Below are 57671 nucleotides of genomic sequence, written 5' to 3'. Positions count from 1 at the left end.
CATAATTTTCCGGAACGATGGTGATTCCCAAATTATTTTCCACTAAACTGCAACCCGTTTCAAATCGTTCAATCTCAAATTGAATATTCGGATTAATACCAGATTTCTTGAACGCATTCAAAATGTCTTTTCTTGTTTGGAAACCCTCCTTGCTGACGATAAAAACTTCTCCTTCCAAATCTTTTATTTGCAGATAATCCTTGTTTTCTAAGTAATGACCAAGAGGAAGAAGTGCAACTAAATTTTCCTTATAAATTGGTATTGTTTCGATATCCTCATTTTGAATATATTGGTTTGTAATGGCTAAGTGAATATTGAAATTATTCAATGCCTTTTCCACATCACTCAGACTTAATGTTTCAAGTAAACTAATACGAACATTTGAAAATTCTCGTTTAAAAACAGTTAAGATTTTTGGTACAAAAAACATGGAGGATTCAATAAGCCCGATTGACAGTTCCAGCGGGCCTTCTTCTCTTAAGCGAAGCATTTCATCGGATACAGTTTCATAATGTCTCAGTAGTTTCTTTGCTTCCTGATATAATATTTTTCCCTCTTTTGTAATTCCTATATTTCTGGAAGCCCTATCAAACAAAGGAAAGCCAGCTTCCATTTCCAGCTTTTTGATTGCAGCACTTAATGAGGGCTGTGAAATATGAAGTGTATTAGCAGCCTTCGTAAAGGTTGACTGATCCACGATAGCAACAAAATATTGCAATTGTTTTATATCCATACTTTTCCTCCTATAGTCAAAAACTATCGAAATATAATAAATATGTATTTGTATTTATAGTATAGACTAACTATAATTTTAAATAAAGAGAATAAATTCTGAATTTACGGTGGGCGAGGGTGATTAACTATTTATAGATTAGCAAACGGAGATCTTTGGAGTGGAAGAATTGATAGTGATAATGCGTCCGATTATCGTTTTCACCAAGTGATTAAACTCCAAAATATTGATAAGTTAAAACAAAGTGAATCCGCGTTCGGATTTATAGGTTTTGCAAGTGATGAAGGTGTAAGAAGAAATAAAGGAAGGGCTGGGGCAAGCTTAGCACCGGATGAGATAAGAAAACATCTGGCAAAGTTACCGTACAATCTCAACCGAAATATGGAAACAATTGATTATGGAAACGTTATTTGTGAAGACGACCAATTGGAAAAGGCTCAGGAGGAACTCGGTAAAAAGGTTTATAGTCTATTGCTCCATCATAAAACACCAATCATTCTAGGTGGAGGGCATGAAACATTTTACGGGCATTATTTGGGGGTGAGGGAATATTTTTCAGCTGATAAAACAATAGGTATTGTGAATATTGATGCACATTTCGATTTACGGAGTGATAAATTGCCCTCATCGGGAACAATGTTCAGACAAATATTAGAGCAAGATGTTAAGGCAGGGTATTTGTGCCTGGGTATTCAAGAATTTGGCAACACCAGATCACTGTTTCAAGCTGCGAAGGATTTTGGCTGTCAATACGTCCTTGAAGAAGATATCAATCTGAATAACATTCAAAATACGTACGAGAAAATCGATGAATTCATAAAAAAATATGATTCCATTATCATGACCTTATGTACTGATTCCATCATATCTTCAGCAGCACCAGGTGTAAGTGCTCCATCACCACTAGGATTAGACCCGAAGATTGTAAAGCGTTTATTAAAGTACATTGCAGCAAAAAAAAATACCATCAGTTTTGATATATCTGAGGTTAATCCGAATGTAGATGAGAATGATAAGACAGTACGTCTTGCTGCTTATTTGGTAGCGGAAACTATGAAAAGTTTTAGTCTTAAGGAAAAGCTGGCAATGATATAACGACTAAGAAAGGGAGATGTTTGGATGACTATAAAAGAAAAAAACAAGGTTAAACAATATCGCGGAACTGAGCTTCATACAAAAGGGTGGTTGCAGGAAGCAGCTTTACGTATGCTGAATAATAATCTTCATGCAGACGTTGCAGAAAATCCTGATGAATTAGTGGTGTATGGCGGAATTGGAAAAGCCGCCAGAAATTGGGGTTGTTACGATGCGATTGTTAGAGAGTTAAAAGTACTTGAAGATAATGAAACACTATTAGTTCAATCAGGAAAACCGGTTGCCGTCTTTCGTACTCATAAAGATGCGCCAAAGGTTTTGATTGCTAATTCCAACCTCGTACCTGCATGGGCAAATTGGGAACATTTTAATGAATTGGATAAGAAAGGTTTAATGATGTACGGACAGATGACGGCTGGGAGCTGGATTTACATTGGAAGTCAAGGGATATTGCAAGGAACATACGAAACATTTGCGGAATGTGCACGACAGCATTTTGACGGTAGTTTGCAAGGCACCATTACGGTAACTGCCGGACTTGGTGGTATGGGTGGAGCGCAGCCATTAGCAGTTACCTTGAATGAAGGCGTTTGTATTGCGATTGAAGCAGATCAGCATCGAATTAACCGCCGGCTGGAAACAAAATACCTGGATACGTATACTGACAACTTAGATGAAGCTATTAAACTGGCAGAAGAAGCACGTGAACGGGGTGAAGCACTTTCTATTGGATTATTAGGAAATGCTGCCGACTTACTTCCGAAAATGATTGATAAAGGATTTATTCCAGATGTATTAACCGATCAGACATCATCGCATGATCCGCTTAATGGTTATGTGCCAACAGGTATGACATTAGAAGAAGCGGAAGATTTGCGGAAAAACGATCCGGATAAATACCTAAAATTATCAAAGCAGAGTATAGCCCGCCATGTAAGAGCTATGCTTAAAATGCAACAGAAGAATGCGGTGACATTTGATTATGGCAACAACATACGTCAGGTTGCGAAAGATGAAGGTGTCGAAAATGCATTTGATTTCCCAGGCTTTGTACCTGCATATATCCGACCACAGTTTTGTGAAGGGAAAGGCCCATTTCGTTGGGTAGCACTATCGGGTGATCCGGAAGACATCTATAAAACGGATGAAGCGATATTAAGAGAATTTAGCTACAACGAGTCTCTTTGTAAATGGATCCGTATGGCACGTGAAAAAGTCAGTTTTCAAGGCTTACCATCCAGAATTTGCTGGCTTGGATATGGGGAGCGTGCCCGTTTCGGCAAAATTATTAACGATATGGTAGCGAGCGGAGAATTAAAAGCACCAATTGTAATTGGCCGGGACCATTTGGACTCTGGTTCTGTTGCATCCCCGAATCGGGAGACAGAAGCAATGAAGGACGGTAGTGATGCTGTTGCTGATTGGCCAATATTAAATGCTCTTATTAATAGTGTTGGCGGTGCCAGCTGGGTTAGTGTCCATCATGGCGGTGGTGTCGGAATGGGATATTCCCTTCATGCTGGGATGGTAATTGTTGCGGATGGAACAAAGGAAGCGGAGGAACGTTTGGAAAGAGTTCTCACAACGGATCCCGGAATGGGTGTAGCAAGGCACGTTGATGCAGGATACGAACTTGCGGAAAAAACAGCACGTGAAAAAGGGGTTCATATCCCAATGTTACGTAATAAAGGAGAGTAAGATGAAATGTCACAACTGGTATTTGTAAAAAATGCTGCACAATTAATTACGATGAAAGGCCATTCAGATAAACCGGCGAAAAAAGACGATATGAGTCAACTGAATGTCATTGAAAATGGAAGTCTGCTTGCAAAAGATGGGAAAATTTTAGCAGCAGCGAAACATGAGGCTATTGTGCAAGATTATCAAGAATTAATCGCAGAAGCTGAACATATTGATGCAACTAATAAAATTGTAACACCAGGTCTTATTGACCCACATACACACCTTGTTCATGCAGGAACCAGAGAAAGCGAATATGCCATGCGCCTTAAAGGCAAGTCGTACATGGAAATTATGAATGCCGGGGGCGGTATTCATGCGACAACAAAAGCAACAAAGCAAGCCAGCTTTGATCAGTTGTATGAAGAATCGAAGCAGCGTTTAGACACCTTTTTAGAATATGGTGTCACAACGGTAGAAGCAAAAAGCGGTTATGGCCTGTCATTGGAGCATGAGTTAAAACAGCTGGAGGTTGCAAAAAAGCTAAATGAAGATCATCCAGTTGATATCGTTTCTACTTTTATGGGTGCCCATGCAGTTCCAGTTGATGAGAGAGATACTCCGGATACTTTTGTTGACCGAGTTGTAAATGAAATGATTCCAGAAGTTGCGAGAAAAGGGCTTGCAACATTTAATGATGTGTTTTGTGAGCGTGGTGTGTTTACACCGGAACAATCACGCAGAATATTAAATGCCGGTAAGGCACACGGTCTGATACCTAAAATACATGCTGATGAAATTGAGCCTTATGGAGGTGCTGAATTAGCAACAGAAGTTGGGGCGATTTCAGCTGATCATTTGCTAAAGGCATCTGATGAAGGAATTAAACAGATGGCAGAACGTGGCGTGATAGGCGTCCTGCTACCAGGTACAGCATTTTTTCTAATGGCAGAGTTTGCGCAGGCAAGAAAAATGATAGATAACGGCGTCCCTGTTGCATTATCGACAGACGCAAACCCTGGTTCATCACCAACGTTATCGCTGCAATTTATTATGAATTTGGGCTGTTTGAAAATGGGCATGACACCTGAGGAAGTTCTTACAGCAACGACCATTAATGCCGCTCATGCAATTGGTTGTCCTGATAGTGTAGGAAGTCTGGAGGCAGGTAAAAAAGCAGATATCGCCATTTTTAACGTGCCAAACTATTTAATGCTGTCGTACAAATATGGAATGAACCACATTGATACTGTAGTTAAAGGAGGGAATCCAGTAGTTTTAGAAAAACAGCTGCAGTGAAAACCAAATTTGAATCGGGAGGTTTTACAATGGAAAATCCTCAACGTGTTGCGCTCAAAAATGAGAGTACGAACGGGAAAAATATCCTAAAATTTCTGATTTACAGTTCCATTGGTGCATTTACTTTTTTTATACCTATTACATTAAATGGGACTTCAACCATTCCATTAGATCACATGGTAACATTTGTTGAAGAAACTGTCCCTTCAATCATTCCATATTACATCTTGCTTGTAATCATTTTTGGTGCAATATATCCGTTCATTAATAAAACATGGAACAAAGACGCTGTAAACATAGGTTTATCCATTTTTAAGATTATTGGTATGGGTGTAGCATTTATGCTTGTATTCGATTTTGGACCGAGTTGGTTGTTCGATCCGGACATGGGTCCATTCCTATTTGACAGTCTGGTTACTTCCGTGGGGATATTAGTTCCGATTGGTGCAGTATTCCTTGCACTATTGGTAGGGTATGGATTTCTTGAATTTATCGGGGTACTGGTGCAGCCTATTATGCGCCCGGTCTGGAAAACACCTGGACGCTCCGCAATTGACGCTGTTGCATCATTCGTTGGCAGTTATTCGATTGGGTTACTAATTACGAACAAAGTATTTAAAGAAGGAAAATATACAATAAAAGAAGCAACCATAATTGCAACAGGATTTTCGACTGTTTCCGCAACATTTATGATTGTCGTTGCAAAAACGTTGGGGTTAATGGATATATGGAACACTTATTTTTGGGTAACATTAGTAGTAACTTTTCTTGTAACCGCTATCACCGTTCGGATTTGGCCGCTAAATAAAATGAGCGATGAATACTATGATGGTGAAGGATTACCAGAACAAAAGGTGAAAGGAAATCGCTTCAAGGAGGCCTGGAAGCAAGGGATGGAGGCTTCTGAAAGTGCTTTACCGCTTTTGAAAAATGTACTGCTGAATTTGAAGGACGGAATCATTATGACAGCAGCGATATTGCCGTCTATATTATCAGTTGGGTTACTTGGGCTGGTTTTAGCAACGTATACACCTGTATTTGATATACTTGGGTACATTTTCCTTCCGTTTACATGGCTGGTTCAATTGCCGGAGCCATTACTCGCTGCAAAAGCATCAGCAATTGAGATAGCTGAAATGTTTTTACCGGCATTGCTAGTAACGAACGCTGCTCTTGTCACTAAATTTGTGGTCGCTGTCTTATCCGTTTCAGCCATCATATTTTTTTCCGCGCTGGTTCCTTGTATTTTATCGACGGAAATACCAGTTAGTATTCCGAAATTACTCGTTATTTGGGTGGAACGAACGATCCTGACAATAGTGATCGTAACGCCCATTGCATTTTTACTATTGTGACAATGAGTCTACTACCTGAAACAAAAAGTATTCTTGGATATGCAGTCATACTTTTTCGACATGATTGTGATGAGTCAACTATTCACGATAAAATAACCGTTTTGTACTAAGAGGGTTCAGGCATTGAAAAGGAAGCCATTCTTTTGTCCTAAAACAGCGAATGGCTTCCTTTTTCACTCAAATCATTTCCTGTTTAATCCTGAACTTTCTTCAAAACCACAAGCTTATCCCCCACATCAAGCACAAATTTTTTCCTTAATGTAATAACCTGAATGGTTTTGTTTTCTTTTACAATCAATAATGGTGTGACATCCTCTGGAATCGTGTCCTTTACTATTTTATTTTTTTCCTGGATGTTTATCGATTGTATCGAATAGTTGGTATTTATTTTTCGATTTAATTCTGTAAAAATGGCATCCTCCGCAAATAACAGATGTGCTCGCAGTGAAATCGTTATACCGTCCGGATCGTCCTTGTTTATGTTACCGCTTGGAAGCGAAAAGGTATTATTGTAACCGAACTCCGGTGCATAGGATTGACTGACCAGTGCGTTATAAGCATTATCACCTGTCATGGAAAGAATCGTTTCATATGGTGTGAGGTCAACCTCAAACTCGGCATGTTCAGCGAGAATCTGTCCGTGATAGGTTGGAATATCTTTATCAGCCGCACCACGTAATCTTCCTTCAGACGTATCACTGATTAAAACAGGGATATCAAGTTTTCGCAAGTAATCGGCAAGTGCAATAGAAAAGCTGCTTGATCCGATAATCAGAATCCCTGGTGGCGCATTGTTGGCAAGTTCGAGTTTTTTAGCGATTGGGCTCAAGGTGAAACCATGGGCGCATACGGTTATAAATACGAGTGCAAATGTTAATGTTGTAAGCATTTCGGCACCTTCATGACCATCATCAAGAAGAATTGCTGCAAAGTATCCAGAAACGGTCAGGGCAACAACCCCTCTTGGCGCCACCCAACTGACAAGCGTTTTTTCCGCCTTCGTGAGCTCGGTACCAATCGTTGCGATCCAGATAGATAACGGTCGCACAATAAAAAGCATGACAAGCACGAATCCGATAATTGGCAATGTGAAAATTTCGGCAATCGTCTCCCTTGAGAGGGAAGCCGTAAGCAAGATAAAGATAGTTGATGTAAGCATTACCGATATATTTTCAACAAAATGACTGACATTACCGATTGATGTTACATAGCGTTTCGTTCGGGCGAGTGTCAATCCCATTACTGTGACAGCGAGCATGCCTGTTTCATGCATGACAACCTCTGCCATGGTAAAACAAAGCAGCACAAATGCGAGTATAATGGGAGATTTTAAATATTCCGGGAAGACTCCCTTGCTGACCATAATGCTGACAATCATGCCGATCACATAACCAAAAATGACGGCAATGAATGCGTTGAAAAAGAAATGCAGCATATAATCGAAATGCAGTGTATCGGTCGTCAGGACTTTAATGACTTCATAGGCAAATAGTGCGAGTAATGGACCAAAGGGATCGACAATAATACCTTCCCATTTAAGAACAGCTGCTATCCTTGGTTTTAATTTTGCATTCCGCAATAATGGAATAATGACAGTTGGCCCTGTTACGACAAATAAACCGCCGATAATAAAGGAAATTTCCAAACTTAAGCCGGCGATGAAATGGGCGGCAAGTGCACCAGCAATCCAGGCAATGAATGCTCCGCCTGTTACAATACGGAAGACCGATTTGGATATTCCTTTTATCTCACGGATATCAAGACTGGAGCTGCCTTCAAATAAAACGATGGCAACGGCTAATGAAATTAATGGGCTGTATAGATCGCCCAACGCTTCCTGTGGGTTGAACAAACCAAAAATAGGTCCCAGCAGTAGGCCGGCAATGGACATGATAACAATGGAAGGCCATTGTATCCGCCAAGCAAGCCATTGCGAAAATATACCTACTACAAAAATAACTGCGATACTTACTAAAACAATCTCTTCCATCGAATCACCTTTCCAGCCCTTCCTTCATAATAAGAAGTTTACCAATTTTTATCGCGTTTGTCCTGTATTTCATCACCTAAGAATCACAGGTGCCTAGTCATCCCCCGAACTTTATAAAAAAGATAGCTCCCCTAAGAAGTTTGCTTCAATAAGTGCTACTATTCGGTACAAATCGGTTGCACCATCAAAATTTTCTAGTTTACTATTGGTATAACATCATTAATGAAAAGGATGATAGATATGGCTAAACAGATTTTGGAAAATGATTGGGCTGACTTTTTAAGTGAGGAATTTAGCAAGCCTTATTATCTCAAGCTGCGGGAATTTTTGAAGGAGGAGTATGCTACCCGGACGGTATATCCAAATATGCATGATATTTTTAACGCACTTCACTCGACCTCTTTTGAGCATGTAAAGGTAGTAATACTGGGGCAGGATCCGTACCATGGTCCGAATCAAGCGCATGGCCTAAGTTTTTCCGTGAAACCTGGGGTGCCGCAGCCACCTTCATTAAAAAATATTTTCATTGAATTACAGAATGATATAGGCTGCTCCATACCGAACCACGGCTATTTACACAGTTGGACAAAACAAGGCGTGCTCCTTTTGAATACGGTTCTAACAGTTAGAGCTGGACAAGCACATTCACATAAAGGAATGGGTTGGGAAATCTTCACGAATCGTGTGATTGAGACGTTAAATCAAAAAGAAAATCCTGTTGTTTACATTCTGTGGGGTGCTGCTGCACAAAGAAAACAGGAGCTTATTGATACGTCAAAGCATTACATCATTAAATCGCCGCACCCTAGTCCATTATCTGCACATCGGGGTTTTTTTGGGAGCAAGCCTTTTTCGAAGACCAATGAATTACTTAAACAGGCCGGGCTTGAAGAAGTGGATTGGGGAATTGAATAGGGAACTTTTCAGTTGTGTAATCTTGCTCATCCTCTGCTTGACTTCACGACATTGATTACATACAATGAAATTAATTGAATACGAAAAAATTAGGTTGATTTTGTCGATGGGAATCGAGGAAATCATTAAAAGGGAAGTCCGGTGCAAGTCCGGCACGGTCCCGCCACTGTAAATGCTAGTTTTCTAATTATAAACCACTGTCATTCGATGGGAAGGTAATAGAAAATGATGATCATGAGTCAGGAGACCTGCCTACTTTTTACGCCATTCAACCTACGAGGATAGGGAGGTGAGCTCGGGCATGATGAAAATTCGTTTAGCTGAACATGGCGATACATAACAATTCTGTGCCAGATAACCACCATACACCACTTCGTAAAGGGGTGTATTTTTTATGGGGAATTTATTGAAAGCGGATTCATGGAGGGGGAAGGTTTAGTTGAAAAGGTTTCATAAACTAATAAATATCGGCTTAATTTTATTACTGGCGTTCTTTTTTACGTTCCCGCAATCAACGGCAGTGTGGGCTTCAGGAGATAGTTCAACATCTGCTACCGTAGATGTAAGAGTGGAATCTACTGACAAAACCATTTTGCCACCTACTGAAGTCACAGTTGAGAGTTTTGACCTGCAAAAATATGTTCATGGAAATACACCGATTGTGAAAGACACACCAAGGGCGATTCATGCCATTATTCGGGCGCTGGAAACTGCAGGAATTGATACGCAAGACTCGGATCAGTTTAATTTAGGGTATGGTGGAAATTATATTGCTGGAGTCAATGATTTATTTGAATTTGACCATGGCCCAAACAGTGGCTGGATGTATTATATTAATCATCAATATGTACCAGTTGGGGTATTGGACAGGGAAATTGTCGACGGAGAATCAATTGTCCTGTTTTATGTAGATAACTATATGGATAACACCTACTCATGGTTTGTTGATTCAGATATAACTGTTCATGCGGGAGAGGCTTTTACCGTTCAACAACAAGGACTAATTTATAATGTTTCGACAAATGGACAGTCAAAAGGGCCTGTGGATGGGGCTACTATTTTAGTTGATAATGAATCATATAGTAAAGATGGTAGTAAGGTACAAACGGATAAAGATGGAAAAGCAACGCTCACTTTGAATAAACCGGGAACCTATACATTATCTGCTGAACGGGAAAATGACCAAGGCGAGGCAAACATTACCCGCCCATATGCAGAGGTGACGGTTTTAGAGGCTCCACCAGCAGATACTGCGGAACCAAGCATACGTGTAAAAGGGTTAGATGATGGTGAAACGGTAACAAACCCGGAACTTTCATTTGAAGTGAATGTAACGGATGATGTCGACAGCGAAATAGTCCCATCTGTAAAGGTTAATCATAAGGAAATTAAACCGCAAAATGATAATACTTATTCCGTAACATTAAGCGAAGGCAAGAATCATATTGCTGTTTCAGCCACTGATCAAGCTGGAAATACAGCAGTAAAAGATTACAATATATTTTATCAGAAGAAGGAAAAAGTAACTCCTTCAATCACGGAATCAATTAATAAAGCAATAACCAATATGCTACAAGAAGGAATCAATAGTGAGTGGCAGGCTATCGGATTGGTGAAAGCAGGAAAAACGGTCCCGGACAGTTATGAAGCCTTATTTAAGGAAAATATCCAATCACAAATTGTTAATAAAATGGAAAGTAACCGTGTTAAAATCACCGATATTGAACGTTTGACAATGACTGCTGTTGCCTTGGGGAAAGATCCGCGGAATATCGAGGGACTTAATTTAATCGAATTAATTTACAATAGCCCTGAGCGACGTGGTGGTTATGACACAATGACGTTCCAGGGAAATAATGGGCCAATCTTTGCTCTGATAGCGCTTGATACGAAAAAATTTGATGTTCCGGAAGACGCTAAATGGACCCGGCAAAAATTAATTGATGAACTATTGCGTACGCAAAATGAAGATGGCAGCTGGAATTTAAATGAGAATTTTGATACACCGAGCATTGATATAACGGCGATGGCAATTACTGGTCTAAGTCCATACAAGGATCAGTCTGAAGTAAAAGAAGCATTGGATAAAGCGGTTGCTTATTTATCATCTGTTCAGACGGATGAAGGAGGATTTGATGGTGGTGATTTTGTCGGAGGTATTACCAGTGAAGCCACTTCGCAAGTAATTATTGGCCTGACAGCATATGGAATTGATCCGACAAGTGAGCAGTTTACAAAAAACGGAACCCATTTAATTGACCATCTTCTAAGCTTTCAAATGAAAGATGGCGGATTTCAGCATACATTGAATGATGGTATATCGAATTCTATGGCGACAGAGCAGGCACTTCAAGGGCTTGTAGCGTATGACATGTACGTGAAGAATCAAGGAAGCTTTTATGACTTTACGGAACGAAAAATCGAGCCTGACCCTGAGTCGCCAGCGAAAGAAGAGGATAATGTTATTCCCAAAAAAGAAAATGACCAGGTGAAATCACCTGAGAGCTCTAAAGACAACGATAAAAACAATGATGGAAATGAATCACCAAATAAAAACGTGTCGGATGAAAGCAAGGGGGATTCGGGTAAGAAATTGCCAAATACCGCAACCAATTTATATAACATTCTATTGATTGGTGTGTTCCTGCTTGTTATTGGAATTATTATATTCTATATCCGCAAAAGAAGATTAGCGGGAAAAGGTTAATCATGGCCTGATGGTTAGGAGGGGTATGAATGAGAGGCTATGCAAAGTATTTTGCGGCAATCTTCTTCTTATTATTTGCTGTTTTTACCTTGATTGGCTGTGAAGATTCGGTAAAAAAGCCTACTGGACTTGAAGATGATCCAGGTCAAGAGGTCAGCGACAGTGCAAGTGATGCTAAAGAGACAGATCAGAAGGAATTAAAAGATAAGGAAAAACCGAAAAAATCACCATCTGCAAAGGATGAAGAAAAACAAGAAACGAAACCATCTAATTCTGATGACAAGTCAAGTTCAGATGATTCTACATTATCGAATCAAAAGAATACTGGTGAAAAATCAAACCATGTGGTGAATAAGAATAGTAGCAGTAATACAGATGAAGAAGCCGATAAAAACAAAACAAAAACAAACAAAACTAATAAAAAACCGGATAAAGAAGAAACGAAGAAATCTGAATCCAGTAAGAATCGATCAAGTAAAACAAGTAAACCCAATGAAAATAAGGAGCCTGAAACAAATAAGGACACAATTGTTTATTCAATCGTTATATCCGGCAGCGAGGTTCCGTTACCACCAACCGAAATCGAAATAACCAATGAAGATACTGTACTAGAAGCGTTAATCCAAATTACCAAACAGAAAAAAATTCAGATGGATTATCGTGGTGGTCAAGGTGCAACCGCGTATGTCGAAGGAATAGACAATGTATATGAATTCGACCGCGGCCAGGGAAGCGGCTGGATGTACCGAATAAACGGTGTATTCCCTGATCGTGGTGCAGGTGTAGTACCTGTATGTGATGGAGATCGGGTTGAGTGGTTGTACACAACAAATCTTGGGAAAGATCTTGGCGCAGACTTAGCTCCTGTTCGGAGGGATGGGAAATGTCCGAAATAAGGGGGCAGAGGCTTGTCCACGTTCATGATTAGTGTTGTGGTCGGGACGGAATTGCTCCCGTCCTACAATTTTTTTAAAAGCAGGTGTGGAGTATGGAAAATGGTTTTCGCTCTTATCATCCTTTTGTTCAATTTTTCTATTACATATGTGTTGGAACGCTGGCTTTTTACTTTAAACATCCGTTATTTTTAGGTACGGCATGTTTATTGATGATTCTGGTCAACGTGTCACATGACCGGGGAAAAGCAGTTCGGCAATGGATTCCTGCGTTGTTGGTGATGAGTACGCTAATTATCGTGTTAAATCCTTTTTTGGTATCACGGGGGACAAACATTTTATTTTATTTCCGGGGGAAGCAAGTAACATTAGAAGCAACCATTTATGGCATTACAATGGCCTTGACAATCGTTATTATCCTGCTTCTGTTCATCTCCTTTAATCTTATTTTAAATGGAAACCGATTTCTGTATATTTTTGCAAGAATCCTGCCGCGAACGGCTTTTTTAACGATGCTTTCAATTCGATTTGTACCGTTATTAAAAAAAAGACTCCAGGAAATTAGTGCGGTGCAGCGAATCCGTGGATTAAGCATTACAGAAGGGTCGATCAGAAACAGGGCAAAAACGGGGCAGCTAAGAACACAAATTTTACTAACCTGGTCACTCGATGAATCTATGCAAACGGCTGACTCCATGAAGGCAAGAGGCTATGGAATTGGAAAGAAAAATCCCTATATTCCGTATCGGCTGAAGAAGCATGACTGGGGATGGATGATTGCGTTACTTGCACTTTTTAGTATTTGCATTGCTGGAGGCGCGTTGGGGTATGGGAAAATGATTATTTATCCAAAGCTTGGTACGCTTCATTTCTATCCACTTGATTGGGTGCTTTTCTACGCTATGTTATTGTTACATTCATTTCCATTAATCGTTGAAGGGAGAGAACAATTACGGTGGATATTTTCCAAATGAAAAACCTTTCTTTTCATTATCTAGAAGCGATGGAACCAGCTTTAAACAACATTTCCATTACAATAAAGGAAGGCGATTTCACTGTGATTTGCGGGCCAAGCGGCTGTGGGAAAACAACACTGCTAAGCCTGCTGAAAAAGGAGATAGCCCCTGCAGGAGAACTGGAGGGAACACTTACATATTTGGGAAAGGCTTTGAGTGAATGGGACGATCGAACGTTGATCGAAGAAATTGGCTTCGTTTTTCAAGATCCAGATAATCAAATTATTATGGATGATGTCATGCAGGAAATGGTTTTTGGTATGGAAAACTTAGGGTACTCCAACTTGGAAATGCGTAAGCGAGTTGCCGAATTGGTTCATTTTTTTGGTATGGAGGGATTGTTAAAGGCCAAACCATCAGAATTGTCGGGAGGGCAAAAGCAACTGCTGAACTTGTTGAGTGTTCTTCTGTTAAAGCCAAAAGTTCTTTTGCTTGATGAACCAACTTCCCAGCTTGATCCGGTTGCAGCAAAGAATCTTATCCTCATGCTGGAGCGGTTGAATAAGGAAATGGGCATGACCACTCTTTTAGTTGAACATCGACTTGAGGAATTGTTTGCTATTGCTGATCATGTGATAGTAATGGATAAGGGATTCGTGCGGTATGAAGGGGAGAGCAGAGACATAATTGAAGCGATTTTTCAAAACAACGATGAGCGTGCTATTCCCTATGTCCCCTCCATTTCACAGTTGTATATGAAAAAAGCGCAATACTTGGAGAAAACGAGTATTCCTCTGACTGTCAAAGAATGCAGGAGCTGGATAAGAACAGTGTCACCATTAATGTCTACTGAGCAAAAAGCGGCAAACGATAAAAATGAGTCTATTCTGTCTTTACAGGAGGTCTATTTTCAGTACACCAAAAAGACGCCATACATTTTGAAAAATTTAGCTTTAGAGGTGAAACAAGGGGAGTTTTATACAATTGTTGGTGGAAATGGATCAGGCAAAAGTACATTGCTGAAAGCTTGCATTGGCAACATCAAGCCGCAACGTGGACGGGTTCTTTTTCGAGAAAAGGAAACAAGCAAACTAAAAGGGAAAGCACTGTATAACAACTTTGCTTATCTACCACAAAACCCGAAAACCTATTTTATTCATGACACGATCGATAAGGAAATGCAGGAAGTAGTGGAACAGAAAAAGATAGATAATGGTGAGGAAAAAATCGTGGAAATGCTGTGTACATTTGAAATTGAGCATATCCGGCACCAGCACCCATATGATTGTTCTGGTGGTGAAATGCAAAAAGCAGCTCTGGCGTGCATGCTGCTGGGAAGTCCAACGATACTCTTCATTGATGAACCGACGAAAGGGCTTGATCCTTTATCCAAGCAACACTTTGCCAGATTATTGAAACAGTTGCATCAAAAGGGCTTGACGATCGTAATGGTTACACATGATATTGAATTTGCTGCCAAATATGCCGAACGATGTGCGATGATGTTTGATGGTGCAATCATGGCTGAGGGGACTCCAACTGAATTGTTTCAAGGCAATTATTTTTATACTACCTCTGTTAATCGTGCTACAAGCGGAAGTGGGCTAACAGGGACCTTGACACTGGAGGAGGCATTAGCATCATGGCCAAATCACGTACCTATTTGACCATTGTTTCCATCGCCATTTTGTTATTGCTGGTCGTATCTATTGTTTTTTTCCATTACCGTGCTTATTTACTGGTAAGTGTGATGATTATTGCCTGTATGATGATTCCGTTCTTTGCCCGATTTGAAATAAGAAGCATCACAGGCAGGGAAGTCGTCATTCTTGCCATCCTGGCTGCCATTGCTGCTGTCGGGCGTGTTCCTTTTGCTGGTTTGCCAAGCGTTCAGCCGACCTCCTTCGTTATTATCATTACCGGGCTCGCTTTTGGAGCCGAATCAGGATTCATCGTTGGGGCTGTGGCGGCCATCGTGTCCAATATTTTTCTTGGACAAGGCCCCTGGACACCATGGCAAATGTATGCTTGGGGCATGATGGGGATGACAGCTGGACTCTTTCGCAATAAAGGTTGGATGAAAAAGGGCTGGGGGCGCTCAGTTTTTGGCTTTACATGGGGCTATTTATTTGGCTGGTTTATGAATCTTTGGATCATCGTTAGTTATCTTGATAACATGACCTGGGAAATTTTTACGGCAACATATATAGCAAGCATTTACCATGACCTTGCTCACGCTTTATCAAATGTATTTTTTCTGGCGGTATTCAGTGCCTCGTGGATAAAAATTTTAGAGAGGACGAAGCGGAAGTATGGGTTGTTTGAGGAGGTAACAGGGAAGGTTAAGAAAGGTGCTTGAGTTGTTTTATTCGCTGTTATTTTATTATGGAGATTTTATCTCCTACCGAGTACCATTTGTATTTATCTAGATTACCGGTAACTAAATAGTAATAGAGACTTTTTTTTTACATCATGTATTGATTTCGTGGAAATTTTTAACTTGATAGTTAATTTGTGTTGAAGGGGTATTTCAATTTGAATTACCTCTTTTTGTGGATTGAAATTGAATATATCCTTTAGCTCGGAAATTTAGTAATTATTGGAGTCAGCCGAGAGAGATCTGTTACGACACCGCACTCAAATAGAAAATTATTTTCAAAATAAATTTATAAAGTAAAATAATTTTTAAAATTGCTTGAAACTATCAAACTACTATTGTATAGTATTTATTGAAAGCGCTTTTACTTAATCAAAGGGGGTATTGGAACTCATGAGCAGATTATTGGCAAAGCTTCTATTTAATTCGATTTTGCTATTGTCACTAATAAGTTTAGCAGCATGTGGGGAAAATTCCGATGAAACTAACACATCAGATTCTGGGGAAATATCGGGTAAGGTGACAATGTGGACCGCATCGCTTTCTGGGGAACCTTTTGATTCCTATTTCTCAGACATTGAAAAGGGTTTTGAAAAAAAGTATTCGGATGTAGACGTTATCATTGAAGATATTCCACAGGAACAAATGGAACAAAAAGTATTGACGTCACTAACGGGCAGTGAAGTACCAGATTTAGTTAATTTGAATCCACTTTATGTAGCCAATATAGCGGGACAAGGCGGTTTACTTGATTTAACTGATCTAATTGATGAAAAGACGAAAGATTCATTTGTTGAGGGTCCCTTTAAAGCAGGTATCAATGATGATAGTTTATACGCTCTGCCGTGGTATTTAACAACAACGGTCACATGGTATAATAATGAACATTTTGAGCAGGCCGGTATTGAAGAATTACCAACGACACTCGATGGGATATACGAAACAGCAAAAAAAATATCGGATAAAACAGGAAAGGCTTCTTATTATCCGGTTATAAATGATGGTAATGTGATTATGCAAAAAATGGTTTCACTAGCGAATGGAGATCCGATCGTTAAAGATGGAAAAGCAGTATTTGAAGATAATCAAGCGATATTGAAGTACTTTGAAACAATGCAGAAGATGTATGAAGAAGGTCTGATCCCTCAAGAAGCTGCAGAGGGTTCCATACAATCAGGTCAAGAATTATACATGGGTGGTAACATTTCCTTTTTAGAAGGTGGAGTGACGTTTCTTGGTCCGGTTGAATCTGGGGCACCGAATATTTATAAAACATCTAAGTCCGGCCCGCCACTTGTTTCAGAAGATGCACCAATTAATGTAGATGTAATGAACTTTGCTATACCTTCAAAAACTAAGAATCAAGAGGCGGCAGTAGAACTTCTTAAATATATTACAAATGCAGAGAATCAACTAGAATTTGCAAAGATTGCCGGTACAGTGCTGCCATCTACAAAAGATTCATTGGATGATTCCTATTTTAAAGAAGCTGGAGATTCTCCTAAAGCCCAAGGTATGATGCAAGCTTCGAAGGCTTTGGAGCGGGCCGAAGTTTTAATACCACCTACCGAAAACAGTGCTGATGTGCGTGAAGCAACCAAAAATATATTTGTACAAAATCTGCAAGGCGAATTAAGTTCAGAAGAGGCGCTTAGTCAATTAGCTGAAGAGTGGACCAAGTCATTTGAAGAGACAGGGGAAGATGTAACATTTTAAAGACAAAACTACTATAAGAGACTAGCTCTTTACAAAAAGCTAGTCTCTATTTTTCGAAGGGGAGATTAAAGTGGCTAAAAGGTTAATCTCTAATAGAACAAATAAAAAGATGTTTAAGATGACACCGTGGCTGTTTTTATTGCCGTCTATCCTGATTTTGGGAACCTTTCTTATATATCCGATTTTACAGGCCTTTCATTGGAGTGTTTTAGATTATAAATTGATCTCGGGAACGGGAGAATTTGTCGGTCTGGAAAATTTTAAAGAATTATTTACTGATAAAGCCTTTTGGAATGCATTGCTCAATACACTATTATTTCTATTGATTGTTCTTCCCTTAAATATTTTTTTGCCGATGGTTTTGGCTGTCCTGGTGAATCAGAAACTTCGTGGCGTTACCACGTTTCGGGTGTTATATTATTTGCCATTTGTTACCCCGATGGTAGTCGGGGCACTAATGTGGAAAATGCTGTATTCACAGAACGGAATGATATCTGATTTCCTGGTGAAGCTTGGAATCTTTGACTCACCTACGAATCTATTAGTACAACAGGGTACTGCACTCGTAGCTGTAGCAGTAATCACTGTCTGGAAAGGACTTGGCTATTATATGATTATCTATTTGGCAGGTCTGCAATCTTTGCCAAAAGGAGTTTATGAATCAGCTGAAATTGATGGCGCATCAACATTCCAGCAATTTCGGAAAATCACGGTACCAATGCTGGTACCCTCTATTACCCTTGTCTCTATATTAACAATAATAGCCGGGATGAAGGTGTTTGATGAAATTGCCATTGCTACAGGCGGTGGACCAGCAGGTGCTACGACTACATTAGTTATTTATATTTATAATAAATTTATGAGTCTCGATGTCAGTATTGCTTCGGCAGCTGGTTTGGTATTATTAATTTTAGCTATTATTGCTTCACTATTGCAAATGAAACTAACGAGTAAGCGGGAAGATGATTTAAGGGCATAATAAGAGAGGAGAGTACCGAATGCAGGTAAATCAACTCAGTAAAAGGATATGGATTTATGCTTTGATGTTGCTAGTTGCTGTAACTACGGTTGGGCCATTTTTACTGACGCTTTTTATTTCATTAAAGTCACCAGGTGAAGGAATTTATGATGGCTTTTTGCCTGCAAATCCTTCATTGATAAATTTTGTGGAAGCTTTCGAAAGAGCTAATTTCGGTTCATATTTTATTAACACAATTATTGTATCTGCAATTGCAATCCCGTTAAATTTGTTCTTTTGCAGTTTAGCCGCATATCCATTGGCAAGGATGGAGTTCAAAGGCAGAAGTTTCGCACTCGTTTTGATAATTTCAACGATGATGGTTCCTTTTCAATTATTTATGGCTCCATTATTTCAATTAGCCGGTGAATTAGGTTTGCATAATACACATGTTGGTTTAGTTATTATGCAAGTATCAACAGCATTTGGAATCTTTTTGATGCGGCAAGCATTTCTTCGCATACCGAAGGAGCTGGAGGAATCAGCATATTTAGACGGTGCGAACAAATTTCAGGTCTGGTATAAAGTAGCATTGCCATTAGTGAAACCAACCTTAATTACCCTTGCTATATTTACATTTATGGAAACCTGGGGAGATTACTTATGGCCACTGATTAACACAACGGACAGCAGCATGTATACGTTATCTATAGGGCTCGCACAGCTTTCCCAAAACTTTGATGGTGCAAATTTGAAATTAGTAAGTGCAGGATCCATTTTAACCGTAATCCCAACGCTTCTCATATTTATTTGGCTGCAGAAATACTTTATTTCCGGTGTTACAGAGGGTTCAGTTAAAGGTTAAACACAACAGAGGATAGTCTTAACAGAAATTGAAGGTGAAAACGATGAGGCAATTTTTGGCTTTTGATATAGGTGGGACATTGTTAAAGTATGGCATATTAAAAGAAGATGGATCAATTGTTGAAAAACGTGAATGCTCATCTGAGGCACATTTGGGTGGGCCATCCATGATAGAAAAAGTAAAAAAATTAGGTAGACCATTACTTGATCATTATAACATTGAGGGAATTTGCGTTAGCACAGCGGGTCAGGTTGACTCAGTAAAGGGAAATATTATATATGCCTCCCCGTTGATTCCCGAATATACTGGTTTCCCGCTAAAAAAGGAATTGGAAAGTTTTTTTAGCTTGCCAGTTGAAATAGAAAATGATGTAAACTGTGCCGGTTTGGCGGAATCCTGGATAGGAACAGGAAAATACGTGAAAAGTCTTTTTTGTCTAACAATCGGGACAGGTATTGGTGGAAGTTTTATTCTGGATAATAAATTGCATACAGGACACAATTTTAGCGCTGGTGAAATTGGTTATATCCCAATTGAAGGTGGTCAATTTGAAGACCTGGCGTCCACGAAAACACTAATTCAAAATGTTGCATACGAGAAAGAAATTTCTAAACATGATATAACCGGGAAGGAAATCTTTGAGCTGGCCAAAAAAGGTGACAGCATATGTATTCAGGAAATATCCAGGCAGGTTAGTTATTTATCGAAGGGCATTGCCACAATTGCTTATATGATGAACCCCGAAATGATTGTAATTGGAGGTGGAATCACAGCGCAAAAGGATTATTTATACCCCTTATTAATGAATCAATTAAAAAAGGATATTATTCCTGCTGTACTCGATAACACCAAGATTGAAATTGCCCAAAACCTGAACAATGCTGGGATGATAGGAGCATTAAGGCATTTTTTATTACAAGAATCTATTCAACCATTAAAGAGTATTACAGCAATCATTGAATCAAACAATCACAAACTGACAAAACGGGAGCAGCTGGTGGCTGACTATGTGATTCATAATTTGGCATCTGTTTCCAATACAACAATCTCCCAACTCGCAGAAAACATTAACGTTTCCGATGCAACAATTACAAGGTTCTGTAAGAAATTAGAATTTGGCTCCTATAATAAATTACGGTTGATGGCAAAGGAGGCTTTTGTTAGTACACGTTTATACGAACATATTGAAACATCGAGTATTACAAAGGTAAAACACAATTATAATAAGCTATTAAATAAGTTTGATGCGTTAATCCAAGTAAATGAAATTCAAAAATTTAAGGCCAAAGTAACAGGAGCAAAAAATGTTTATTTGTATGGCTCCAATAATTTGTCAACAGTGGTAGACTCTTTAAAGTATAAATTTCTAAATAAAGGAATAAGAGCGGATGCTTTCTCCAATCCATATCACATGAAGATGTCTGCAAATTTCATAAACGAAGATTCGTGTGTTATCGGGATTAGTTTATCTGGATATTCAAAGAAAGTTGTTAATATTTTGGAAAAGGCAAAAAACAATGGAGCAAAAACAATTGGAGTTACTAGTCAGCAGGATTCTCCGCTATCAGATATATCTGAATTGCTGTTTGTTGTTCCATCAAATGAAAATGAATATCCAGGGATAAACAATGTGAATGAAGTTTCTGTGTTATATTTATTTGATATTATTTTTGAAGAGTTAAAGAAGCAGGTAATGCATGTATAATGTTATTATATTTGGGATTCGAAAAGAGGTGTAATCGATGATAATTGCCTATCTGCCGATAGATGAACGTCCTTGTAATGTAGATGTAGTGAAACGGATTGCCGATTCGTCAAACGATATTTCCCTTGTTTTGCCTGATCCCATCTTGCTTGGGAATAAGAAGGTTCCAGGAAATACAGAAAGATTGTGGGAATGGTTAAACGAGATAGTTTATGATGTGGATGCAATTATATTAAGTATTGATATGCTGCTGTTTGGCGGATTGTTGCCGTCCCGCCTGCATTACATGTCATACAAACAAGGGGAACAATGGTTAGCAGGATTAAATAAATTCGGGGCCGCTCATCCAGAGACACCAATCTATGCTTCAAACATGATTATGCGTACACCTAAGTACAATTCCAGTGATGAAGAACCAGATTACTATGAAAAATGGGGGAGCGATTTATTCTCGCGATCATATTTATTGGATAAGCAAAAACGGAATACTCTATCAGAAACAGAACATGAGCAATTGCTTGAAATTGAATCCAGGTTACCAGTTAAATGGATAGAGGATTATGAGGCGCGGCGAAAATTTAATTTATATATCAATAAAGGAATTCTGCGGTTGGTTTCAGAAGGTGTAATAACATTTTTATCGATTCCTTTGGATGACAGCGCAGAATATGGGTATTCCGCAATAGATCAAGCCCAGATAGTGAATGAGCGGAATAAGATGGGCTTATATGAAAAAGTGCAAATTTATCCAGGGGCTGACGAAGCAGGAGCAACCCTTTTAACTCGTGTATACAACAAGTTCAAAGGAGTACACCCAACCATTTATCCGTTCTGGAGCAGCACATTAGGACCACAATTAATTCCAATGTATGAAGACCGTCCTTTTGCAGAAAGTTTAAAAGCTCATGTCCTTGCGTCAGGATGTCAATTAACCAGTTCGCTTGAAAAAGCAGACCTTGTACTTGCATATAATACCCCTGGTCGGGTAATGCAGGAGTCATGGGAGCAGGTATCTAAAGATATTACTTATTCCAGTTTTCGAAATATCCAGTTTTTTGTGGAACAGATACATTCCTGCGTATTAAATGGAAAAAATGTTATCATAGCGGATTCCGCTTTTGCTAATGGTGGAGATTATGAGCTGATTAAACTTTTAGATGAAAAGCATATTCTCGACCGGGTTATTTCTTATAAAGGGTGGAATACGAATTGCAATACACTTGGAAGCACCATTTGCCAAGGTGTAATTAGTTTAAACAGTAAAGTAAATAAAATTCAGGAAAATTTACTTTATCATTTAATTGATGACTATTTTTACCAGGCGGAAGTTAGGATGGAAATGACTTCTGACTTTCTGCCAAATTATAATTTAACATATTTTGATTTAAAAGAACTGGAGGAAATTGTTAATAAAGAACGCAACAATCGGTTACTGAATCGTTATCATGAAGTTATCAATAACTCTTTTAGAGATAAGAAACTTAAGCATATTCAAACATTTTCACCGTGGAATCGTATGTTTGAGTGTGGATTGAATCTTGAGTTTGAGGAGTGAGGTGCGAGGAAGCTGAAATAAATGAAGTCCGGATGATAGTTTCGTGTCGGGCATTGGAAGATGAGGCTGGGCCGGATGGTTCGATCGCTTTGTGGCAAGGGATGGAACATACAGAATGTTAAGCGAAAAAGCCATGCTGTAGATTACCATTTAGGTCAAATAAACTCTTACGGCAGTAAAAGTTTATTTGGCCTTTTTAACATTAGGAAATTGTATTTAAAATTGTTTTTGGCAATGCAATTCTTATAGTGATTTTTGGATTAACCAGCTGACTAATTTTGAGCTCACCAACAGCACTTACTAGACGGTAGGCATCGGGAAACTCGAGATTATGTTGCCGCTGTAATAAAGCGACTGCCTCCAGCATTCCTTTTCTAACCGCATCTTTAAATTCTTTTGCACTAGAAATGATCATGAAATGGTCAGCTGTTTCAACAATTGGCGTACGGAGTTTTGTATTTTGGTTCTTTCTTACCTTTAGTGTAACTTCTCCTCCGATTTCAACACCGGTTCCATCCAGTTCACCGTCACCCATTGCTGCGTGTAAATCTCCCAAGGCGAGCAATCCTCCATCATGAAAAATAGGTAGATGTAATTTATTTCCTTCTGTTATATCTTTCGTATCCATGTTTCCGCCGTGTTCCCCAGGTGTTGAACAGGGTACAGGGTTGTTTTCGGGTGCAACCCCTATCACACCAATCATTTTATTAATTGGAATTTTTATGCTGTTATTTAATATTGCTTTGTTTCCTTCTATCGGTAAGATGCGAGTCTGTGATTCGGAAATATAGTCCCCCAACATTCCGATATTTGGGCCAGTTACCATAACACCGTAAGAGTTCAGCTTTATATCAATTATTTCAATAGAAATAGTATCCCCTTTATTAATACCATTGATGTATATTGGGCCTGTTGCAGGGTTTATCTTGAGATTTGGAATATCAGATCTTAGCGTTTTTTCATTGCTAATCTCTCCGCTGTAACAATCCAGTGTCTCAACTATAAAACTTTCATTTAGGTTAACAGATCCAACAATATCATTTGATTTTGAAAAAGCATAAATGTAATTACCTTCAATCTTTTGCATAACCTTTCCCCCTACCATCCGCTTGGAAGTATTGAAAAAATTTCAAGGAACGTATATACTGCAGCACCAACAAAAAGAATCATAATTAAAGCCTGTATGACAGGGTGAGATATCCATCCACAGGTCCACTCCGGGTCTCGATCTCCGTATTTTCTGGCCCGATTTAACATCATAATTGGTAATACCCCCATTATAACTCCAGCAAAAGCACCAGCAAAGGATAGAACATCGACAAACCCAATTACATCTGTGTAAGCAATAATAAACGGTGGCAGTGCAACGATAGCAATGCTTATTAGTCGATATTTGATATCCCATTCAGATGGAAACCGTAATTTGTCCACAATATTTGTTAATAGGCTCTCCCCGATAGCCCAAAAAGAAGTTATAAAAGCGCATAGTGTAAAAATGTTAGCTATAAAAAAGGCCCATTGACCTAATGCTTGCGCCCACGAAATGGTTACGATTTCCGTAACATTATCTGGTCCAGATAACCCTAATGCTGACATAGGAACTAATATCAATAGGATACCAATGATAATCATACCGGTGATAATGGCCCGAGGTAAACGTTTTACATCTCCTTGTACGTAACCCCTTGCAAGTTCGGGAACCGTATACTGTGAAATAAAACAGAAAATAGTCAGACTAAAAATAGGGATTGCAAAGCCAATATTCATATAGGATAAATGGTCTGCTTTAACCCCAGGCCCAATTAATGTAGCTAGAATAAGAATAAGTACCATAATTGTCATAGCAGCAACAATTACTTTTTCCGTTACCCCCGTTACCTTTAACCCTAACCATACAACAAGTAAAGATGGTATAAAGAAAAGGAGACTTCCGACAATATTTGGAACATCGAGCATAGTTGCCAGTATATCCCCACTACCCGTTGTGTAAGCAATCAATGCACCTAATGAGTTTATAAAAACAGATGCAAACATTAACCATGACCCTATGTTACCGATGTATTTTTCAGCTAAGCCACTAAGCTGTAATGGTTTTTTGGTTCTTAGCGTCGTCTCTGCTAGATATAGCATGGATATGGTAGTAAAGATACCTGCAACAATTATCCAAAATACCAGAACAGGAAACCCGGCTTGCCTGGCCCCAAAGGCTAAACTTAAAATCCCGGCACCAATACTGGATCCTACAATAATGCTTACACCGTCCCAAAAGCTTATGTTTTCCACTTTTAATGAGGATTCTCCTATGCTATTTTCCTTTTCCGTTAATTGGCGATCTGCTTTAGCCATTCTAACACTCCTTGCGTTTTGAATTAACAGTATGTTTAGTATCCAGATCAACTATTCTTTTTTGGAGTACGCAATTCCTAATATCACTCCACATACAACTATGAAGCCAATAACTCCATAAAACCATATGGATAACATTGAATTAACCCACATAAAATTTTCTCCTCCAATCCAAATTAAAATATTTTACTAACATCCTGATCTTTTTCCATCACGGGCTTTTTTAATATAGTAGCTAATATCCACATGATTGCAATACCGACTAAGGTTGCCCAGGCTCCTGCCGCCATTAGACTCCGTTCAAATCCGCCAAAATATATGATTAGGTAGGAAAGTAACCCTAAAACCATTGAAATTTCCGCTGCCCGTGGTGATGCTTTTTTTCGCGTAAATACGGCGTACAGGAGCGGCCCCATTGTACCTGATGAAACACCAGCAATACCTATCCACATAAGATCGGCCATAAATTTTGGTGGATTCAGGACGATTAAATAAGCAATTAGTCCAACTACGATTACGCTCCAACGGCTGATTTTTAGTGCTACGCGGTTAGATTTTTCCTCATCTGCTTTAACGATTCCTCTTTTAACCAAAACCTTTCTGTAAATGTCATTGGAGAAAACAGTAGAGATAACGACAAATATTCCATCTGTTGTAGAGAGTGCTGCTGCTAATATAACAACTCCTACTACTGCTGCCAGAATTGCTGGCATCCCCCAGGTTACATATTCAAGCAGTGCAAGGTCAGCTAATTCAATTGATGGTAACGCTGCACGAGCATAAAAGCCACCAAATAGTACTACCAGGCATAATAATGCTGTTAACATATAGGTAGTAATCATTTTCCTTAAGTCGTTAGGATTCTTGAGAGATAAAACTTTATTAAATAATTGTGGCTGGGAAGAAAAAGCAAATTGAATAATAAATATTGCAATAATGACTGATACTGCATAGTAGTTTCCTGATTCAGTGTTAATTACCTTTACTAGGTTCAGATCCTGAGAGGCTAATTTCGCTGTAATATTAGTAAACGCCTTTGTGATACTTCCATCTCCAAATATCATAATTCCTGACACAAAAACAACGATGCCTGTAATGGCCATAATGATTGCCTGGACAGCGTCTGTATAAACATCAGCATATGAACCACCAACAAATACATAAGTCATTACAATTAAAGCTATAAATATTAACCCCGTATGATAACTGAGGTCAAGCATGGTTGAAAATATCTGAGCACCGGCCGTAAATTGAGCTGCAATGTAGAAAATATTGAAGAGCATAATAATGCCGGTTCCGATTCGGAGGAAATCACTATTATAATAATCCCCTAACCAATCAGGAAGCGATAATGATTTCTGTGACTTGTTTAATTCTCTAACGACCTTCCCTACAACTATAATCCCAAGTGCACCGCCGCCGAACTGACCTAAAAACATCCAAAGGTTACTATATCCCCAGGCATACGAATATCCGGGGTATCCCATAAAAGTTGCAGCACTAAAAAAAGTAGCTGCAAAGGATAGGCCAAGAACGTATGGACCTAAATTTGCACCGCTAATCGCAAAATCCTCAATTGTTTTAGTTTTCTTTGCAGAGATATAGCTTAGATAACCCATAGCTAATAGAAAGATGATTAACAGTACCCATAAATAGGTGGAAACCATAATTAATACACTCCAATCTTAACTAAAATAATGATATTTGTAATATTAATGCTTATATAATTCTGGTCTTCTATTCTCTACACTTGGTACTTTTTTTTGATACGTTTCCTTCTGTTAAGGTCAATTTCTGTGATTAGTAAACATTCTTCTTCAGCTGCGCTTGTCAAAATGGCACCCATTGGGTCTATTATCATACTGTGGCCGGTAAACCCATTATTTGTTTGATTTGAAGCACACACAAAAATAACGTTTTCAATGGCTCTTGCTCTTAAAAGTACTTCCCATTGGTCTTCCTTTAAAATACCTTGGTACCAGGCGGCAGGAACAAACAAAATATCAATATTTTGAGCGCCAATTGTCTACTTATTTCTGGAAATCTAAGTTCGTAACATATAATTAATCCAATCTTCCCAAATGGTGTTTTGACTACTTCAAAAGGCTTATTTCCTGGGACAAACGTATCCGATTCCTTAACATTCCACGCATCACATAAGTGTGTTTTTCGATAGGAACCTATTATTTCGCCTGTGTTTGAAATTATAACAACAGTATTGTAAGCGCGTTCAAATTCGTTTGTAAAAGACTCATATATACCGCAAATGATATAAATATGGTTCTTCTTTGCAGCTACTGCTAATGCGCTTACAAATGGGCCGTTGATTGTCTCGGCAATTTCAGCGGGCCGAATTTCTGAATCATTTGGTATGTAACTCATATACATTTCCGGAAACAAAATAATCTCGGCTCCAGCATCTTTTGCCATCTCCACATAATCACAGGCCTTTTTGAGATTCGCCATTTTATCAGAAGAAGCAGTTAATTGAGCACTCGCAAGTTTCAATTTGTATCACCTACCTTTAAGCTAATTTTTTCTTTCGTTAATTAAAAGAAATAAGATCGCGTGTCGAGATTCAAAGTGGACCAACCAATTTAAATAAAAATAACAAATTTTATTATTAAAGTCAATGATTATTTTGAATTTTATAATTAGGATATATAGAATAATAAATTTGATTATTGAATAATTTATTGCATTATTATATACTTGACTGGACCATCCAATTTTAAAAATGAAGGGATAGGGATGAGCGTGACTGTACCATCCAATAGGAAAAGACGTGTCTACCAAATGGTTGTAGAACATATCAAAAGTGAGATCGAAAACAAGGAAATACTCCCTGGAGATAAGTTACCTTCGGAGCGGGTTTTGGCTGCAAGATTATCTGTTTCTAGAACATCCGTTAAAGAGGCATTTAGTGTATTAGAATCAAATGGATTGATTGAGATCAAGCATGGTAGTGGCGTTACATTACGTGAAGATAATGTAGAAGACATTATTATGAAAATGAATCTAGCAGTTCATGGTGAAACGGTAAATATCGTCGAACTTATGGAACTGAGACAGGCAATTGAAGGAGAGACATCCCATCTCGCTGCTATACGGTGTAATGATGAAGATATTAAGAAGTTACATCAGTCGTATGTAAATTTAGAAAAGGCAGTTAAAGCTGGTGAACTCGCTGCTAAAGAGGATTTAGCTTTTCATATGAGTATAGCAAAGATCGCCAGAAATTTGTTGATATCTGAGGTCATGTATATGGTGTCTGACCGACTTTTGGAAGGGTTGAAAGAAAGTAGAGCTAAAACGTTTCAGATCCCAGGAAAGCCTGAGACAATATTAGAAGAGCATAAAAAAATAATGATCGCCATTAGAGATAGGAACCCAAAACAAGCGAGGGCTGCAATGTATAGCCACCTACAGAAAGTTAAGCAGAGATACTTGTAGTATTTTGGGATATAAATCCATATAGTAGCAAACATTCAACTATATAAAATTTGGAGGAAGGAGAGGTGGTACAAGTGAAATTCGATTTTGCGATTGTAGGTGCTGGTATAGTTGGTCTTTCTGTCGGAATGGCTCTATCTCAACAGTATAAAAATGCCTCCATTTTAATTCTTGACAAGGAAGCAGAAATCTCCCTTCATCAAACGGGAAGAAATAGTGGTGTCATTCATTCTGGAATTTATTATAAACCAGGAAGCTTGAAAGCAAAACTTGCCAAAACGGGAAATAAACAAATGGTAGAATTCTGTAAAACTTATGGCGTCAAACATGAAGTTTGCGGAAAGGTTATTGTCGCAACAGAAGAAAAGGAATTATCTCTTTTAGAGAATCTATATAAAAGAGGTGTTGAAAATGGACTAAGGGTTGAGAGAATTACCGCTGATGAAGTGAAGGAAATTGAGCCACATGTAAATGGAATAGCTGGGATACGAGTTCCGTCTACAGGAATTGTGGATTATCGGGAAGTAGCAGCTTCCTTTGCAAGAATAATAGAAAAAGGAAACGGAATAATTGCATTAAATACGGAAGTCCAATCGATTGATGAAGAGGATGAAGCTGTTACACTTCACACAAATAAAGGTGACTTCCAAACTCGCTTTTTAATTAATTGTGCCGGATTACTAAGTGATCGTGTTGCTGAAATGTCCCATGTAAAAACAGATTTACGAATCGTTCCATTTCGGGGAGAATATTATGAATTAAAGAAAGATCGCAGACATCTTGTGAAAAATATGATTTATCCAGTCCCTAACCCAGACTTTCCATTTTTGGGTGTGCACTTCACCAGAATGAATGATGGCAGGGTATTAATCGGTCCCAATGCAGTGTTAAGTTTTAAACGAGAAGGGTATCAAAAAACGAGTTTTCTCTGGAAAGATTTTATGGAAACCATCGCATACCCCGGATTTCAAAAACTGGCCATGGAAAATGCTTCAGAAGGATTAAGGGAAATGTATCGTTCGTTCAGTAAAAAACAATTTATCAAGGATGTGCAAAAGTTCATTCCTGAAATTAAGAGAGAGGATCTTGTACCCGCTAAGGCTGGTGTACGTGCCCAAGCGTTAGATAGCGATGGGGCGTTACTGGATGATTTTGTCATTATTCAAAACAAACAAATGATTCATGTTTGTAATGCTCCATCCCCGGCTGCCACTGCATCCATTGAAATCGGGAGGGAGATAGTGAAATATTTGACTAAATCAATTAGTATCTTTGGTCAGTAGGTTCTTTTTAGAAGGGGGATCAGAATGGATAAACATAGGGGTTTGTATGCGAATAGTATAGCCGGTCTTTCCGTTAAAATGAAAGACGGCGGGGTATCACCAACTGAGTTAGTCAAAGACTTGATAGCAAGGATAGAGAGAATTGATAAAGATTTAAATTCTTTTATAACATTTAATCGTAATGCTTTGGTGATAGCAGAGGAGCGGGAACAAGAATTACAGTTTGGCAAATATAGAGGTCCACTTCATGGAATACCAATTGGATTAAAGGATGTTATATTTACAAAGGGCATTCGAACTACGATGGGATCGGAAATTTTCAAGGATTATATTCCTGCCAAAGATGCCTTCGTGGTTGAACAATTAAAAAAGGCTGGTGCGATAATAGTCGGAAAGCTAAACACGCATCAATTTGCCTATGGACCTACCGGAGATCGTTCCTATTATGGGGTTGTGGCTAATCCACATGACAAATCGAAAATGTCCGGTGGTTCAAGTAGTGGATCAGCCGCAGCTGTAGCGGCCTGTTTATGCTACGGCGCACTAGGAACAGATACCGGCGGGTCAATTCGTATCCCGTCATCATTTTGCGGAATAGTAGGAATGAAGCCAACTTATGGGAGTATTAGTAAGCGAGGGGTGTACCCGCTGTCTTGGGTTCTTGATCATGTTGGTCCCATGACACGAACTATTACAGACAATGCTATTATGCTGAATGCTATCATAGCCTATGATAAAGAGGACCCCGATGCAATATATCGGAAGCCTGAAGATTATACACGTCTAATTGGAAAAGATGTGAAGGATATTAAAATTGGTATACCTGAAGAATTTTATTATGAAGATTTAGATGCAGAAGTTGACACATGTATTCAAGATGCTATTAAATGTTTGGAACGTTTAGGTGTTAAAATGACTACCGTTAATATTCCCAGTATGCACGAATTTTCTGAGGCGCATAAGGTGATTCTTCGGAGTGATGCATATGCAATTCATGCGCAAAATTTGCTTGATTATCCAACTAAATGGGATGACGAAGTGAAGGAGCGTTTAATAACCGCCTTAGATACAAAGGGTTACGACTATGCAAAAGCAATGAGAACACAGAAATTGGCGAAACAGGAATATAGAGAGGTATTAGACACTGTCGATGCATTGATTACGCCAACTATGTCTATACTACCGCCAAATATTAATGAGCGACACACGGGAAAAGATAAAAGCGATGAACATCATATTCGATGGACCATTACCAAATTAACCGCCCCAACTAATCTAAGTGGCTTTCCAAGTCTGACATTGCCTTGTGGCTTTTCGGCTGATCGAATGCCGATCGGGGTACAATTAATAGGGAAGGAATTTGATGAAGCTAAGCTTTATCAGATAGGGTATGCGCTTGAACAGGCGTTATTGGTGGAGGTGCCTGTGTTTGATTGAGCTTAAAAAAGTCACTTTCATTCGTAACTCCTTTCAGAACATATAATAATAGAGTATAGGGAAATCATTTGCTGTTTGTGTTACATTTTTACTATTATAGATTATTTAATCAGCATCTTGTGTTGCATAAAAAATTAATAGTCGGTCATGTATAATATTCGGGTTGAAATAACTTATTCATTCAGGTGTAAAAATTACTTCAAGGTACCACTTATAAACCTGCAGTATTTAAAAAACGATTGATATGATGGCTGCCGGCGATTTCAATGCCAAAGAAATTATTACAAGCCGTATTAAATTGAATAATGTTGTGGAGGCGGATTTTGAATCATTAACTAATGATTGAAGTGAAAATTTTGGTTGAGTTGAGTGGGGAAAAAAATGGGCTTGGCGGATAATCAGTACCAAATATGATGCTGATATAAATAAACGTGCAGAGTTGAGTTCGTCCGCTCTGCACGTTTAGAGTATCATAGGAAACTAAAATTGAATTAACTTGGTTAACTTCTGTTATAAAAGATATTTTATAATATTTTTATAGGAAAATGTGAAAATAAACGTTTCTTAACCACTACTGTGAAGCCCCATAGGTATTCATAATAGCTCTAAACAAAATATTCACGCCATCCATTAAGGCATCTTCATTGAATGTCATATTCGGGTGGTGTAAACCAGGTCTTAAATCACACCCTAAGCCAAGCATTGTGGCTTTAAGGTCAGGTTTTTTAATTGTATAGAAATGAAAGTCGTCCCCTCCTGGTGTTACCAAGGGTTGATCAACTTTGTCAATTCCAAGTGTATCCTCAATTGCTTTTTCCATAACGTCTATGGCTTCCCTATTGGTTTTGGCAGCAGCAATTCCATGGGCAGCAGCATGTAAGTCAACATTATATAAATCTCTGATGGATGCAAAAATATCATAAATTGCCTCTTCTAATTCGTCCATTAATTTATTATTCTGGGCTCTGAGATCTAATGAGAAGGTAGCATTTCCCGGAATAATGTTTGCGCTTTTTCCTCCTGCCTGAATATTTGTCATTTTTACAGAGTAAGGTATACGTGGGTCTAGGTGGATCTTACTAAGCATATTTACAATTTCTGCTGCTATTTCAATCGCATTATGATTCAAGTGTGGCCTGGCCCCATGTGCATCTTCGCCTTTAATTTCTACATTCAATGTCTTGGTAGCACCGTGTATAATTACAGGTGTTGCTCGTCCCATTTTGGTTTCTTGTTTAGGCCTCAAATGAACGCCAAATAGATAATCGACATCATCAATAACATTTTTTTCAACCATCTTTAATGCACCTGTGCCCTTTTCTTCCGCGGGTTGAAATATTAATTTAATCGCGACATTATTCTTTAATTCGGGACTCTGCTCTAAAGTCCAAAGAATACCTAATACCATAGACATATGTGCGTCATGTCCGCAAGAATGATTAGCTTGGAATTTACCATCAACCTCTTGCCATAATGCATCAATATCAGCACGAACCCCAATTACTGGAATATTGCTATGAAAATTGCCATATTCTCCAATAACTCCGGTACAATCATCAAATGTGACGACCCTGCATCCATTTGCTTCTAAAATTCTTTCTATATATTTTGTTGTTTCGTTTTCTTCCCAACTGATTTCGGCATGTTCATGCAAGTAATGAAAAGTATCTTTTACCTTTTGTTCAATTGTATTTTTCATTAATCTTCACCATCTTTTATAAAATATTTGTAAGTTTCCTGGATTTTTTCTCTATCCTCAACTCGTTGAATAATTTCATATAAAATAGCATTAATTATGGACAATGTTACTGGCCCTTTACTGAATAAATCTTTCCTTTTCATATTTATAGGAATAACAATGTCCGCGAATTCGGTTACGGGCGCCACACGGGAATCTGTTATGGTAATTACCTTAATTCCTTTATTTTTTGCTTCTTCTGCGAGGCGCAACGTATCGAGTGCATATCTATAAAAAGAGAAAACGATAATGCATGATTTCTCCGGTAGTAAATCCAGTAAGCCCGCATCAGTTTCTGGGCGATATAAGGAAGCATTTCCTAAGATATAACTTAAGTTAAAGTAAAGCCAATGTGCAAATGTAAACGAATGATAATATCCTGCAATAACTAATTTTTGGCTGTCAATGATTGTTTCTACAAAGGCATCGATGTTTTCTAACTCAATTTCATTAATATTGCTGTTTAAGTTGTTTATATCTGCTACCATGCTGCGAGTGTAGTTATTGGCCGGATAGTTATTTGTATTTAACTCTTCCAACGAACTTTGATTAAGATCTAGAAGGTGTTTTCTTATCTCTTTTTGAAGAGGCTTATAACCACTATAACCAATTGTTGTGCAGAATCGTATTACCATTGTTTCACTAACTCCGATGATTTTTCCGACCTTTTTGGCGGGGTGAATTGCAAATATCATTGGTTCAGATATCAAATGATCTGCAACTTTTTTTAATCCTTTAGTTAATTTTGGGAAGCATTGTTTTGTTCTATTCAAATAATCTTGAGCCATTGTCTCACCTTTTTTGAAGTATTTACAATATTTAACCTTGAAATAAATTATATACTTTATTATAATTAAACGCAACTTGTTAATGTTTAGAATTCTTTTACAGGAGGGGAAACCATGAGTGAGGATCAAGGAACGCCAAAAAAGAGAAAGAGGAAACTAGGTTTGCCGGATGCATATGTTATATTATTTGCTATTTTAATTCTTGCTGCAGCTGCTACTTACTTTATTCCGGCAGGTAGTTTTGAAAGAGAAACAACCGATGGCATCACAACCGTGATACCTGACAGCTATCACAATATTGACCAGCAACCTTCAAGTTTTATTGAAATCTTTCGGGCGATTCAACAAGGTATGATCGATTCAGCAGGCTTAATTTTCCTTGTTTTAATAATTGGAGGAGCATTTGCTGTAATTGAACATACTGGTGCCATAGATGCTTTGATTATGAAGACGATTAATAAAACGAAGAACAAAGAATATTTATTGATAATTATTGTATGTACACTATTCTCTATATTCGGCGCATTAGGGATTATCGTTAATGCGGTTATAGCATTTATTCCAATTGGCATCATTTTGGCTCGCTCCATGAAGCTTGATGCTGTAGTAGGTGTGTCCATTATTTATTTAGGAGCATATGCAGGTTTTAATACAGCTTTTCTTGATCCTTTGACAACTGGAATGGCGCAACAAATAGCTCAAGTTCCATTGTTTTCGGGAATTGGGTTTCGGATCCTAATTTATATCACAGTACTTGTCGCGACAATTTTATATATTTGGTGGTATGCAAATAAAGTAAAGAAAAATCCGGAAAAAAGTGTGTTAGGTAACAATAGATTCCCAAAGTATGATGAAAAAAGCGTTGAAAATGCAACTAATGAATTAACTGGTATCCATAAACTTGTAATTACCTGGTTAGCAGTTGGGATTGGTATTTATATATTTGGTGTTTTCCTATTTGAATGGTCTTTGAACGAAATGGCTGCCATGTTTATTGTTATTGCAATTGGAACAGCCGTTATCGCTAAAATAACACCAAATAAATTAGTTGAGGTATTTTTCAACGGTTGTAAAGGGCTTGTATATGGTGCATTAATTATAGGTATGGCAAGATCCATAGTTGTTGTCTTAGAGAATGGACAAATTCTAGATACTGTTGTTCAAGGCATGGCAGCGGTAATGGAACCATTTTCAAGTGTGTTGGGTGCGATCGTAATGTTAATAGCAAATGGGATCTTTAATTTGATCGTTTCTTCAGGTAGTGGACAGGCAGTTATTGTTATGCCAATTATGACGCCACTTGCTGATATTATGGAAATCACTCGTCAAGTAGCAGTTCAAGCATATAAAATGGGGGATGGGTTTACCAACGTAATCACCCCAATCTCTGGTATTTTGATGGCAAACTTAGCGATAGCAGGTATACCTTGGACGAAATGGATTAAGTATATTTTTCCATTGGTGCTGATTTGGTTTGCAATCGGTGCGGTGTATCTAACAATTGCTGTTTTGATTGGATGGGGACCGATTTAAAGAAAGGAGTTAAGTCAAATGAAAGTTAACGAGATTATATTGTATAAAGTTCAAATGAAAATGAGAAACCCTTTTACAACGAGTTTTGGAACGGAACAAGATCGATTGTTCTTATTAGTAGAGGCCAAAAATGAAGAAGGTATCTCTGGCTGGGGAGAATGTGTAACTTCAGAGCGCCCTTTATATAGTGAAGAATTTACACAATCCAGTTGGCATATGTTAGAAGAATTCCTTATTCCTATGGTTCTTAAAAAGGAAATTCAACATCCAGATGAATTACAAGAAAAATTTAATATGTATAAACGCAATAATATGGCTAAGTCAACACTAGAGGCCGCAATCTGGGACTTATACGCTAAGTCGAAAGGAGAACCCCTTTCTAAAGCACTGGGTGGAGTAAAGTCAACGGTTGAAGTCGGGATCAGCCTTGGAATTGAAGACAATGTGGATGACCTTCTGAAATCGATTCAACAAAAAACGGATGAAGGTTACAGGCGAATCAAGGTGAAAATAAAGCCAGGTAAGGACATAAATGTACTGCAGCAGATACGTAATAATTTTCCTGACATCCCATTAATGGCAGACGCAAACTCTGCCTATACATTAAAAGATATCGATACATTAAAAGCAATGGATCAATTTAATTTAATGATGATTGAACAGCCTCTGACAGCGGGGGACTTAATTGATCATGCTAAATTGCAAAAACAAATCAAAACGCCAATTTGCCTTGACGAAAGTATTCATTCTTATGAAGATGCCAGACAAGCAATTGAATTAGGAAGCTGTAAAATCATTAATATGAAGGTAGGCAGGGTAGGGGGCCTTACGCAGGCAAAAAAAATTCATGACCTTTGCGAGAAGGAGAATATACCGCTTTGGTGTGGAGGAATGCTTGAATCCGGAATAGGCCGCGCACATAATATGGCCATTACAACTTTATCAAACTTTAAGCTTCCAGGGGATACAGCCTCTTCTTCACGATATTGGGATAAGGATATCATTGAACCGGAAGTGGTAGTTGAAAATGGTCAATTACACGTTCCTGATAGACCTGGTATTGGCTTTGATGTTAATCGGGAAGAAATTAAAAAGAATACGATAGAGATGAAAGTATTTCGTTAATTTGAAAGTATATTAAATTAAAAACGCATGAACCAGAAATTGTTCCTTAATACAAGAAGTAATGAGTTTTACATCTCCATCTAGCTGGAATATAGATGGAGATTTTTACTGTGGATTATAAATATGGAGGATGGTTAAAAATATTTAAGTTTATTTCATATAAATAAACGTTAGCTCCAAAAATATTGAAGCTAACGTTCTGTTTCCATCTACTTTAAACGAGGCAGGAAAAAATCGTTATTTAATTGTATTCCCACCATCCATCACCATGTTTTCACCTGTAATTAAATTTGTTGCATCACTTGCAAGGAATAAAGCAATGGCTGCCACCTCTTCTGGAAACCCAAATCGTTTCAGCGGGATTTCCTGCTTTGCTTTTTCCACTTTTTCGCCTGTCCAAGCCTTTTTTCCTAACTCAGTCAGAACAACGGTGGGGGAGATTGCATTTACTTTTATCTTATATTCGGCCCATTCGTAAGCAAGTACTCTAGTCATGCCGATTATTCCTGCCTTACTAGCACCATAGGCAACATGGTGATGACAAATGAAAATAAATAACAAAGAGGAGTTGTTTCTAATCTGGTTCTTCTGCTAAGACCTAAATTGATGTAGGGAACATCTAACTGCTAACAACAATCTTAATATCATTGATTAAAATTTTTTCGGACAAGTTATGATCGATTGGCTTATCGGTAATCAACTTATCAATTTGATCTAAAGTAGCAAAAACAGCGCTGGAGTTTTTTTCAATTTTTGATGAATCAATTAGAGCAACTACTTTTTTTGCTTTTTTAACAATTTCCTTTTTTAGTTGAACCTCATATAAATTAAAATCGGTTAGCCCGCTTTCGATTGAAAATCCATTTGACGATGTAAACATCATATCAATTGTTAAGTAATCCAGAATACTTAATCCAAGTGTACCCTCGATTGAAGAGGATCCTTTTGTAAGCATTCCCCCAATCAGAATTACTGTGATATCCGGATTGTTATTGAGTTCTAAAGCTGATTGCAATCCACTTGTTACAACGGTTAAACGCATTGGCTTACTTTTTATATAACGTGCCAATTCCAATGCTGTTGAACTGGCATCCAGTAAGATACATTGTTTTTCTTCAATCATTTCGTAGGCTTTTTTTGCAATTTGTATCTTTTCTTGTTTATTTTTCTTTTCACGGACGGAGAAGCTCGTGTCGTTTTCTTCCTCCGTATTTAAAACTGCTCCGCCGTGTGTTCTTGTTAAAAGACCATCCGTTTCCATTCTGTTCAGATCTGTACGCAAGGTAGCCTCGGAAACTCCTATTTGTGATGCCAATTCCTTTACAGTGGCCCGTTTCTGCTTCTGTAAAAACTGGATAATGTTATCTCGCCTTTCACTGGCAAACATTTTCATGATTCTTCACCCTTATTATTTTCTGTACTATAGATAATAGTATTTCATCTGATGGTATTTATCAATATTTTTACTAATTTATTTATATAATCAATTGAAAACTGCATCAAATTAATAAGTTATAAAAGAAATAAAAAATAATATTGACAAAATGAAAACAAATGATAAAATGTTAACAAGAATTGATAGCGATTTCAAAAACACCCTAGTTAAGTCGAAATGTTATCGCTTACGATTATGTTTTGCAGGTGAAGGTCCGTAGGTAAGATTAAAATTACAGAAGGGGAGATTAAAAATTGAAACAGACACTGGGAGAAAAGGAAATGCAAACACGGGAAATTCCCGAAACAATGCAAGCTGTTGTTGCATACGCACCAGGTGATTACAGATATGAGGAAGTAAATACACCAGAACTGAAGAATGATCAGGAAATTATCATAAAAGTGGAAGGCTGCGGTATATGTGCCGGAGATCTCAAAGCATACGGTGGTGCCCCGAGTTTCTGGGGAGATGAGAAACAGCCTCCTTATATTAAAGCACCGATGATACCGGGCCACGAATTTATTGGCAGGATTGTTCAAAAAGGGGACGCGGTAAAGGATTTTGAAATTGGCGATCGGGTTATTTCAGAACAAATTGTACCATGTGAGAATTGTCGTTTTTGCAACAGAGGCGAATACTGGATGTGTGAAAAACATGATCTGTACGGGTTCCAAAATAATGTAAATGGTGGAATGGCCGAATACATGAAATTTACAAAAGAAGGGATTAACTATAAAGTTCCGGAAGAGCTTCCATTAGAGAAAGCTATTTTAATAGAACCTTATGCCTGCAGTATGCACGCTGTTGAGCGAGCAGATGCCAAGCTTGATGATGTCGTTGTATTATCCGGCGCAGGCACACTTGGCTTGGGGATGGTAGCCGCATTGAGAAGAAAGAATCCGAAGAAGATAGTTGTCCTGGATATGAAAGACGATCGATTGGAATTGGCTAAGAAATTCGGGGCGGATCTCGTTTTAAACCCTGGTAAGGTGGATGTGGAAAAAGAAATTAAAGAAATGACAGATGGATATGGCTGTGATGTTTATATTGAAGCGACCGGCAATCCAAAATCAGTTGAACAAGGTTTGTCGATGATTCGTAAGTTAGGGCGTTTTGTCGAATTCAGTGTGTTTGGAGATCCGGTAACGGTTGACTGGAGTATTATCAGTGATCGGAAAGAATTGGACCTTTTAGGATCACACTTGGGGCCGTATTGCTATCCAACTGTAATAGATGGTATTACAGATGGAACCTTGCCAACGGAAGGTGTTGTCACTCACAAACTTCCCCTTGAGGAATTTGAAAATGGTTTTGAGTTAATGAAAAAGGGTGATAAGTCTCTGAAAATTGTTTTAGAGCCTTAATCTAGTAGAATCGCGGAGGGGAAATGCTTTATCCCCCTCCGAACATCTTATTTAAAGGGGAGGGAAACTTCATGTTAAATAGTGAAAATTTTCTGGATAGAATCGGCATTACCAGTAAAATTTCTTGGGGATTTTTAGGCGTTCTTATTTTTATGATGGGGGATGGGCTTGAATTAGCCTTTATTTCACCTTATCTTGTCGATCAAGGGTTATCAGTGACGCATGCTTCTGCATTAGTTACCGGATATGGGATTATGATTGCGATTGCTTCCTGGTTTTCCGGTGTATTGATTGACATGTTCGGGGCTAGAAAAGTCATGCTTTGGGGCTTGATTTCCTATGTTGTTGGACATTCAGCATTTGTCGGATTCGGGGTTAGCAATCTAGATTATATGATCATGCTTCCGACTTACATGTTGCGTGGAATTGGTTATCCACTGTTTGCTTATGGTTTTTTGGTCTGGATTACATATCGGACGCCACAAAAACGTCTCGGTAAGGCGGTTGGCTGGTTTTGGTTTGTTTTCTCAGGTGGTATGAATGTTCTTGGAGCCGGCTTTTCGGCATGGGCCGTCACGCATCTTGGCTATATTAATACATTATGGTCATCTATTTTTTGGGTACTGCTTGGTGCATTTTTTGCATTGGTTGTTAACCGTGACAAACTGGAAAAGGTGTCCACTGCCAAAGGTGTTGATCAGATCAAGGAGCTGGCCCGTGGGATAACGATTGTCGTTAGGGAACCGAAAGTAGGGGTTGCAGGTATCGTTCGTGTTATCAACCAAGCTGCGCAATATGCTTTTCCGGTATTTTTGCCGACATACCTGGCAGCATATGGCATTCCGACGACAACCTGGCTGGGAATCTGGAGTGCAATCTTCCTTTCCAATATCGTCTTTAATTTGATTTTTGGTGTTGTTGGCGACAGGTTAGGTTGGCGTAATACGATTATGTGGGTTGGCGGTGTTGGTTGCGGAGTGTTTACACTATTGCTCTATTATACACCGCAAATCATCGGTGGTAACCTAACTGTCATGACGATCGTGGGTATTTTATGGGGTGCCTGCCTGGCAGGTTATGTGCCGATTTCCGCGTTGGTACCTTCCCTTGTCAAAGAAGAAAAAGGTGCAGCCATGTCGATTCTGAATCTGGGCGCCGGACTTTGTGTTTTTGTTGGTCCTGCCATCGTGACTGTATTCTATGGCCTTGTCGGTGCGGTCGGTGTCACCTGGATTTTGAGCGGTCTGTATTTTGCCAGCACCATTATGATGGTTTGGGTTAAACTACCGAATAACGCAAAAACGCTTGATGATATTGATGAAAGGGAAGCAGCATTGGAGTAGAATTAACGTTGGCTGCAAAGGCCGTTTTTAGTCGGCCTACCTTAATATACGCTCACTTTGATGTCTCAAGACTCAGGCTCTTTCCGCTTTACTATAATCACAAAAAACATTGCTATTCCCGCGGGAATCGACGGCTTCCGTTCCAATCAGCAAGGTTGGTGTATTAAATTAACAAATGGTAAAACCATAAGCGCGCGCTTGAGTGGAAATCGATGAATTAGCACATGTTCAGATTGTTCTTGGCTATATTTTCACTTTCGACTTATGAAATTCATTCGATTGATAGAATAATAATGATATAGTTTTAATACTCTTCGTTAAAATATGAAAATATGCATTAGAGGCAAAGGGAGCTGAATGTAATGAAAAAACTGATAAATAGTCCGGTAGATGTTGTAGAGGAAATGATAGAAGGGTATGTCATGGCACACCCTGATTATATAAGTCAACTGCCAACGAATAAACGGTCTCTTGTGACGAAAAAGGCAAACAAAGATAGAAAAGTTGGTATCCTTATTGGCGGGGGTTCTGGACATGAACCTGCTTTTATGGGATATGTAGGTGCAGGGATGGCAGATGGTGTAGCGGTAGGGAATATCTTTGCCTCCCCCTCCCCGGATCCAATTTTGGAGGTTACCAAAGCTATCGATAAAGGAGCCGGCGTTGTTTATTTATATGGTAACTATGCTGGTGATGTCATGAATTTCGGCATGGCAGCTGAGATGGCAGATTTAGAAGAAGACATAGAGGTAGGAATGGCTTTGGTGACTGATGATGTCGCATCTGCTCTAAAAGCGGAAAAAGAGAAACGTCGTGGTATTGCTGGTGAATTCTTTGTCTATAAAGCGGCCGGCGCTGCAGCTGATTTCGGATATGGCCTAAATGATGTCGTACGAATGGCGGAAAAAGCAAACGAAAATACACGTTCCATGGGTGTTGGCCTTACTCCTTGTTCCTTGCCACAAACTGGTGAACCAAGCTTTGAGATCGGTGAAGATGAGATGGAGATTGGGTTAGGCCATCATGGTGAACCGGGTATTGAAAAAGGAAAACTGGAGTCAGCAGATCGTGTTGCCGAGCGTCTTGTACGTGATATTTTGGCAGATATTGAAATAAATAATGGTGACGATGTGGCGGTTCTCGTGAATGGCTTAGGATCAATCCCCAGAATGGAATTATATATCGTTTATCGCAGGGTTGAACAACTGTTAAATGAACTTGGGATTACTATTTATCGCTCTTATGTGGGGGATTACATTACATCGCTAGAAATGGGAGGATGTTCGGTAACCTTAATGAAATTAGATGATGAATTGAAAAAAGCCGTTCACCATCCTGTTGATTGTCCAATGTTTGTTCAGAAATAAGGAGGATTAAAAAAATGGAATTGACAGCAAGAGAATTTAAAGCATATTTCAAAAAGGTGATTGACATGATCGAAGCAGAAAAGGATTACCTTTGTGAGCTTGATCGTAAATTGGGTGATGGAGATCATGGAGTCACCATGTCAATTGGCTGGCAGGCAGTAAAAGCTAAACTTGATAATGATCTGGTCGACGAGGAGGACTGCGGCAAAATTAGTATTGCTGTAGGGAAAACATTCTTAAATGCTGTCGGTTCTTCCGTAGGTCCGCTATACGCAACGGGCTTCATGAGAGGAGCTAAAATAATTAAGAATAAGGTAGTGCTAAATGGTGAAGATTTAGCGTATTTCTGGGTTGCCTTCGGAAATGGAGTAAAGGAACGGGGAAAGGCTAAGGTAGGAGATAAAACCATGGTTGATACACTCGACCCGTTTGTAAACGTTATAAAGAACAAATATGATGGGACACAGGATTTTTTGCAACTATTTCATGAAGCAGTAACTGCAGCAAAAGAAGGAATGCATGCAACGAAGGATCTTGCATCGAGGAAGGGGCGCTCAAGCAGGCTAGGTGAAAGGTCAATTGGTGTCCAGGATCCGGGTGCAACCTCTGCTTATTACATTTTAGCTACCTTTTTGGAGTTTATTGAAGACTATTCAAGAAAAGTAAGTTAGTTATTTTAAAGAATTTCGCAAATTAAATACAAATAACAGGAATCAGAGTATAGTTCTGATTCTTTTTTTGGAATGTAAAATGAAATTAGTCGATAAAATGATTTATACATTGAAAGGGGTTTTCACCATGAAAATCGCTATTGGAGCGGATCATAACGGGTACGAACTAAAAGAAGGGATCAAAAAATTTATAGAAGAAAATACCGATCATGAAATAGTTGATTATGGCTGTCATTCCTGTGAAACAGTTGATTATCCTGATGTCGCATTTGAGGTATCACAAGCGATTAGTGAAGGTAAACTCGAACGTGGCATTTTGATCTGTGGCACTGGACTTGGTGTTGCAATCGCTGCCAACAAATATCCTGGTATCCGTGCAGCAACATGTCATGATACGTACTCTGCTGAAAGAGCACAGTTGAGTAATAATGCTCAAATAGTAACAATGGGTGCGCAAATTATCGGTGTTGAAGTAGCGAAAAAGGTTGTGGAAGCATATTTGAATGTGGAATGGGCGGAAGGATCAAAACGTAAAGTAGATAAAATTAACGAAAAGGAAAAAGAATTTAGGAGCGGAAACTTTCAGGAAGGTGTAGCAAGTAATCAATGCTGTTGACTAGGGGGAATGATCTAATGCAGTCATTGCTATTAGATTTTTTAAACGTAACGGAATCAGCTGCAATTGCTGCTTTGCCATGGATTGGCAGTGGGGACAAAATCGCTGCTGATGGTGCAGCGACAAATGTCATGCGTGATACGTTTAATCAGATGAACATGAATGGAACGGTTGTGATAGGGGAAGGGGAAATTGATGAGGCTCCTATGCTGTTTATCGGGGAAAAATTGGGACTGGGTAATGGTCCTGAAGTTGATATTGCGGTTGATCCAATTGAGGGCACAACTCCAACGGTAAATGGGCAGCGTAATGCGATTACTGTCATAGCTGCAGCACCAAAAGGAACGTTGCTTCATGCACCGGATATGTATATGGAAAAGCTGGTTGTCGGTCCAAAGGCGAGGGGGAAAGTTAATATTGAATTGCCGCTCCTCGATAACATGAAAGCGGTAGCGCAGGCTAATGGGAAGAAAATGAAAGAATTAAATATCTACATTCAGGATCGACCAAGACATCAGGAATATATTGAGACGATCAGAGCGGCGGGTGCAAAAGTACACCTCTTCCATGACGGTGATGTGATTTATGCAACGGCAACTTGTATGGAAAATGCTGATGTCGATATGTTTATTGGGATCGGTGGGGCGCCCGAGGGTGTTCTTGGTGCCGTCGCTGTTAAATGTCTTGGTGGAGAAATGCAGGCTAGACTCAAGCCACGAAATGACGAAGAAATAGAGCGATGTTTGCAGATGGGCTTACCCGAAACGAAGCTTGTATTGAATCATCAGCAGCTCATTAGCTCGGATGATTGCGTCTTTACTGCTACGGGTGTTACCGATAATCTGCTTTTGAATGGCATCAGGACAGAGCATAGAAACCATATTACACAATCAATCCTTATTAACGGGAAAGAGCGAAAATTACGCTATATTGAAAGCAGGCATACGATTCACTCCAAAGTATAAGATTCACTAAGACATTCGCCATTGTGGGCGAATGTCAAGTTCATCTAAAAGGTAACGGCATAAGGTAGGAGCTATGATAAAATATTGTAAAGAAAACGGGATAAAATTAAAGGATTTGACTGGGAAAGAAAAGGAGTGATTTACCGAATAAGTCTTATTGAAAGCCCTGTGGGAGGTCGTCTCTCGACAGGGCACATCGTTACGATTCAGTAATTGAGAGGTGTGAAAAATAATCGATCGATAGCAACTGGAGAGATGATCGAGGGACGCTAAAAGTCGGTCAATAGACGTCTGAAAACGATCGAGAGATACTCGAAAATGATCGAGAAATAGACTGGAATTTGGCCAGGGATAATCCGAAAAAGGGAGTCGTTACACTCTCTTTTTTAATGAATGAAAAACACGATCCCAGGCAGTTTGCTGCTCGTTTGTAGTACAAACTGGTTTGAAGCCAAATTGATTGTAAATATGAATGGCAGCCAGACTGCTTTCTTGTGTTTTCAAATAGGCCTGCCGGTGATATTGGGAGAGAAGCTTCATTGCTTCAGCTATTAACGGTCTCCCGAGTTTTTTACCTTGAAACTCTGGTGTGATTTCAACCCAATGTAAACGCCCAATCGTTTCTTTATTCCATTCCCCCCAAACCAAGCCGTAGCAGTACCTGCAGCATGTCCATCAGAGGTTTCCAGAAAGATTATCCGCTTGGGCACTTCGTTTGGATGGGGTTTGAATTCATTGTTAAAACGTTCTATTGCTTTGTTTTCATCCGGAAATTCACCTGTTGCCGTCACGATTTTTGCCCATGTTTCACTATCATTTTTTTGTCGAAACAGGCGAAATCGGTAGCTGTTTGGAAGCGAGTTGTTTGGAATATCATCTAATTGATGTAACATATATAATGGGGTATTCAAAAACGATTCTCCTAACTTTTTGCAAGATATTCTTATTATACCATGGGGTACAGGGACGGGCATCTGTCAACAAGAAAGGGAGATTACCTGCTGCTGAAAGAAAGAGTCTGTCCTTGTACTCTAATCAATGGAGGGAAAAAGATGTATCAAGAGCCGATATTTTTAAAGCCTGTATTACAGGAACGTATTTGGGGAGGAAGTAAACTTTCAACATTATATGGTTATGAAATTCCTAGTGATAAAACTGGAGAAGCCTGGGTGATTTCCGCACATGATAATGGTCCAAGTATGATTACTAATGGCCCGCTTGCAGGGAAAACGCTGGCGGACGCTTGGAAGGAGCATGGAGAACTATTCAATAAACGTGAAGATAACAAGGAAGCATTTCCGTTATTGGTTAAAATTCTGGATGCTGACGATGATTTGTCGGTACAGGTGCACCCCGACGATCAATTTGCCCGGGAAGTGGAAGACCAGCCATACGGAAAAACGGAATGCTGGTATGTACTTCATGCAGAGCCGGGAGCTGAAATTGTTTTGGGACACCATGCCAAATCAAAGGAAGAATTAGCATCACGGATGAACAATGGGGAGTGGGACAAGCTGCTGAAGCATGTCAGCGTTAAGGCTGGTGATTTCATCTATGTTCCAAGTGGTACGATACATGCGATCGGTAAGGGAATCGTCATTCTGGAAACCCAGCAGAGTTCGGATATTACGTATCGCGTTTATGATTATGATCGGGTTGGAGCAGATGGTCACAAGCGAGAATTACATTTGGAACGAGCAAAAGAAGTTATTACTGTTCCGTATCAACAAGCAGTTCCCCGGCAACAGGAAGAAACACTTGGGGATTTGACTGTGAAAAAGCTGGTAGAAGAGAAGTACTTCAGTGTTTATCATTGGATGTTGAATGGAGAGACAGTTCGGAATCAGGATCAGGACTTTTTACAGGTAAGTGTTATCAATGGCAGTGCTACAATGAAAATTGATGGGAAGGCTTATAACCTCGTAAAAGGCAATCATTTTATTTTACCCCACGGTATAAAGGAATATGAAATTGCCGGGAAAGCAGAATTTGTCCTATCGCATACGTAAGGAATGGTATCCCGGTTTAAAAATAATGAACTGGGGTATTTTATACATAAGAATCATGAGTTCGACAATTTTCCCAACCAGTATTTGCCTTAAAAGGAAGTGAAAATATGCTTAAATGTATGGCCATCCCCCTAATCATCGTTGGAGTTATACTACTTACAGCATGCAGCACGACAACAATGTCAAATAAGGGTGACCATGCTGAACAAGATCATGCATCAAAAACGGATCAATCAACTGACAGTCAGAAGACAAAGAAAGATCCGCAACAAAAAAACGATAAGGAAGCAATACCGGCGATGAAACCCTTTGAACCGATTGAGCCGCCAAAGGATGCCAGATCATTAGAGGACAATTATTCATCCGATACAAAAACACAGATGCCTGCTGCTGAAGCGCATGGGGAAGACAGCAAAAGAACGGTTCCACTCGGTCAGACCTTATTAAAAGGGAAAAAGGATTTCAGTAATGGGCCGTTAAAAAACAATCGGGTAGTCGCCTTTTATGGTACACCAAAATCGGAGAATATGGGGTTTCTTGGAGAATATTCTCCTGATGAAATGATGGACAGACTAAAGAAGCAGACAGAGGCTTATTCAAAGGCCGATCCCGAACGCCCTGCCATCCCGGCAATTGAACTAATTGCTACCGTTGCACAACGCACACCTGGGTCGGATGGCTTATATATTACCAAGCCAGATACAGAGGTAATTGATCAGTATGCAAAACTTGCCGAAAATAACGGAGCCTTATTAATTTTAGATATTCAGCTGGGGCAGGCACCAGTTATGCGTGAGGTGAGGGAAGTTGAGTCCTATTTAAAATTGCCCCATGTTCATTTAGCTATTGACACGGAATATAGTGTTGAAGAGGGTGAGATTCCTGGTGAAGACTTGGGACATGTCGATGGGACGGAAATCCAGGAGGCAGTCGAATATGTTGACAAACTAGTCGAAAAAAATAATTTGACAGATAAGATGGTGCTTGTCCATCAATTTGGTAATGGTATTGTTACGAATAAAGAACAAATCAAACCGACAGAACATGTTGAAGTACCGCTAAATTATGATGGGTTTGGTGAATCAACGGTAAAAATGAGTGCATATGGGAAACTGGTGCGGGATGAACCAATTCAATATGGTGGATTTAAGCTCTTTTACAAGAAAGATGAACCACTCCTTTCACCAGAAGATGTGTTGAAGCTTGATCCGGCCCCAGCTATTGTAAATTATCAATAATGCAAATAAAGGGATGGAACAAGGTGGAAGGCTCTTTTTCCCAGCTCCTTACTATAAGGGGCAAAGAACCTTTCCACCTCTTTGCGAGCACGGTTACGTTCAATTTCGATTATTTTTGGTATAATTAGGGTAATAATAAAATAAACTCGGAAGTAAATAAGTGTTTCGTCATGTACAAGTCCCCGCTAAACAATATATTATGGGGATTTTAATTATATAAAAGGGAGTTGGATAGCATGGCAAGCTATACGATTAAATTGTTGAAAAAGGAAATAATAGCGAACGAGACCATGGCGTTTCATTGGGAAAAACCAGATGGCTTTGAATTTAAAGCAGGACAATTTGGTGATTTTACCTTAATTGATCCAAGTGAGACGGATGAAGAAGGAAACACTAGAGCATTTTCGTTTGTATATGCACCGAGTGAAAATGAATTGGTTACAGCAACTCGTTTACGTGATTCCGCTTTTAAACGGGTGCTGAAGGATTTGCCTGTGGGCAGTGAAGTGAAATTTGATGCACCCCATGGTAATTTTACATTGCACAAAACAGAATCCACACCAGCTGTTTTTCTGATTGGAGGCATCGGTATTACTCCGATCCGAAGCATGATTGCTGAGGCTACTTATCAAAAAACGTCACATGATATGACATTGCTGTTTTCCAATAAAACCCCGGAAGATGCACCATTCCAGTCTGATTTAAAGGAACTGGCTGAGAAAAATCCAAATTTCAACTTTGTGCCCGTCATGACGGAAACGGATTCCGACGAATGGATCGGAGAAAGCGGCCATATTGACGCTGAAATGTTAAAACGACATGTTTCGGATATCAGTACACCGATTTATTACCTAGCGGGACCTGCCGGGATGGTTCAAGCAATGCACAAAATGCTGGTTGAGGCTGGCGCTAATGAGGATAATATTCGTGCGGAGGAATTTTCGGGTTATTAAGAGTAGTTATTAAAGAATAGGTTATCTAAGCAAAGTCGTTGATAATTTACTACGGCGTGCAGGTCACGGAATATTCAGGGCGTTCCTAGGCATCCTAGTTTTTCCATTGACAAAATAAATGGCATCTGCAATACTATAACTAATTAAATACTGGTACCTTTAATTCAGTCCCGTGAGGCTGACAAGGGAAGCGGAATGCAACATTATGGGTCTGATGTACACAAAAAGGGTGCATTGTCCCCTAAAAGTATAGGTGGCTGATGCCTATAAAAGCAGGCTTCTTGTCGGAACACGGCAGGAAGCCTGCTTTTTTGTGTTCAGCTTTCCGTATTACTTACTTAAATGCTGCACCAACCCGATTTGGTATCAGTTTCACATCATACAGGGTTTAAGATTAAGGCAAACTGAGATTTTACATGTTTTTATTCATACAGACTTTTTACAGTTTGCCAAGTTCAAAACGCCCCTGTTACAGGAGGAAATTGATATGAAAAAGATGGATTCAGAGTTTGCGTTAACAGCAGTACCGAAGACACATCGAAATGGATTTTGGAAAATGCTTGTCGTTATGCTTGGACTAACATTTTTCTCAGCCAGCATGTGGTCTGGTGGAACGCTTGGCCAAGGACTTTCATTTATGCAGTTTATGACAATTGTCATGGCTGGTAATCTGATTCTTGGGGCTTATACTGGCTCACTTGCTTATATTGCGGCAAAAACCGGGTTATCCACACATTTGCTCGCCCGTTATGCTTTTGGGGAAAAGGGCTCTTATTTATCATCACTGCTGCTTTCGTTTACGCAAATTGGCTGGTTTGGTGTTGGGGCTGCCATGTTTGCAGTTCCAGTTCACAAAGCTACGGGAATCGATACGTATGTATTAATCGGGATTGCGGGTATTTTGATGACGGCTACAGCGTTTTTCGGCATGAAAGCACTAGCAATCATCAGCTTCATTGCGGTACCATTGATTACAGTATTAGGTGGTTTTTCCGTTTTTCAAGCGATCGACATGCTCGGCGGGATGGGTGAATTGCTTACCTATCAGCCGAAAGAAGCTATCGGATTGGCAGCCGCACTCACTATCTGTATCGGATCGTTCATTAGTGCCGGTACCCTTACACCGGATTTTACCCGTTTTGCCCGTACGAAACGTTCAGCAGTTATAACTACGTTAATTGCTTTCTTTATAGGAAACACACTAATGTTTATTTTCGGGGCAGTTGGTTCCATTGCGACAGGCCAATCAGACATCTCTGAGGTAATGTTTATCCAGGGTTTGATCATTCCGGCAGTAATTGTTCTTGGCCTGAACATTTGGACAACTAATGATAATGCCCTTTACGCATCAGGTCTAGGACTATCCAATATTACGAAACTGCCTAAAAACAAAGTAGTGATTTTTAATGGAATTATTGGGACACTTGCTGCAATGTGGCTGTACAATAATTTTGTTGATTGGCTGACAATTCTGGGCTCGGCATTACCATCGATTGGAGCAATTATTATGGCTGACTTTTTCATCCTTCATCGGGGTAATTATGCGAAATTAGAGGATGCATGCTTCAAATCAGTTAACTGGGTGGCGTTGTTCGCTTGGGCTGCAGGTGTTGCGATCGCTAACTTGGTACCAGGCATTCCGCCGATCAATGCTTTAATTGGATCTGCTATTATCCATGTTATCGGTACAAAAATAGTTAATCAATTTACGGAAAAAGATGTTGTCATGAAACAGTTGGAAAAGGTGGGGCATTGAATGATTATTAAACAAGCGACATTACGAGGAAAAGAAGGAAAATGGAATATTGTAGTAAATGGGAAAACCATTACCGATGTTACAAAAGATGAGGTGGCAACGGAGGGGGAGCAGGTTATCGATGTGAATGGTTCACTTGTGCTGCCCCCGTTCATCGAGCCACATATTCATTTAGATACTACCCTGACAGCTGGCGAACCGGAATGGAATCAGAGCGGAACGTTATTTGAAGGGATTGAGCGCTGGTCGGAACGGAAAAAAACGGTGACAAAAGAAGATGTTAAAACAAGGGCGAAACAAGCTCTAAAATGGCAAATTGCCCAAGGGATTCAGCATGTACGTACACATGTTGATGTTACAGATCCAGCATTAACGGCATTACAAGCGATGTTGGAAGTAAAGGAAGAGATAGCGGAGTATCTTGATTTACAGATTGTTGCCTTTCCACAAGAGGGTATCCTATCGTATCAAAATGGGGCTGAGTTGCTAGAAGAGGCCCTGAAGATGGGTGCTGATGCGGTTGGTGGTATTCCACATTATGAATTTACTCGGGAATATGGTGTCGAATCGCTTAAAATCGCCTTTGATTTGGCTGAAAAATACGATCGGCTTGTAGACATCCATTGTGATGAAATTGATGATGAACAGTCCCGTTTTGTGGAAGTGGTGGCAAACGAGGCTTATCAGCGGGACCTGGGGAATCGGGTAACGGCCAGTCATACAACAGCGATGGGGTCGTATAATAATGCTTACACACAAAAGCTTTTCCGTCTATTAAAGCTGTCGGACATCAATTTTATTGCCAATCCACTTGTCAATATCCATTTACAAGGGAGATTTGATACGTACCCTAAACGTAGAGGATTGACACGTGTCAAAGAATTGCTTGAGTCAGGAATGAATGTTTGCTTTGGTCATGATGATATTTTTGATCCGTGGTATCCGCTTGGAACAGGCAACATGCTGCAGGTGCTTCATATGGGGATTCATGCTGCACAATTAATGGGGTATGAGCAAATTGTTAATAGTATTGATTTGATTACAAAAAATAGTGCGCGGACAATGCACATGACTAATAATTATGGTATCGAGCCAGGGAAAAAAGCTAATTTAATCGTACTTGATGCCGACAATGAATATGACACGATCCGTAAGCAAGCGACTGTCCGTTACGCTGTAAGAAATGGACAGATCATAGCGGAGACGAAACCGAGTGAAACGTTGGTTAAACTTGAAATTGATGAGCAGGTTGATTTTAATCGTAGTTAGCTTTTGTTGTGGGAACTCTTTTAAAAAAAGGGTTTCTTTTTTTGCATGATCGATAACCTTTTCGGAAAAGGTAAGGGTAAACAAACGAGGTGCTTATATGGAAAACAATAAAAAATACACCGTTGTAGGAACAGACATTGATGAAGTAAAACGAAAAAATGCACAATCCGGTATGTCATACAATGAGGTAAAAGCGTGGCTCGCAAAAACGACAGGTGGACACGGTACTAGTGTGTATAGCGATACGGACCCCAAGGATATACGGAAGGAGAATGAATGATTTTCGCTGGTCCTCAAATGAGCGACCAGCATAAATTTAGTTTCGCTTCATTTGCTCTTGAGCCATTCTCACCATTTCCTTAACCATATTACCACCAATGGGGCCACCGACTTTCCCTGCTTGTTCGGACGTAAGTTTTCCATTATATCCTTTTTTTAGCGGAACTCCTTGCTCATTTGCAACTTCGTATTTTACATCGTTAGGATTATGGCTATTTACTTTGTATCCCTTTGCTTTCATAACTTGCCCTTTAAATTGCTCCAAATGCTTTTTCGCCATATCAATCACCTCTTATTCGTAGTATTTCCTGAAAGTGAATGTTCAATCTGGTGAATTAAGGTAGCTTATATGAAAGAGCCACACGCTCGACCTCGGTATTCACCTTAACAGGTCGGAATCGCACGCTTATTTGTACGATTGGCCGGGAATCGATCGAGCTTAGGACAAAGTCGATCAAGGAACACGGGCGTCACTCGCTTATTCATGAATACAAAAAAGCACCACATCTATGGTCATGTTCCCAATGATGTGGCGACTTCACTAGGATTATCTCTAATATTTAGGTTATCTATAATTAATTTTGATGCCTAAGCTCTTTTTCTGATCCTGCTACTACAACAGCTGCTGATGCATCGCCGACAATGTTGACAGAGGTTCTGAGCATATCAAGGATCCGATCAATACCAGCAATTAAGGCGATTCCTTCCAGCGGTAGTCCAATGGAAGTAAGTACCATAGTCAGCATAATGAGACCAGCACCTGGAACACCAGCTGTCCCAATGGATGCCAATACAGTTGTTAACACGACCGTTAGTAATTGAACGAACGACAGATTCAGGTCATAAAATTGGGCGATAAAGATAACCGACACACCTTGATAAATCGCGGTTCCATCCATGTTTATTGTAGCACCAAGCGGTAGAACAAAACTGCTAATTCTGTTCGATACCCCTAAATTTTCCTGTGCATTTTTGATTGTCACCGGCAATGTCCCCGCACTGCTTGCTGTACTAAAGGCAACGATTGCAGCAGGTGAAATTCCTTTAAAAAAGGTTAGCGGACTCATCTTTCCGTACAATTTAACGGCTGATGAGTAGACAAGAGCTGCGTGAATAATGCAGGCGACTAGAACAGCAAGAATGACCTTGATCAATGGCAGTAAAACGGATAGTCCATACTCACCAACAACTGGTGCGACTAGCCCCAGTACTCCGATTGGTGCAAACTTCATGATGATTCCGGTGATTTTATACATAATTTCGGCAAATCCATCAAAAAAGCGATAAATAGGTTGTGCCTTCTCACCTACAAGCGTGATGGCCAATCCGATGAATAAGGCAAAAAAGATAATTTGTAATATATTAGCTTCAGCTAAAGCGCTGAATGGATTTTCCGGTACGATATTTAACAATGTTTCGATTGTTCCCGGTGGTTCTTGTGCAGCAGCTTCTTTTGCCATTTCTGTATTCCCTGCTGAAATATCAAGTCCTTTTCCAGGTGAAAATGCAAATGCAACTGCTAAGCCAATGATAATGGCTAAAGCGGTAGTCAGCAGATAGTAAATAATTGTTTTTGCTCCCATACGCCCGAGCTGTTTCGGATCACCACTGCTGGAAACACCTACGACAAGTGTTGCGAGGATAAGCGGGGCAATAATGAACTTAATTAAGCGTAGAAATAAATCACCAAGGGGTGCAATCACATCAATGGAGTTACCGAAAATAACCCCGAGAATGATCGCCGCAACAAAAGCGATAAATATTTGAGTTACTAAATTTACTTTCATAGATAGATCCTCCTTGTTACAAAACGATAAAAATATTCTAATAGTATAATATTCGACGTAAATATATAAACTCCTGCAAGAAAATATTGGGAGTATATATTTGCTATGACTTCCCCCAGCTATATTAGGTAGATAATAAGTTTAATAGAAAACAATATTCTGTTGCTTTTTATTTGATTATATGTAAATATAGGTGACAAGACATATGAATATCGATTACAGGTTTGAGAGGTGGTCACTTCCACTTATGTGATAGTATTCACAAGGGATTGCAGAAAATGTCGATCAAACAATAATGATTGGAGTGAGCAGGACTGATGAATTAACTGGTCCAACGAAAGCATATATTGTTTTAGGAAGTCTGCAGTTACCGAAACATCAAATCCATATAAAGGGGGAGAAACATGAGTAAGGAAAGTATGTGGTCATTTAAATTATCAACTGCTGCGATTGTTTTGATACCTGCGGCAATTGGGATAAACTATCTTGGAAAATTATTTGCCGGGTTGTTAAAGTTGCCACTTTGGCTTGATTCGATTGGCACTGTATTATCCAGTATGCTGGCAGGACCAGTGATTGGAGCTGCATCAGGTATTATTAATAATATTATTTACGGTATAACAGTTGATCCCATTTCAACAGTTTACGCAATCACAAGCGGTGCAATTGGTTTGATTGTCGGAGTTATGGCGTATAAAGGCTGGATTGCCAATGTCAAAAAGGCAATCGTTATCGGGTTTGTCGTAGGATTTGCCGCAGCGACCATTTCGACGCCACTAAATATTATTTTCTGGGGTGGACAAACCGGAAATGTATGGGGAGACGCATTTTATGCATTTCTCGTCTCCAAGGATATGCCTGTGTGGATAGCATCATTTGCTGATAGTATTGTTGTCGATGTGCCGGATAAAGTTGTTACGGTTATCATCAGCTTCCTGCTCTTTAAAGGATTGCCGAAAACACTTACGAATATTTATCGCAGTGATAATGAAATAAAAGAGCTTTAGGTGAATTGGTCGTTAGCAAAATGAAGCTTCGCCGATAGAAGTCTAACTCTAAAGATGCTGAAGCTTCTTGAAAAGTTGCTGAAGTTTGGCATAAAGTCGCTGAACCAAACCCGGAAGTTGCTGAAATACTGGAATAATCGCCTGAACATAGTCTGAAAGTCGCTGAACAGATACCCAATCATTCTGCAGTTGGAATATCAAATCCGACGGTGCATTGATTCTAACTTAGTGATAAGAGGTTGATAACATGAAGTCGATGACATTATATGTAGACAAAAAATCGCTCATGCACGATATCGATCCGCTTACAAAACTGCTTTATGTTATTGTCAGCATTGCGGTTACGTATATCCTGCCAATTCATACTTTCGTTTTTGCCGTCACCGCGATTAGTGTACTTTTGCTAATCATTGGCAAGGTCTTTAGAAAAATATTGCCAATTATTGCTATCGGCATAATCTTGATTGTATCGATCATTATCGTTCAAGGTGCGTTTCATCCTGATAATAAAACGGTTCTATTTTCACTGGGCGGATTTGCTTTTTATCAAGAGGGGTTATCGTATGCACTGCTAATTACACTTCGCGTAATAAATATGCTAAGTTCATTTGGCGTATTAATCTTGACGACAAAGCCTGATGAACTGATGGAACGGCTGATGAAAAAAGGGATGTCACCAAAAATTGGCTATGTACTGTTATCTGTTTTACAAATTATCCCGCAAATGCAAGCTACAATGGGAAAAATAACCGATGCCCAGCGTTCTCGGGGGATGGAGACAGAAGGTAATCTATTTGTAAGAATGAGAGCCTTTTTTCCATTAATTGGACCAGTTGTGCTTAATTCGCTGAATGATACACGTGAACGGGCAATTGCTCTGGAAATGCGTGGATTTAATACAAAACAGAACAAGACATTTCTTCATGCAAAGAAGGATTATCGCCATCAGGGGATCATTCAGTTGTTTTTGTATGTTGTTTTTGTCGGGGCGATCGTTTGGAGGATTTGCTTATGAGTATGATCGAGGTAAAAGGGCTGAAATATAAATATCCGGATACAGAAAAATTGGTGCTTGATAACGTGTCATTCACAATTGAAAAGGGTGAATTTATTGGACTAATCGGACGGAATACGGCCGGTAAATCGACACTTTGTTTTGCTTTGTCCGGGCTTGTCCCACATTTTTTCAAGGGGGCATACGGCGGAAAAGTAATGCTTGATGGAATGGAAGTTAAGCAACACGGTATGCCTGATATTGTTAGCAAGGTAGGTCTCGTGTTTGAAAACCCGTTTTCCCAAATTAGCGGTGCAAAATTCAACGTGTTCGATGAGATTGCGTTTGGGCTTGAAAATATTGGGCTGGAAAGGAAGGAGATGATCGATCGGATTGAAGAAAGTCTGACCTTGTTAAATATTAGTGATCTAAGGGAAAAGAATCCATTTGAGCTTTCCGGTGGGCAAATGCAACGGGTGGCGATTGCCAGTGTGATCGTAATGAAACCGGAAGTGATCATTCTTGATGAACCGACATCCCAATTGGATCCTCAGAGTTCTGAAGAGGTTTTTAAGGTTGTGGAGAATCTGACAAGAGAAGGAATTACCATTATTATGGCAGAGCATAAAATGGAAAAAGTCGCACAATATGCCGATAAAGTGCTGCTCCTTGATGACGGAAAACGAATTGCTTATGATAGCCCTGCAGCTATTTTTTCTTTGGAAGATTTATTTAATTATGGTGTTACTCCCCCTGTTATTACCAGGATGGCGAAAAAACTTGGGATAAAAAATCCGGAAACAGGTCATTATCCGGTTACGATAGAGGAAGTACAAGGGGAACTGGCTAAAGAAATGGAAAAACACGCTGGACAAAAAGCCATCATAAAGGAAAATAGGTCGGGAAGTAATGTGTGCCAAACGCAAAGTCGATCAGGAGCAGAGGAAAGTCGATCGATCGGCGTCCAAAATCGATCGGGTACAGATGAAAAACGATCAAAGTCGGAGTTAAAGGTGATGGATCTTCATTATAGTTATATAGAAGATATCGAGGTATTAAAGGGTATTGATTTAACGTTTAAGGATTTGTCGACGGGGATTATCGGGCAAAACGGAGCAGGGAAGACGACGTTTGTAAAATTACTCAAAGGATTGCTCAACCCGACAAAAGGGAAAATTTTACTTGATGGAAAAAACATTACCGAATCCACTGCAGCGGGAATCGCTAAGCAGATTGGCATGGTGTTTCAAAATCCGAATGACCAAATATTTAAAAACAAAGTAATTGAGGAAGTCAAGTTCGGCGCGCTTAATGTTGGTCAGAGAGAAGGGGATGCAGAGGCAAATGCAATAAACGCACTGCAGAAAGTCGGATTGGACGAATATAAGGAAAAGAACCCATACGACTTAAATTTATCAGAACGAAAAATGATTTCTATCGCTTCGATTCTCTCGATGAACACGGATGTGCTTATTTTTGATGAACCAACGATGGGACAGGATTACGCTGGAAAGGAAAAGATCAAGCATATCATCGAGGAGTTAAGGCGTGCCGGGAAGCTGGTTATTTGTATTCTGCATGACATGGACTTTGCAGCCGAAGTGTTTGAACGGATTGTTGTTTTTAACCAAGGTCAGGTGTTGTTGGATGGCGACCCAAGAAATGTCTTTTCGAATGAACCGGTACTGAAACACGCCGGTTTGGAACAGCCTTATGTGATGCGGATAGCTAAGCGGCTTGGTTTGGATGATAGTTATTTCGTGGAGGAGAAATTGATGGGGAGGCTGGGGTAGTATTCTATAAGGCTGGATTTTTGTTCATTAATTAGGAAACAGTTGAACTGCCGAATTTGGCAGTTTTTAACGTACTTCCGAAAGAAGTCTCCCTCTTCAAGCGTGTGAAGGGCGTAGCCCAACGGTAAGGGGGAGATGAATTTCGGTTGGGTGACAGCCCAAGGGCTTTTTTTGCCTTTTTTGAAAGATAAGAAACCAACATGGCTCCGCATTCGCGCAGCCACCGTCTATGATGAAAAAGAATTTCTAGCCTGGATAGGAGGTATATCACATTCATTTATTGCCAATACAGTTTAATAACAATACAACAAGGCCGAAAATAC

The 57671-nt window shown here is 39.4% G+C and carries 47 protein-coding genes, 2 pseudogenes and 1 riboswitch (1 of these 50 running past the window's edge); of the genes and pseudogenes, 35 read left to right on the top strand and 14 right to left on the bottom strand.

Annotated features, from left to right (window positions below):
* On the bottom strand, positions 1–733 hold the 5' portion of the coding sequence (locus IEX12_RS10950) for a LysR family transcriptional regulator (RefSeq protein ID WP_088052690.1). The gene continues 173 nt to the left of window position 1, outside the view; the window shows 733 of its 906 coding nt (coding positions 1–733); the start codon lies at positions 731–733; its stop codon lies beyond the left edge, outside the window.
* A 129-nt stretch (positions 734–862) separates the two neighbouring features.
* Here IEX12_RS10950 and hutG point away from each other — a divergent pair, with 129 nt between their 5' ends.
* From hutG to IEX12_RS10930, 4 genes are read left to right on the top strand one after another with little or no spacing between them, the layout of a single operon-like run.
* Complete coding sequence (gene hutG / locus IEX12_RS10945) at positions 863–1828, top strand: formimidoylglutamase (protein ID WP_088052691.1); 966 nt, start codon at positions 863–865, stop codon at positions 1826–1828.
* A 24-nt stretch (positions 1829–1852) separates the two neighbouring features.
* Complete coding sequence (hutU, locus tag IEX12_RS10940) at positions 1853–3526, top strand: urocanate hydratase (protein WP_188725149.1); 1674 nt, start codon at positions 1853–1855, stop codon at positions 3524–3526.
* A gap of 6 nt (positions 3527–3532) precedes the next feature.
* Entirely contained in the window at positions 3533–4807 is a 1275-nt protein-coding gene (hutI, locus tag IEX12_RS10935) for an imidazolonepropionase (RefSeq protein WP_188725148.1), read from the top strand.
* A gap of 29 nt (positions 4808–4836) precedes the next feature.
* Positions 4837–6162 carry a YjiH family protein gene (locus tag IEX12_RS10930; RefSeq protein WP_155554432.1) on the top strand — a complete coding sequence of 442 codons (1326 nt, stop codon included), beginning with the start codon at positions 4837–4839 and terminating at the stop codon, positions 6160–6162.
* Positions 6163–6355: 193 nt separating this feature from the next.
* Here the strand turns inward: IEX12_RS10930 and IEX12_RS10925 are convergent, their stop codons facing one another.
* Complete coding sequence (locus tag IEX12_RS10925; RefSeq protein ID WP_188725147.1) at positions 6356–8152, bottom strand: cation:proton antiporter; 1797 nt, start codon at positions 8150–8152, stop codon at positions 6356–6358.
* Between the two features lie 240 nt (positions 8153–8392).
* Between IEX12_RS10925 and IEX12_RS10920 the strand changes: the two genes are divergently transcribed.
* From IEX12_RS10920 to IEX12_RS10870, 11 genes are all read left to right on the top strand, one after another.
* Positions 8393–9067 carry a uracil-DNA glycosylase gene (locus IEX12_RS10920; protein WP_088052698.1) on the top strand — a complete coding sequence of 225 codons (675 nt, stop codon included), beginning with the start codon at positions 8393–8395 and terminating at the stop codon, positions 9065–9067.
* A 74-nt stretch (positions 9068–9141) separates the two neighbouring features.
* Positions 9142–9337: riboswitch (cobalamin riboswitch) on the top strand.
* A 169-nt stretch (positions 9338–9506) separates the two neighbouring features.
* Positions 9507–11774, top strand: coding sequence for an LPxTATN C-terminal sorting signal domain (locus tag IEX12_RS10915; protein WP_188725146.1), 2268 nt, complete (start codon positions 9507–9509; stop codon positions 11772–11774).
* A gap of 29 nt (positions 11775–11803) precedes the next feature.
* Positions 11804–12670: a DUF4430 domain-containing protein gene (locus IEX12_RS10910; protein WP_188725145.1), complete on the top strand. Its 867-nt coding sequence runs from the start codon at positions 11804–11806 to the stop codon at positions 12668–12670.
* A 92-nt stretch (positions 12671–12762) separates the two neighbouring features.
* Positions 12763–13641 carry an energy-coupling factor transporter transmembrane component T gene (locus IEX12_RS10905; RefSeq protein ID WP_188725144.1) on the top strand — a complete coding sequence of 293 codons (879 nt, stop codon included), beginning with the start codon at positions 12763–12765 and terminating at the stop codon, positions 13639–13641.
* Positions 13623–15290 (top strand): ABC transporter ATP-binding protein, encoded by a 1668-nt coding sequence (locus IEX12_RS10900; RefSeq protein ID WP_188725143.1) that lies wholly within the window; start codon positions 13623–13625, stop codon positions 15288–15290. The genes IEX12_RS10905 and IEX12_RS10900 overlap by 19 nt, the downstream gene beginning before the upstream one ends.
* Positions 15266–15982, top strand: coding sequence for an ECF transporter S component (locus IEX12_RS10895; protein ID WP_188725142.1), 717 nt, complete (start codon positions 15266–15268; stop codon positions 15980–15982). The genes IEX12_RS10900 and IEX12_RS10895 overlap by 25 nt, the downstream gene beginning before the upstream one ends.
* 411 nt (positions 15983–16393) lie before the next feature.
* A complete protein-coding gene (locus tag IEX12_RS10890) occupies positions 16394–17716 on the top strand; it encodes an ABC transporter substrate-binding protein (protein ID WP_188725141.1) in 1323 nt (440 codons plus the stop codon).
* Positions 17717–17786: 70 nt separating this feature from the next.
* Entirely contained in the window at positions 17787–18695 is a 909-nt protein-coding gene (locus tag IEX12_RS10885; protein WP_286171081.1) for a carbohydrate ABC transporter permease, read from the top strand.
* Positions 18696–18714: 19 nt separating this feature from the next.
* The gene (locus IEX12_RS10880; protein ID WP_188725140.1) at positions 18715–19539 is read left to right on the top strand and encodes a carbohydrate ABC transporter permease; all 825 of its coding nucleotides are present in this window, start codon (positions 18715–18717) and stop codon (positions 19537–19539) included.
* Between the two features lie 43 nt (positions 19540–19582).
* The gene (locus IEX12_RS10875; RefSeq protein ID WP_188725139.1) at positions 19583–21244 is read left to right on the top strand and encodes an ROK family protein; all 1662 of its coding nucleotides are present in this window, start codon (positions 19583–19585) and stop codon (positions 21242–21244) included.
* A gap of 37 nt (positions 21245–21281) precedes the next feature.
* The gene (locus tag IEX12_RS10870; protein ID WP_188725138.1) at positions 21282–22799 is read left to right on the top strand and encodes a DUF4127 family protein; all 1518 of its coding nucleotides are present in this window, start codon (positions 21282–21284) and stop codon (positions 22797–22799) included.
* A gap of 202 nt (positions 22800–23001) precedes the next feature.
* On the opposite strand, the gene IEX12_RS10865 is transcribed toward IEX12_RS10870, so the two are convergent.
* From IEX12_RS10865 to IEX12_RS10850, 4 genes and pseudogenes are all read right to left on the bottom strand, one after another.
* Complete coding sequence (locus tag IEX12_RS10865; RefSeq protein ID WP_088052708.1) at positions 23002–23886, bottom strand: acetamidase/formamidase family protein; 885 nt, start codon at positions 23884–23886, stop codon at positions 23002–23004.
* An 11-nt stretch (positions 23887–23897) separates the two neighbouring features.
* Positions 23898–25145, bottom strand: coding sequence for an aromatic amino acid transport family protein (locus tag IEX12_RS10860; RefSeq protein ID WP_088052709.1), 1248 nt, complete (start codon positions 25143–25145; stop codon positions 23898–23900).
* A 176-nt stretch (positions 25146–25321) separates the two neighbouring features.
* Positions 25322–26812 carry a sodium:solute symporter family protein gene (locus IEX12_RS10855; protein ID WP_088052710.1) on the bottom strand — a complete coding sequence of 497 codons (1491 nt, stop codon included), beginning with the start codon at positions 26810–26812 and terminating at the stop codon, positions 25322–25324.
* Positions 26813–26889: 77 nt separating this feature from the next.
* Positions 26890–27611: pseudogene (locus IEX12_RS10850) on the bottom strand (carbon-nitrogen hydrolase family protein).
* 285 nt (positions 27612–27896) lie between these two features.
* Between IEX12_RS10850 and IEX12_RS10845 the strand changes: the two are divergent.
* The 3 genes from IEX12_RS10845 (at position 27897) to IEX12_RS10835 (ending at position 31318) form a co-directional block, all read left to right on the top strand.
* Complete coding sequence (locus IEX12_RS10845) at positions 27897–28598, top strand: FadR/GntR family transcriptional regulator (protein WP_088052712.1); 702 nt, start codon at positions 27897–27899, stop codon at positions 28596–28598.
* 74 nt (positions 28599–28672) lie between these two features.
* The gene (gene lhgD / locus IEX12_RS10840; RefSeq protein WP_268811349.1) at positions 28673–29881 is read left to right on the top strand and encodes an L-2-hydroxyglutarate dehydrogenase; all 1209 of its coding nucleotides are present in this window, start codon (positions 28673–28675) and stop codon (positions 29879–29881) included.
* A gap of 24 nt (positions 29882–29905) precedes the next feature.
* Complete coding sequence (locus IEX12_RS10835) at positions 29906–31318, top strand: amidase (RefSeq protein ID WP_188725137.1); 1413 nt, start codon at positions 29906–29908, stop codon at positions 31316–31318.
* A gap of 571 nt (positions 31319–31889) precedes the next feature.
* Here the strand turns inward: IEX12_RS10835 and IEX12_RS10830 are convergent.
* Both IEX12_RS10830 and IEX12_RS10825 read right to left on the bottom strand, forming a co-directional pair.
* A complete protein-coding gene (locus tag IEX12_RS10830; RefSeq protein ID WP_088052714.1) occupies positions 31890–33017 on the bottom strand; it encodes a M20 peptidase aminoacylase family protein in 1128 nt (375 codons plus the stop codon).
* On the bottom strand, positions 33017–33844 hold the full coding sequence (locus tag IEX12_RS10825) for a MurR/RpiR family transcriptional regulator (RefSeq protein ID WP_088052715.1): 828 nt from the start codon (positions 33842–33844) through the stop codon (positions 33017–33019). Before IEX12_RS10825 ends, IEX12_RS10830 begins: the two co-directional genes overlap by 1 nt.
* Before the next feature lie 114 nt (positions 33845–33958).
* Between IEX12_RS10825 and IEX12_RS10820 the strand changes: the two genes are divergently transcribed.
* Both IEX12_RS10820 and menC read left to right on the top strand, forming a co-directional pair.
* On the top strand, positions 33959–35377 hold the full coding sequence (locus tag IEX12_RS10820) for a YfcC family protein (protein ID WP_088052716.1): 1419 nt from the start codon (positions 33959–33961) through the stop codon (positions 35375–35377).
* An 18-nt stretch (positions 35378–35395) separates the two neighbouring features.
* Positions 35396–36502: an o-succinylbenzoate synthase gene (gene menC / locus IEX12_RS10815; protein ID WP_088052717.1), complete on the top strand. Its 1107-nt coding sequence runs from the start codon at positions 35396–35398 to the stop codon at positions 36500–36502.
* A gap of 237 nt (positions 36503–36739) precedes the next feature.
* Here menC and IEX12_RS10810 read toward each other — a convergent pair.
* A pseudogene (locus IEX12_RS10810) lies at positions 36740–37084 on the bottom strand (SDR family oxidoreductase); the annotation flags it as partial.
* A 37-nt stretch (positions 37085–37121) separates the two neighbouring features.
* A complete protein-coding gene (locus IEX12_RS10805) occupies positions 37122–37895 on the bottom strand; it encodes a DeoR/GlpR family DNA-binding transcription regulator (protein ID WP_188725136.1) in 774 nt (257 codons plus the stop codon).
* Between the two features lie 323 nt (positions 37896–38218).
* Between IEX12_RS10805 and IEX12_RS10800 the strand changes: the two genes are divergently transcribed.
* From IEX12_RS10800 to glpX, 6 genes are all read left to right on the top strand, one after another.
* Positions 38219–39301, top strand: a complete 1083-nt coding sequence (locus tag IEX12_RS10800; protein ID WP_088053548.1) for an MDR/zinc-dependent alcohol dehydrogenase-like family protein — start codon at positions 38219–38221, stop codon at positions 39299–39301.
* A 71-nt stretch (positions 39302–39372) separates the two neighbouring features.
* Positions 39373–40644 (top strand): MFS transporter, encoded by a 1272-nt coding sequence (locus IEX12_RS10795; protein ID WP_088052719.1) that lies wholly within the window; start codon positions 39373–39375, stop codon positions 40642–40644.
* 362 nt (positions 40645–41006) lie between these two features.
* A complete protein-coding gene (locus IEX12_RS10790) occupies positions 41007–42011 on the top strand; it encodes a dihydroxyacetone kinase subunit DhaK (RefSeq protein WP_188725135.1) in 1005 nt (334 codons plus the stop codon).
* A gap of 14 nt (positions 42012–42025) precedes the next feature.
* The gene (gene dhaL / locus IEX12_RS10785; RefSeq protein ID WP_102414783.1) at positions 42026–42682 is read left to right on the top strand and encodes a dihydroxyacetone kinase subunit DhaL; all 657 of its coding nucleotides are present in this window, start codon (positions 42026–42028) and stop codon (positions 42680–42682) included.
* A gap of 127 nt (positions 42683–42809) precedes the next feature.
* Positions 42810–43298: a ribose 5-phosphate isomerase B gene (gene rpiB / locus IEX12_RS10780; protein ID WP_188725134.1), complete on the top strand. Its 489-nt coding sequence runs from the start codon at positions 42810–42812 to the stop codon at positions 43296–43298.
* Positions 43299–43315: 17 nt separating this feature from the next.
* Positions 43316–44263, top strand: a complete 948-nt coding sequence (gene glpX, locus IEX12_RS10775) for a class II fructose-bisphosphatase (protein ID WP_088052723.1) — start codon at positions 43316–43318, stop codon at positions 44261–44263.
* Between the two features lie 372 nt (positions 44264–44635).
* On the opposite strand, the gene IEX12_RS23830 is transcribed toward glpX, so the two are convergent.
* Both IEX12_RS23830 and IEX12_RS10765 read right to left on the bottom strand, forming a co-directional pair.
* Entirely contained in the window at positions 44636–44911 is a 276-nt protein-coding gene (locus IEX12_RS23830; protein WP_088052724.1) for a GNAT family N-acetyltransferase, read from the bottom strand.
* On the bottom strand, positions 44815–45174 hold the full coding sequence (locus IEX12_RS10765) for a hypothetical protein (RefSeq protein WP_140392754.1): 360 nt from the start codon (positions 45172–45174) through the stop codon (positions 44815–44817). Before IEX12_RS10765 ends, IEX12_RS23830 begins: the two co-directional genes overlap by 97 nt.
* A gap of 141 nt (positions 45175–45315) precedes the next feature.
* Here IEX12_RS10765 and manA point away from each other — a divergent pair, with 141 nt between their 5' ends.
* The 6 genes from manA to IEX12_RS10735 all read left to right on the top strand — a co-directional run bounded on the left by manA (position 45316) and on the right by IEX12_RS10735 (position 51768).
* Complete coding sequence (gene manA / locus IEX12_RS10760) at positions 45316–46272, top strand: mannose-6-phosphate isomerase, class I (protein ID WP_102414786.1); 957 nt, start codon at positions 45316–45318, stop codon at positions 46270–46272.
* Between the two features lie 107 nt (positions 46273–46379).
* Positions 46380–47510 carry a hypothetical protein gene (locus IEX12_RS10755; protein ID WP_102414787.1) on the top strand — a complete coding sequence of 377 codons (1131 nt, stop codon included), beginning with the start codon at positions 46380–46382 and terminating at the stop codon, positions 47508–47510.
* Positions 47511–47746: 236 nt separating this feature from the next.
* Positions 47747–48463: an FAD-dependent oxidoreductase gene (locus IEX12_RS10750; RefSeq protein ID WP_088052727.1), complete on the top strand. Its 717-nt coding sequence runs from the start codon at positions 47747–47749 to the stop codon at positions 48461–48463.
* Between the two features lie 487 nt (positions 48464–48950).
* Complete coding sequence (gene codB / locus IEX12_RS10745; RefSeq protein WP_088052728.1) at positions 48951–50219, top strand: cytosine permease; 1269 nt, start codon at positions 48951–48953, stop codon at positions 50217–50219.
* The gene (locus tag IEX12_RS10740) at positions 50220–51488 is read left to right on the top strand and encodes a cytosine deaminase (protein ID WP_088052729.1); all 1269 of its coding nucleotides are present in this window, start codon (positions 50220–50222) and stop codon (positions 51486–51488) included.
* A gap of 97 nt (positions 51489–51585) precedes the next feature.
* Positions 51586–51768: a gamma-type small acid-soluble spore protein gene (locus IEX12_RS10735; RefSeq protein WP_088052730.1), complete on the top strand. Its 183-nt coding sequence runs from the start codon at positions 51586–51588 to the stop codon at positions 51766–51768.
* Positions 51769–51804: 36 nt separating this feature from the next.
* Here the strand turns inward: IEX12_RS10735 and IEX12_RS10730 are convergent, their stop codons facing one another.
* Together IEX12_RS10730 and IEX12_RS10725 are read right to left on the bottom strand one after the other, a co-directional pair.
* On the bottom strand, positions 51805–52047 hold the full coding sequence (locus tag IEX12_RS10730) for an alpha/beta-type small acid-soluble spore protein (RefSeq protein ID WP_088052731.1): 243 nt from the start codon (positions 52045–52047) through the stop codon (positions 51805–51807).
* Positions 52048–52342: 295 nt separating this feature from the next.
* The gene (locus tag IEX12_RS10725) at positions 52343–53554 is read right to left on the bottom strand and encodes a dicarboxylate/amino acid:cation symporter (protein ID WP_088052732.1); all 1212 of its coding nucleotides are present in this window, start codon (positions 53552–53554) and stop codon (positions 52343–52345) included.
* A 404-nt stretch (positions 53555–53958) separates the two neighbouring features.
* Here IEX12_RS10725 and IEX12_RS10720 point away from each other — a divergent pair, with 404 nt between their 5' ends.
* The 3 genes from IEX12_RS10720 (at position 53959) to IEX12_RS10710 (ending at position 57348) form a co-directional block, all read left to right on the top strand.
* Entirely contained in the window at positions 53959–54561 is a 603-nt protein-coding gene (locus IEX12_RS10720; protein ID WP_088052733.1) for an ECF transporter S component, read from the top strand.
* Between the two features lie 247 nt (positions 54562–54808).
* Positions 54809–55576, top strand: coding sequence for an energy-coupling factor transporter transmembrane component T family protein (locus tag IEX12_RS10715; protein ID WP_088052734.1), 768 nt, complete (start codon positions 54809–54811; stop codon positions 55574–55576).
* Positions 55573–57348, top strand: coding sequence for an ABC transporter ATP-binding protein (locus IEX12_RS10710; protein WP_088052735.1), 1776 nt, complete (start codon positions 55573–55575; stop codon positions 57346–57348). The genes IEX12_RS10715 and IEX12_RS10710 overlap by 4 nt, the downstream gene beginning before the upstream one ends.
* Positions 57349–57671: the final 323 nt, after the last annotated feature.

This window comes from Lentibacillus populi (genome assembly GCA_014642895.1).
GTDB lineage: Bacteria > Bacillota > Bacilli > Bacillales > Amphibacillaceae > Lentibacillus_C > Lentibacillus_C populi.
The sequence above is the reverse complement of the archived record's forward strand: the minus strand, read 5'-3'. Positions and strand labels throughout refer to the sequence as shown.

Bases quoted from the DNA above. Each gene is read 5' to 3' on its own strand.
- hutU (WP_188725149.1), top strand. From the start codon at position 1,853: ATGACTATAAAAGAAAAAAACAAGGTTAAACAATATCGCGGAACTGAG.
- hutI (WP_188725148.1), top strand. From the start codon at position 3,533: ATGTCACAACTGGTATTTGTAAAAAATGCTGCACAATTAATTACGATG.
- IEX12_RS10930 (WP_155554432.1), top strand. From the start codon at position 4,837: ATGGAAAATCCTCAACGTGTTGCGCTCAAAAATGAGAGTACGAACGGG.
- IEX12_RS10925 (WP_188725147.1), bottom strand. From the start codon at position 8,152: ATGGAAGAGATTGTTTTAGTAAGTATCGCAGTTATTTTTGTAGTAGGT.
- IEX12_RS10920 (WP_088052698.1), top strand. From the start codon at position 8,393: ATGGCTAAACAGATTTTGGAAAATGATTGGGCTGACTTTTTAAGTGAG.
- IEX12_RS10910 (WP_188725145.1), top strand. From the start codon at position 11,804: ATGAGAGGCTATGCAAAGTATTTTGCGGCAATCTTCTTCTTATTATTT.
- IEX12_RS10905 (WP_188725144.1), top strand. From the start codon at position 12,763: ATGGAAAATGGTTTTCGCTCTTATCATCCTTTTGTTCAATTTTTCTAT.
- IEX12_RS10895 (WP_188725142.1), top strand. From the start codon at position 15,266: ATGGCCAAATCACGTACCTATTTGACCATTGTTTCCATCGCCATTTTG.
- IEX12_RS10890 (WP_188725141.1), top strand. From the start codon at position 16,394: ATGAGCAGATTATTGGCAAAGCTTCTATTTAATTCGATTTTGCTATTG.
- IEX12_RS10880 (WP_188725140.1), top strand. From the start codon at position 18,715: ATGCAGGTAAATCAACTCAGTAAAAGGATATGGATTTATGCTTTGATG.
- IEX12_RS10875 (WP_188725139.1), top strand. From the start codon at position 19,583: ATGAGGCAATTTTTGGCTTTTGATATAGGTGGGACATTGTTAAAGTAT.
- IEX12_RS10870 (WP_188725138.1), top strand. From the start codon at position 21,282: ATGATAATTGCCTATCTGCCGATAGATGAACGTCCTTGTAATGTAGAT.
- IEX12_RS10865 (WP_088052708.1), bottom strand. From the start codon at position 23,886: ATGCAAAAGATTGAAGGTAATTACATTTATGCTTTTTCAAAATCAAAT.
- IEX12_RS10860 (WP_088052709.1), bottom strand. From the start codon at position 25,145: ATGGCTAAAGCAGATCGCCAATTAACGGAAAAGGAAAATAGCATAGGA.
- IEX12_RS10855 (WP_088052710.1), bottom strand. From the start codon at position 26,812: ATGGTTTCCACCTATTTATGGGTACTGTTAATCATCTTTCTATTAGCT.
- IEX12_RS10845 (WP_088052712.1), top strand. From the start codon at position 27,897: ATGAGCGTGACTGTACCATCCAATAGGAAAAGACGTGTCTACCAAATG.
- IEX12_RS10835 (WP_188725137.1), top strand. From the start codon at position 29,906: ATGGATAAACATAGGGGTTTGTATGCGAATAGTATAGCCGGTCTTTCC.
- IEX12_RS10830 (WP_088052714.1), bottom strand. From the start codon at position 33,017: ATGAAAAATACAATTGAACAAAAGGTAAAAGATACTTTTCATTACTTG.
- IEX12_RS10825 (WP_088052715.1), bottom strand. From the start codon at position 33,844: ATGGCTCAAGATTATTTGAATAGAACAAAACAATGCTTCCCAAAATTA.
- IEX12_RS10820 (WP_088052716.1), top strand. From the start codon at position 33,959: ATGAGTGAGGATCAAGGAACGCCAAAAAAGAGAAAGAGGAAACTAGGT.
- menC (WP_088052717.1), top strand. From the start codon at position 35,396: ATGAAAGTTAACGAGATTATATTGTATAAAGTTCAAATGAAAATGAGA.
- IEX12_RS10805 (WP_188725136.1), bottom strand. From the start codon at position 37,895: ATGAAAATGTTTGCCAGTGAAAGGCGAGATAACATTATCCAGTTTTTA.
- IEX12_RS10800 (WP_088053548.1), top strand. From the start codon at position 38,219: ATGCAAACACGGGAAATTCCCGAAACAATGCAAGCTGTTGTTGCATAC.
- IEX12_RS10795 (WP_088052719.1), top strand. From the start codon at position 39,373: ATGTTAAATAGTGAAAATTTTCTGGATAGAATCGGCATTACCAGTAAA.
- IEX12_RS10790 (WP_188725135.1), top strand. From the start codon at position 41,007: ATGAAAAAACTGATAAATAGTCCGGTAGATGTTGTAGAGGAAATGATA.
- dhaL (WP_102414783.1), top strand. From the start codon at position 42,026: ATGGAATTGACAGCAAGAGAATTTAAAGCATATTTCAAAAAGGTGATT.
- rpiB (WP_188725134.1), top strand. From the start codon at position 42,810: ATGAAAATCGCTATTGGAGCGGATCATAACGGGTACGAACTAAAAGAA.
- glpX (WP_088052723.1), top strand. From the start codon at position 43,316: ATGCAGTCATTGCTATTAGATTTTTTAAACGTAACGGAATCAGCTGCA.
- manA (WP_102414786.1), top strand. From the start codon at position 45,316: ATGTATCAAGAGCCGATATTTTTAAAGCCTGTATTACAGGAACGTATT.
- IEX12_RS10755 (WP_102414787.1), top strand. From the start codon at position 46,380: ATGCTTAAATGTATGGCCATCCCCCTAATCATCGTTGGAGTTATACTA.
- IEX12_RS10750 (WP_088052727.1), top strand. From the start codon at position 47,747: ATGGCAAGCTATACGATTAAATTGTTGAAAAAGGAAATAATAGCGAAC.
- codB (WP_088052728.1), top strand. From the start codon at position 48,951: ATGAAAAAGATGGATTCAGAGTTTGCGTTAACAGCAGTACCGAAGACA.
- IEX12_RS10740 (WP_088052729.1), top strand. From the start codon at position 50,220: ATGATTATTAAACAAGCGACATTACGAGGAAAAGAAGGAAAATGGAAT.
- IEX12_RS10735 (WP_088052730.1), top strand. From the start codon at position 51,586: ATGGAAAACAATAAAAAATACACCGTTGTAGGAACAGACATTGATGAA.
- IEX12_RS10730 (WP_088052731.1), bottom strand. From the start codon at position 52,047: ATGGCGAAAAAGCATTTGGAGCAATTTAAAGGGCAAGTTATGAAAGCA.
- IEX12_RS10725 (WP_088052732.1), bottom strand. From the start codon at position 53,554: ATGAAAGTAAATTTAGTAACTCAAATATTTATCGCTTTTGTTGCGGCG.
- IEX12_RS10720 (WP_088052733.1), top strand. From the start codon at position 53,959: ATGAGTAAGGAAAGTATGTGGTCATTTAAATTATCAACTGCTGCGATT.
- IEX12_RS10715 (WP_088052734.1), top strand. From the start codon at position 54,809: ATGAAGTCGATGACATTATATGTAGACAAAAAATCGCTCATGCACGAT.
- IEX12_RS10710 (WP_088052735.1), top strand. From the start codon at position 55,573: ATGAGTATGATCGAGGTAAAAGGGCTGAAATATAAATATCCGGATACA.